Origin of the sequence: Curtobacterium sp. YR515, from assembly GCF_900113095.1 — a bacterium.
In the GTDB taxonomy this organism is placed as follows: Bacteria; Actinomycetota; Actinomycetes; order Actinomycetales; family Microbacteriaceae; genus Curtobacterium.
Genome location: NZ_FOOD01000003.1, coordinates 175,262 through 231,765, shown reverse-complemented (window position 1 = coordinate 231,765; position 56,504 = coordinate 175,262). Strand labels below are relative to the sequence as shown.

The window sequence follows — 56,504 nt, the reverse complement described above, 5'->3', positions numbered from 1 at the left end:
CCGGCAACGGCGATCGTCATGACCGTGCGGTCGACGTACGTGCCTCGGCGCAGGGCCGACAGCGCGCCACCGGCCACCCCGGCGACGAGCCAGAGCACGGCTGCGCCGACGGCGATCGACGCGGTGACGGGCAGGCGCGTGAGGATGAGGTTCGTGACGCTGTCGTGGAGCTGGAACGAGTACCCGAAGCAGGGCGCCGCGCAGTGGATGACGGAGGCGCCGGACCCGAACGTCCGCCCGGTGAAGATGCCCGCGAGGTACGCGCCGAACTGGGCGATCCACGGCTTGTCCGTCCCGAGGAACGCCTGCACCTCGCGCAGCCGGTCCGGCGTGCAGGGCTTGTCGCAGATCGCGCGCGCCGGGTTCGTCGGCAGCAGCATGAACAGGGCGTAGGTGATCGCGGCCACGACGAGCAGGACGACTGCTGCGCCGAGCACGCGGATAGCGATGAAGCGGAAGGTGGTCACCGGTTGCTCCTCCGCGGGTCGAGGGCGTCGCGCAGGGCGTCGCCGAGCACGTTGAACGCCAGGGTGATGAGGAACAGCGCCAGGCCCGGGAACACGAGGTACATCGGGTCGGTCTGCACCCAACCGATCGCGTCGCCGATGCTGCGACCCCACGACGGCGTCGGCGGGGTGACGCCGACGGCGAGGAACGACAGCGCGGCCTCGGCGCCGATCATCGACGGGATCGAGATCGTCGCGTAGACGGTGATCGTCGCGGCGAGGTTCGGCAGCAGCTGCGTCCGGATGACGTGCCAACGCCCGGCGCCCATCGCGGTCGAGGCGACGACGTAGTTCCGGGTGACGAGCGACAGCGTCTGCCCGCGCACGACACGGGCGACCGAGGGCCACCCGAAGAACCCGATGACGAGGACGACGAGCACGGGCTTCGGGAACGACGTCGGGACGATCGCGGTCAGGGCGATCATGAAGACGAGCGACGGGAAGCCGAAGATGACGTCGACGACGCGGGAGAGGACGCGGTCGTACCAGCCGCCGAAGAACCCGGTCGTCACGCCGACGAGCACGCCGATGACGATCGACACGATCGTCGCGGCGATCCCGATGCCGAGCGAGGTGCGGGCACCGTAGGTGACGATCGCGAACAGGTCGCGCCCGGTCAGGGGCTCGACCCCGAACCAGTGCTCGGCGCTGATCCCGCCGCCGACCCCGCGCGGGGCGCCGAACGAGTTGAGCGCGTCGATGTGGTACCCGTACGGGTCCTGGCCGGTGACGGCGGCGATGAGCGGCGCCGCGAGCGCGACGACGACGAACACCACGATGACGACCGCGGACGCGACCGCCCAGCGGTCCTGACGCACGCGGCGGACGACGGCGCGGAAGCCGGTGCTCCGGTTCGCGGCTGCCGCGACCGGACGGTCGACGACGTTGGCGGTCACGAGGCCACCCCTTCCCACGCACGCCAGGCCTCGCGGCGGGCGGCCTGTCGCGCCGGGTCGGCGACGGGCGCTGCCGCGAGGAGCATGCGCGTGTAGTCCTGCTGCGGATCGTCGAGCACGGCGTCGGTCGTGCCGCGCTCGACCACGCGGCCGTCGTGCAGCACGACCACCTCGTCGGCGAGCTGCCGCACCACGGCGAGGTCGTGGCTGATGAGGAGCATGCCGAAGCCGAAGTCCTGCTGCAGTGCCGCGAGGAGGTCGAGCACGGCGGCCTGCACGGTGACGTCCAGCGCCGAGGTCGGTTCGTCGGCGATCACGAGCGCGGGCCGGAGCGCGAGGGCCCTGGCGACCGCCACGCGCTGCCGCTGCCCGCCGGAGAGCTGGTGCGGGAAGCGCTCGGCCCACGACGGGTCGAGCTGGACCGCCACGAGCAGCTCGCGGACCCGTTCGGCACGGTCCGCCGCCGAGGCCGTGCCGTGCACGAGGAGCGGCTCGGCGATGCTCCACCCGATGGTCTGTCGCGGGTTGAGCGAGGACGCGGGGTCCTGGAAGACGATGCCCACCCGGCTGCGGAGCTCGCGCAGGCGTGCACCACGAGCGGTGCGGAGGTCGCTGCCGTCCACCTCGACGGACCCCGCGACGACCGGCACGAGACCGGCGAGCGCACGTCCGATGGTGGACTTGCCGGACCCCGACTCCCCCACGAGTCCGAGCGTCTCGCCCGCGCGGAGCGTCAGGTCGATGCCGGAGACGGTCGGGTCACCGCGGCGCGCGTAGCGCACGGCGACGTCGCGCAGCTGCGCGACGAGGGGCCGGGAGGCGCGGCTCGTCTCCGTCTCGTCGGCCGGCGCGGTGGACGCGACCGTCGCACCGTCCGCAGCGTGCGGTGCGGAGGTGGGTCGCGCCTCCAGGGCCGGTACCGCCGCGAGGAGTGCCCGCGTGTACTCGGCGTCCGGGTGCGCGAACACCTCGGCGACGGTCCCGTGCTCGACCGGGTCGCCGCGCCGCATCACGAGCACCTCGTCGGCGACGTCCGCCACCACGCCCATGTCGTGCGTGATGAGCAGCACGGCGAGGTCGCGCTCGCGACCCAGCGTGCGGAGCAGGTCGAGGATGCCCGCCTGCACCGTGACGTCGAGCGCGGTGGTCGGCTCGTCCGCGATGAGGGCGACCGGGTCACCGGCGAGGGCCATCGCGATCATCGCGCGCTGGAGCTGGCCGCCGGAGAGCTCGTGCGGGTAGGCCTTCCGGATCCGCTGCGGGTCCGGGAGCCCCGCGGCGCGGAGGAGCTCGTCGGTCCGCGCGGACACACCGCGTCGGTCGAGGTCCGTCGGGTGCGCCGTGATCGCCTCGGCGATCTGGGTGCCGATCGAGAGCACGGGGGTGAAGGAGTTCATCGGCTCCTGGAACACGACGCCGATGCCGGCCCCGCGGACCGCTCGGAGCTCGTCGTCCGACGCCCCGACGAGCTCGGTGCCGCGGAAGCGGATGCTGCCGGTGACGCGGGCCTCCGGCGGGAGCAGGCCGAGCACGCTCATCGCGCTGACGGACTTGCCCGAGCCGGACTCGCCGACGAGGGCGAGCACGCGGCCGGGCGTCAGGGTGAAGGAGACGTCACGCACGACGGGCTCCGCGTCGCCGAACGCGACGTGGAGCCCCTCGACCTCGAGCAGCGGTGCACTCACTTGGCGAGCGAGACCTTGAGGTAGTTCGGGTACGCCGGGAAGTCCGCGATCTGGAAGTTCTGCACGTTCGAACCGGCGAGGAAGGACTGCTTCGCGTAGGTGAGCGGGACGATCGGGGCGTCGGCCATGATCTTCTTGTCCGCCTCGGCCCAGAGCTTCTGCGCATCCTGCTGGTCGATGGTGCCCGTCGCCTGCTCGATCAGGGCGTCGACCTCGGGGTTGCTGTACTTCGAGACGTTGTAGCCGCCCCCACCGATCTGCGACGAGTCGTACAGCGGCTGGATGTTGGCGTTCGCGCTCGGGAAGTCCGGCTGCCAGCTGAACATCGCGAGGTCGAAGTCGTCGCCGTCCGTCGTCGCCGTGTAGAACGAGTCGATGTCGAGCGGCTTGAGCGTCACGGTGATGCCCGCGCGCTTGAGGCCGGCCTGGATCGCCTGCGCCTCGGCCAGGTTCGCCGAGTCGTTCTGCGTGACCAGGGTCAGCTCGAGGTCCGAGACACCCGCTTCCTGCAGGAGCTTCTTCGCCTTGGCCACGTCACCGGTGGCACCGGGCTCGTACAGGTCGTACTGCTGGCGCCCCGCGATGCCGGGCGTGATGAGCGTCGTCGCGTAGGAGCCGGCGAGGGCACCACCGGCGGCGATCCGGTACGACTTCTTGTCGACGGCGTACTGCAGCGCCTGCCGGACCTTGAGCTCCTTGAGCGAGCCCTTCTGCGTGTTGATCGCGAGGTAGTTGATCGGGCCGGCCTTCGAGGTGGCGAGGCGGTCCTGGGCGGCCGGGTTCGAGCGGACCTGGTTCAGCTCGGCAGCTCCGAGGTACGTCGCGCCGAACGAGTCCTTCGCGTCACCGTTGTCGGCGATCAGCGTCTGGGTGACGGTCGACGGGTCCTGGCTCTCCTTGAACACGACCTTCGACGGGCCGGCGGTGCGGACGTCGTCGGTCTTCGCGCTCCACTCCTCGTTCCGCACGAGGGTGATCTGCGAGCCCTGCGTGTTGGACTGCACCTCGTAGGGGCCGGAGGCGACGGGCTTGGCGTCGTACGCACCGGTGTCGGTGCCGTCGCCCTCGGGGACCGGGGCGAACGCGGGCATCGACACGATCCACGGCCAGTCGCCGTACGCCGCGTTGAGCTTGAAGACGATCGTCGAGTCGTCCGGGGTCTCGATGCTGTCGAGGGTCTTGCCGTCGAACGGACCCTTGTAGCTGTCACCGCCGACGAGGAGCGACTTGTGGTAGCTCAGGCCACCGGTGAGCGTCGGCGCGAACGAGCGCTCGATGCCCCACTTGATGTCCTTCGTGGTGATCTCGGTGCCGTCCTGGAACTTCAGCCCCTTCTTGAGGTGGTAGGTCCAGGTCTTGCCGCCGTCGCTCGAGTCGCCGGTGTTCGTCGCGAGGTCGGGGACGACCTTGGCCGTCTTGCCGGGCTCGACGTCCCACGCGGTGAGACGACGGAGCACGAGGCCGAGCGTCGTGATGTTGAGGTTCTGGCTGGTCGCCGGGTCGAGGTGCACCGCGGTGGCCGTCGTCAGGATGTTGAGCGTGCCGCCCTTGGAGGTTCCGCCCGAGGCGTCGTCCGAGGCGCCCCCGCCCGAGCAGCCGGTGAGGACCAGGGCTGCAGCTGCGGCGACCGCAGCGGTGATGGTCAGGCGGTTCGGGCGTCTCATGACGGTGGTGCTCCTCGTGGGGAAGTGGTGGTGCGCAGCCGTGGGGTGGCCACGACGTGTCGCCGCGCCCCGGAGCCCGCGCGGGCTCCGGGTGTCGGGGCGTCGGCTGTCGGGGCGTCGTCCATCCTGACACCGCGATCGGACGGTGTCCGAATCCCGGGCACGGCCGACGTCGCACGGCGTAACGGTCCAATCGCCGTGCGACCACCGTCTATTCCCGATGCGTCGTCCTGCGGGCAGCCGGCCCGGGAGGAGCCTCCTCGGGCGTCACCGATCGAACCGCTGCGCAACCGGGTCCGCGCGGTCTTCTGGGCGAGTGACCGTCCTGGTTCGCGATCCCCGGGGATCGCGAACCAGAACGGTCACCACTCACCACCCGATCAGCGGTCGAACAGCCCGCCGAGGAAGTCGTTGCCGAGGTTCGACGCCTGCTCACCGAGCCCACCGAGCAGCTGCTCGCCCTCGCCCGCGAGTCCCTCGACACCACCGCCGAGGTCTCCGAGTCCGAGGTCGCCGATCCCGGCGGCGATGCCCTCGAAGTCGACGCCGAGGTTCGCGGCCTCGGCCAGCACCGGCCCCGCGGCCGCGCTGAGCACCGCGCCACCGGCGACCGCTGCGCCCAGACCGCCGAGCGCCATCGCACCGGCGCCGACCGCTGCCCCGCCGGCGAACGCTCCACCGCGGCCGCGCCCCGCCGATCCGCCGCCGCCCAGGACACGTCGGACGAGTCCGGGCCGAGCGACCTCGCCGCGGGTCATCGCGCGGGCCATCCCACCGGCGGAGTCGTCGCGGAGGTGCTCGTGCGGCGGCAGCTCGGAATTCAGGCGGTTGCGGATCTGCTGGCGCTGCGCGGGGGTGAGCCGGGCGAAGGCGTCGTGGTGGACCTGCTCGAGCTGCTCCGGCGGGGCGGTTCGCAGCAGGTAGTCGTACTTGGCGATCGCGACCTGGTCGGAGTCGGCCGACCCGTGCTGCTGCTGGCCGTGCTGCTGCTGGCCGGGCGCCTGGCCGTACGGCTGCTGCTGCTGTCCGTACGACTGCTGCTGCTGTCCGTACGGCTGCTGCTGCCCGTGCTGCGCCTGCTGGTTCCGGTCGTCCCCGGTCAGCTTGTCCGCCGCGCTCCGGACGATGCCGCGCCAGTCCGTCCCGCCCTGCTGCTGCCCGGCGCCGGCCGCGGGTCCCGCCTGCCCGCGCTTCTGGAGCTGCTTGTCGATGACCTTGCCGGCCATGCCGATGATGCGGTTGAGGTTCGCCATGCCCCAACCTTTGTGATCGCACATGTGAGCGCTCAGGAACGCCCCGGTGGATCGGCCGGAGATGTCATCCGAAGCCGCTGGGAACGCCGACTCCCGGTCAGGTCAGGATGCGCGCGAGGAACGCGTTCCGGAACCGCCCGGTCGGGTCGAGGTCACGGGCGAGCGCCGCGAAGTCGGACAGCCGCGGGTACACCTCGTGCAGCCGCTCGGCACTCGCCGCCGACACCTTCCCCCAGTGCGGGCGGGCGTCGAACGGCGCGAGGACGTCCTCGATCCGCTCCACCGCGGCTGCCACCGCGCTCGCGTCCCGCCGGAACGTGAAGTGGATGCCGACCGACTGCCGCTCCGAGGACGGTGCGAGCCACGCGGTGTCGGCGGCGATCGTCCGGACCTCGGCCGCGATGAGGATCGGCGCGAACAGCGACTCCAGGGGTCGGAGCGCCTGCAGAGCGTCGGCCGCGGAACCGGCCGGCAGCAGGTACTCCGCCTGGATCTCCGCCCCGGTCGACGGCGTGAACGAGGACCGGAAGTGCGGGAGTCGCTCGGACCAGGGCCCCGGCACGCCGCCCTGCTCGGTGACGCCGGCGGGGTCGTTCTCCCCCGGGTGCACCGGGCCGTCGGCGGGACGGGCACCGAGCGCGACGAGGTCGACGGCCGGTGCCGCTTCGCCCACGCGGTGCTTGACCCAGACCTGCCGGGCCCCGCGGTCGTCGAACGAGGTGAACAGCGACACCGAGTACGCGTCCGACACGACCTCGTCGAAGTGCTCCGCGACGGCGTTCCACGGCAGGTCGAGGTGCACGGTCGTGGCGACCTGGAAGGTGGGCTCGATCGCGAGCTCGACCGCGGTGACGACACCGAGCGCGCCGAGGGCCACCCGGTGCGCGTCGAGGGAACTGTCCGGTGTCGACGCATCGACGAACGCCAGGTCTCCGGAAGCGCGGACGACCTCGAGGCCGACGACCGCCTGCGCGAGCGACGGGTTGCGGACGCCGGAGCCGTGCGTGCCGGTGGCGACCGCGCCGGCGGTGGAGATGTGCGGCAGGGAGGCGAGGTTCGCGAGTGCCCAGCCCCGCGCCTCCAGGCCCGCGGCCACCTGGCTGTGGATCATGCCGGCGGCGACGCGCACGACCCGCCGGTCCTCGTCGATGTCGAGCACCGGCGGCAGGTCCGCCAGCGACACCTGGAGCGCGTCCGTGTCGGCGATCGTGTTGAACGAGTGCCGTGACCCGAGCGCCGTCAGGCGCGGCGTCGACGCGACGAGCTGCTGCAGCTCGTCGACCGACGTCGGGCGCGCCAGGCCGGACGCCCGGTAGGTGACGTTGCCCGCCCAGTTCGTCCGCGTCGTCGCGCTCACGGTCACGAGCCTAGAACCCCCGGTCGAGACGGTGCCACGTCTGCTGGAGGCGCAGCTCGTCGCGGAACCCGCGCTCGGTGGTGTGCTCGTCGATGACGAGGAACTCCGTGCCGACCATGGTCGCGAAGTCCTCGACCACCTGCAGGCCGACGGCCGTCGTCATGACGGTGTGGTGGGCGGCGCCGGCGGTGAGCCAGGCCTCGGCGGCGACGGGGAACGACGGGCGCGGCTCCCAGACGGCGCGTCCGACGGGCAGCTTCGGCAACGCGGCGGTCGGCGGGACGACGTCCACGACGTTCGCCGTGAGGCGGAAGCCGTCGCGGGTGTCGGAGAGGGCGACGACGACGGCCTCGCCCGCGTCCGCGGTGAAGACCAGGCGCACCGGGTCGTCCTTGCCGCCGATGCCGAGCGGGTGGATCTCGAGCGTCGGCTTCGTGGTGGTGAGGGTCGGCGAGACCTCGAGCATGTGCGCGCCGAGGATCTTCTCGGCACCCGGCGTGAGGTCGTACGTGTAGTCCTCCATGAGCGACGCGCCACCGGGGAGGCCGGCGCCGGCGACGTTCATCGCACGGACGAGGACGGCGGTCTTCCAGTCGCCCTCGGCACCGAAGCCGTACCCGTCGGCCATCAGGCGCTGCACGGCGAGGCCGGGCAGCTGCTTGAGCGTGCCGAGGTCCTCGAAGTTCGTGGTGAACGCCGCACTGCCGTTCCCGGCGAGCAGGGTGCGGAGGCCGATCTCGATGGCGGCACCGTCGCGGAGGGACTGGTGGCGGTCACCGCCGTCACGGAGCGACGGGTCGACGTCGTAGTCCTGCTGGTAGGTCGCGACGAGCGCATCGACCGCTGCCGTGTCGGCTTCCGCCGAGGCGACCGCCTCGGCCAGCTCGTTGACGGCCCAGGTGTTCACCTGCACGCCGAGCTCGATCTCCGCCTCGGTCTTGTCGCCCTCGGTGACCGCGACGTACCGCATGTTGTCGCCGAACCGGGTGAGCTCGAGCTCCCGCACGGCCGCGGCACCGGCGGCGGCGCGGGTCCAGTTCGCGACCCGCTGCTGGACACGGGGGTCGGAGACGTGCCCGACGGCGGTGGCGTGCCGGACGCCGAGGCGCGCCAGGGCGTACCCGAACTCGCGGTCACCGTGCGCCGCCTGGTTGAGGTTCATGAAGTCGAAGTCGATGTCCGACCACGGCAGCGTGACGTTCGCCTGGGTGTGCAGGTGCAGCAGCGGCTTCGTGAGCGCCTGCAGGCCGCCGATCCACATCTTCGCGGGGCTGAACGTGTGCATCCACGTCGTCACACCGATGACCTTGTCGTCCGCGCTGGCCTCGATGAGGGCGCGCCGGATGCCGTCGGCGTCCTTCAGCACGGGCTTCCAGACGAGCTTCACCGGCACGTGCGGTGCCAGCGTCTCGTGCACGTGCTTGCTCTGCGACTCCACCTGGCGCAGGGTCTCCTCGCCGTACAGCCCCTGGGACCCGGTGAGGAACCAGACCTCGTAGCCCGCCAACGTCTCGGCGGGGTCGACGACGTGCGTCGCGGTGTCGTGGGTCACTGGAGTGCTCCTTCGGGGGTCTGTCCGTAGACGTTCTGGTAGCGATCGAAGAGTCGGTCGATGTCTGCTTCGGCGATCGGGACGACGTCCCCGCCCTGCTTCGCGATGTGCACGGTCCGGGCGACGTCCTCGCACATCACGGCGGCCTTCACGGCGTCCTTCGCGTCGCGGCCGATCGTGAAGACGCCGTGGTTCTGCATGAGCACCGCACGCGAGCGGTGGCCGGCGAGGGTCTCGACGATGCCGTGTCCGATCGAGTCGTCGCCGATGATCGCGAACGGCCCGACCGGGATCGGTCCGCCGAACTCGTCCGCCATCGCGGTGATCACGCACGGGATGGGCTCCGCCCGTGCCGCCCACGCCGTCGCGTACGTCGAGTGGGTGTGCACGACGCCGCCGACCTCCGGCATGTTCCGGTAGACGTAGGCGTGCGCGGCGGTGTCGGAGCTCGGCCCGTGGCTGTTCTCCCAGCCGTCGGCCGGCACCCCGTCGAGCGTGCAGACGACCTGGTTCCCGGGGGTCAGGTCGTCGCTGGACACGCCGCTCGGCTTGATGACGAAGAGGTCCGTGCCCGGCACCCGCTCGGAGACGTTGCCGCCGGTCCAGATCACGAGGCCGTAGCGGACGAGTTCGCCGTGCAGGCGGACGACGCGTTCGCGGGTGGCGGCGACGGCCTGCTGGGTGTCGGTGGTCATCGGGTCGGCTCCTTCTCGGCCTGGAGGCGCGGCTCGCCTGCCGTCGTCGGCTCGGCTCCGGGGGTGGTCGCGCTGGCGCTGGTGTCGGTGCTTGCGGGGGTCGCTTCGGGGCGGGTCGCGGCGGCGGCGACGTCCTGGACGGGCAGTGCCCGCCGGTAGCGCCCGAGGTACGTCTGGAACCCGTCGACGTCGGCCGGCTCGGGCTCGGCCACGTGCACGGCGTCGCCCCCGAACACCGTGTCGGCGAGGAAGTCCGCCAGGTGCTGGTCGGTGTGCTCGAGGTAGGCGGCGAGCACCGCGATCCCCCACGCACCGCCCTCGCCCGCGGTCTCCTCGAGCGCGACGGGCACGCGGAGGGCGGCTGCGAGCAGGCGTTGCGGTGCGCCGGGCGTCCGGAAGAGCCCGCCGTGAGCGGTCATCCGGTCGACCTGGACCTCCTCGCCGTGCAGGACGTCCATGCCGATCGCGAGGGTGGCGAAGGCACCGTGCACCTCGGAGCGCACGAGGTTGCCGAGCGTGAAGCGTGCGTCCGGGGTCCGGAGCAGCAGGGGTCGGCCGTCCTCGACGTGCGTGACGGGTTCCCCCGCGAGGTAGTTGAAGGAGAGCAGGCCGCCGGCGTCGGGGTCCGCGTGCTCGGCTTCGGCCAGCAGCGTCGCGTACACGGTGTCGATGTCCGGTGCCGTGCTGCCGGTGCGCTCGCTCGCGGCCTCGGCGAACCGGCCGAACACGCGCGCCCAGCTCGCGATCTCGCTCGCACCGTTGTTGCAGTGCACCATCGCGACGGCGTCCCCGGAGGGCGTGGTGACGACGTCGAGCTCCTCGTGCGGGGTCGAGAGCGGGTGCTCCAGCACGACCATCGCGAAGATGCTCGTGCCGACGCTGACGTTGCCCGTGCGCGGTGCGACGGCGTTCGTCGCGACCATGCCCGTGCCGGCGTCACCCTCGGGCGGGCAGAGGGGAACACCAGGGAGCAGGGTGCCGGACGGGTCGAGCCACGCGGCGCCCTCGGGGGTGAGGGCTCCCGCGTCGTCCCCGGCGACGAGCACCTCGGGCAGGAGCGCCCGGAGGTCCCCGACCCCGATCAGGTCCTCGGCCGTCCGGAGCATCGCGCCGTCGTAGTCGCGCGTGCCGGGGTCGCCCGGACCGCTGTCCGCCGGGGTGCTGTCGATCGGGAAGACACCGCTCGCATCGCCGACGCCGAGCACGTCCCGCCCCGTGAGCCGTCGGTGCACGTACCCGGCGAGGGTCGTGACGCTCGCGAGGTCGGCGACGTGCGGCTCCTCGTCGAGGACGGCCTGGTACAGGTGCGCGATGGACCAGCGCAGCGGGATGTTGAAGCCGAGCGCGTCGCTGAGCCGTTCGGCGGCGGGGCCGGTCGAGGTGTTGCGCCAGGTGCGGAACGGCACGAGCAGCTCGCCCGCGGCGTCGAACGCGAGGTAGCCGTGCATCATCGCGCTCACGCCGGCGGCGCGGAAGGTCGTCGGGGTGACGCCGTACTGGGCCTCCACATCGGCCACGAGGGCGGCGTAGGCCGCGCGGAGTCCGGTCTCGACGGCCTCGAGCGAGTACGTCCAGCGCCCGTCGACGAACTCGTTCTCCCACTCGTGGGCACCCGCGGCGATGGGGACGAGGTCCTCGTCCACGAGGCACGCCTTGATGCGAGTGGAGCCGAGCTCGATCCCGAGCGTGGTGCGGCCGTCCACGACCTGCTGCCTGCGGTCGTCGCCCATGCGTTCCTCCAGAACCTCGTCGTCCTCCGTGAGCGCTCACATCCTGGCACGTGAGCGCTCACTCCCGCAACGCCGCCACGCCCGCGCCCGCCCAGGTTGCACGAACCGCCGCTCGCCGCCGCACGCCGCCGCCCGCCCGCGCTCGGCGAGGTCGCACGAACTGCCGCTCGCCGCCGACCCGCACGGCACGTCGTGCGACCTGACCGACCAGGCCACGGCGAGTCGTGCGACCTCGGCCCGCCCGCCGGCTGGCGCGCCGCGCGGGGCCCTACGCGCCGACGGTGCTCTCGCGGACGACCAGGGACGGGGTCACGGTCGCGGACGCCGCAGCGCCCCCGTCGATGAGGTCGAGCAGCGCCCGACCGGCCACGCGCCCGAGCTCCTCGAGGCGCAGGTCCACCGTGGTCAGCGGCGGCCGGCTCGCGAGCGCCATCACGTCCCAGTCGTCGAACCCGGCGACCGCGACGTCGTCCGGCACGGACAGCCCGAGCTCCCGCAGCCGATCGCACACGCCCCGCGCGATCTGGTCGCTTCCGCAGACGATCGCGTCCACGCCGAGCGCACCCGACCCGGACGCCGCCCCGGCCCCGGTCCCTGCCGACGCGAGCCCCACGCCCCGCGCCAGCACGTCCACCGCCTGCCGCCCCCACCGCTCCGACCACTCGCCGTACAGCGGTTCGGCCACGAGGCTCGCGCCGAGCACCTCGGTGGCGCCGGACACACGCCGGACCGCCGACCGGTGCCGCTCGGGCCCCGTCACGATCGCCACCCGCCGACGCCCGGTCGACAGCACGTGCGCGGCGACGGCCGCCGACCCGGCGGCGTCGTCGAGCGTGACCGACACGTCGTCCGGGTCGGTCGAGGGCGTGAACGCGTACACGACCGGGATCGGCACGTCGATCGGCGGCCGAGCGTCGGCGGAACGGCCGGTCACGATGATGCCGTCGACCCCGCGGGCGGCGAGCGAGCGGAGGTAGTGGGCCTCGCGCACGTGGTCGTCGCGGGTGTCGCACAGCAGCACGGCCATCTGCCCGGCGGAGAGGGCGTCCTCAGCGCCGAGCAGCACCGGGATCGAGAACCGGCCGAACGAGTCCGTCGTGATCATGCCCACCGTGTAGGTCCGTCCCGAGGAGAGCGCGCGGGCCCGGGCATCGCCGACGAACCCGAGCTTCTCGGCGGCGTCCTTCACCCGGGCGCGCGTCGACTCCCGGAGCTGCCCGGTGCCGTTCAGGGCCTTCGAGGCGGTGCCGATCGACACGCCGGCGAGCGCCGCGACGTCGGTGATCCGGACGGTCCGCCCAGCGCGCTCCAGTGTCACGGCAAACCCCTTTCCGGATGCGGGAAACTGACCACGACTATACGCACGATGTGAGAAGACGCCCTTGCGCGCCTCCGGGTCGTGTCGTAACGTCCTCCGCAGAAACCGTTTTCCGGAACCAGCACGGAACCGGACCCGGCCTGAGTCACATCGCAAGGAGGCGACATGACCACCACGCTCGCGACCGACAGCCGCGCGCACACCGCGACCCCGGTCCTCCCGACCGCGGACGCGCACCTGACGCTCCGACCGCTGCCCACGGGCGACGCCCGGATCACCGGCGGCTTCTGGGCCCTCCGACAGGAACGGAACGGCCGCGACGCTGTCCGCGGCGGGTACGCCCTGCTCGAGGCGGCCGGGAACTTCCGGAACCTCCGCATCGCCGCCGGTCTCGAGGAGGGCGACGCGACCGGCCCGATCTTCATGGACTCCGACGTCACGAAGTGGCTCGAGGCGGTGGCGTGGGAGTACGGGCGGGCCCCCGCCGAGGACCTGCTGGAACTCCAGCGCGAGGTCACCGCCCTGTACGCCCAGGCGCAGGCCGACGACGGCTACCTCGACTCCGTGCAGCAGATCCGGGGGAAGGGCGAGCGGTACACGGACCTCAAGTGGAGCCACGAGATGTACTGCGCCGGACACCTGTACCAGGCGGCCGTGGCGCAGCACCGCGCGACCGGCGACACCGGGCTGCTCGACGTCGCGATCAAGAACGCGGACCACCTCGTCCGCACGTTCGGCGACGGGACCGCCCCAGACGGCACGCCGAAGACCCGCGACGTCGACGGCCACCCGGTGGTCGAGATGGGCCTCGTGGAGCTCTACCGCGAGACCGGCAACCGCGAGTACCTCGACCTCGCGCACTGGTTCGTCGACGCCAGGGGCACCGGCATCATCGAGCGCGCCGGCGGCGAGCCGACGTACTTCTCCGACCGGGTGCCGAGCCGCCAGGCGACGACCGTCGAGGGCCACGCGGTCCGCGCGGTGTACCTCGCGGCCGGCGCCGTGGACGTCGCGATCGAGACCGGCGACACCGAGCTCCTGACCGCGAGCGAGACGCAGTTCGCGGACATGATGGCCACGAAGGCGTTCATCACCGGGGGCCTCGGCGCGCGCTGGGACTGGGAGGCGTTCGGCGATCCGTACGAGCTCCCGACCGACCGTGGGTACGCCGAGACCTGTGCGGCCATCGGCGGGATCCAGTGGGCCTGGCGCCTGCTCCTCGCGACCGGGAAGCCCGTGTACGCCGACGCGATCGAGCGCCTGCTGTACAACGCGTTCCTCGCGGGCGTGAGCCTCGCCGGCACCGAGTACTTCTACGTCAACCCGCTGCAGCAGCGTGACCACGCGCACCAGGACGAGAACCGCTCCCCCGCGCACGGCCGCCGCGGCTGGTTCGACTGCGCCTGCTGCCCGCCGAACATCATGCGGACGTTCGCGAGCCTCGACGGCTACCTCGCCACCGCGACCGACGGCGGCCTCCAGCTGCACCAGTACGCCACGGCCTCGCTCGGCCCGGTCGACGTCGAGACCGGGTACCCGCACGACGGCCGCGTGGTCGTCACGGTCACCGAGGACGGCCCGCTCGCCCTCGGCCTGCGGATCCCGTCGTGGTCGGACACCACGACCGTGCAGGGTCCGGACGGCACGGCCAGCCCCACCGCGGGCACGCTGCACGTCATCGACCGCGAGTGGACGGCCGGCGACACCGTCGAGCTCGTCTTCGACACGACGCCGCACCGGTACGTCGCCGACGCCCGGATCGACGCCGCACGCGGGCAGGTCGCCATCGAGCGCGGACCGCTCGTGTACGCGGTCGAGCAGGCGGACCAGCAGGGCTTCACGGTCGACGACCTGACGGTCGACGCCGACGCGCCGATCACCGAGGAGCGCCAGGACGGGCTCCTCGACGGCGTCGTCACGCTGCGCGTCGCCGGACACGCCCCGGCCGAGCACGCGCAGGCAGCGTGGCCGTACCGTCGACTGGACGGTCCAGGAGGAACGGATCACGCAGGTGCGGCGACCAGCGTCGACGACGCGGCCGGGTCCACGGCGGCCGCCACGCGCCTCCAGGACGTCACCGCCACCGCGGTCCCGTACTACGCCTGGGCGAACCGCGGAGCCGCGCCGATGCGCGTCTGGCTCCCGCTGGCGCGGTGACACGATGGACCGCAGAGCGTTCCTCGCCGGCGGTCTCGCCGGCGGGGCGGCCCTCGCCCTGGCGGGGTGCTCCGGCACCCTGCCGAAGGTCGACGCGCGCGCCGCGAGCTTCGGCCGGAACGCGACCGGCACCGTGCACGTCTGGTGCCGCTCGGCGACGCAGGCCGGACTGACGGCGGCGGTCGCCGGGTTCAACAAGGCGAACCCGGAGCTGCAGGTCGAGCTGACGCCGGTGCCGGACGGGCAGTACGTGACGAAGCTCGCGACCGCGATCCGTGGTGGTGAGCCGCCGGACGTCGTGGACATCGACGACATCAACTCGCAGCTGTTCATCTTCCGCGAGGCGTTCGCCGACCTCACCGACGTCGTGAAGGGGCTCGACTACTTCGACGCGATCTCACCCGGCCACCTCCGGCTGCTCGAGTACCGCGACCGGTACTACGGGCTGCCGTACCTGGCGGACAACTCGCAGTTGTTCGTCAACACCGAGCTGTTCGACCGGGCCGGGCTCGACGTCGAGGACGCGACGAAGGACCTCGACTCGCTGCTCGCCGCCGCGAAGGCGATCCGGAAGACCGGCGACGACGTGTACGGGTGGTCGATCTCGGGCAACGCCGCCGGCATCATCGGGTTCGTCACGCAGCCGCACGTCTGGGCCACCGGCGTCGACATGATGTCCGGCGAGGTCGGCAAGCAGATGGCGAACATCACCGGCAACGAGGCGCTCGAACGCATGCTCGAGTTCTACCGGCAGCTGTGGAAGGACGGCGTGCTGTCGAAGGCGACCTACGCGGACGCCGGGACCACGTGGGGCGCCGACTTCCGGGCCGGCAAGGTCGGCATCTTCCCGACCTCGTACGGTGCGACCGTGCCCGCCGCGACGAAGGCGATGCGGGCGAAGATGCAGACGGTGCTGATCCCGTCGTGGGACGGCAAGCGCTCGTTCTTCGACGGGGGCGACAACATGTGCATCCCGAACGGGGCGGCGAACCCGTCCGGGGGCTGGGCGTTCATGCAGTACGCGAACGGTCTGCAGCAACAGCAGGCGCTGCCGGACGGCGGGTACTTCCCGACCCGGTCCGACGCCGCGACACCCGCGTACCGGAAGAAGTACCCGCTCGCGTTCGGCCCGCTCGACGCGATCGAGAAGGGGTACGCGCCGCAGACGCTCGCGTACAACCTGCTCGTCAACCAGCCCTCGTCGCCCTACTTCGCGATGTTCCGCGAGGCGGTGTTCGGCTCGGGGGCCGCTGCGGCCATGAAGACGGCGCAGTCGGACTACACCCGCATCCTCGACCAGGTCCAGGCCTGAGCGACCGTTCGTTCGTTCGCTCGCTCGCTCGTTCGCTCGCTCGCTCGTTCGCTCGTTCGCTCGTTGCACAGAGAGGTGCAGACATGACCACCGTCTCCAACCGACGGACCGGCGCCGGCCGTCCGACCGTCGGCCGTGGCGTCAGCCGCCCGGGTCCGTCCCGGAACTCGCTCACGCACCCGCCGCGCACCGGCGCCGTGCTCGTCACCCCGGCGATCGTGTTCGTCGCGGTGTTCGTCCTCGCGCCGCTGGTGTTCGCGCTCTACATCTCGTTCACGAACTGGCCCCTGATCGGCCCGTACCGGTTCATCGGACTGCAGAACTACCTGACGCTGTTCCAGGACCCGACGTTCGTGCACGCCATCGGGTACACGCTGCTCTACACGGCGATCGTGACGGTGCCGATCCTGGCGCTCGGGTACTTCCTCGCCGTGCTCATCCGGGCCCGACGGCGCGGGTCGACCTTCCTGCGCACGGTGTTCTTCCTGCCGTACGTCGTCGGGCTGACGACGCTGTCGTTCATGCTCGTGCTCGAGGCACAACCGAACTCCGGCGCGGTGAACATGGTGCTGCGCTGGCTCGGGATCACCGACGGCAGCACGGCGTGGCTCGTGAACGGCCCGCTCGCGACGCTGCTCATCTGCGTGCTCGTCGTCTGGGCGGTGTCCGGGCTGACCATGGTGCTCGTGATGTCCGCCATGCAGGGCATCCCCGACGAGGTGTACGAGTCCGCCCAGCTCGAAGGGGCCTCGTGGTGGCAGACCGAACGCCTCATCACGATGCCGATGATCCGCTCGACGCTCGCCCTCAGCGCGATCATCTCGGTCATCGGGTCACTGCTCGCGTTCAACCAGTTCTACATCCTGACCCAGGGCGGGCCGGGAACGGAGACCACGACGATCGTGAACGCGATCTACAACCGCGGCTTCGTGAACCTGCAGCTCGGCGCGGCGACCGCCGAGTCGATCGCCCTCGTCGTCGTCATCGCCGCCGTCACCGTGTTCCAGTTCTGGGCACTGCGAGAGAAGGACTGAGCCATGAGCACCACCGCTTCCCGTGCGGGCCTCGCGGCCCCGGACCTGTCCACCCGCACGCTGACCACCTCCGGCGACGGAGGCCGCCGTCGCCGCCACCAGGGCAGCGTGCGCCACCCGCGCGACACCGCGGTGAAGCGCACCCTGTACGTCATCGCCGGGGTCGGCGCGACGCTGGTGTTCGGCGTCCCGCTCATCTGGTCGATCCTGCGGGCGTTCCAGTCCGAGGCCGTCATCACGCAGGCGGCCGACCCGGCGACGTTCTTCCAGCTCGGGTGGCAGAACTTCGCCGCGGTCTTCAGCCCCTCGTCGCACCTGCTCACCGGCGTGGTGAACTCGCTCGTCGTGTCGATCGCCACGGCCGTCCTGACCGCCGTGATCGCGACGATGGCCGGGTACGGGTTCGCCCGGTTCCGGTTCCGTGGTTCCGGCGTCGTCTTCGGGCTGGTGCTGCTGACGATGATGGTGCCGTTCCAGGCGATCCTCACGCCGCTGTACCTCGAGATGAACGCGATGAAGCTCACGAACTCGCTGCTCGGGCTCGTGCTCTTCTACACGACGGTGAACCTGCCGTTCGGGGTGTTCGTGATGCGGAACGCGTTCGAGTCGATCCCGACGGAGCTCGAGGACTCGGCGTTCGTCGACGGCGCCTCGCGCTTCCGGGTCGTCGTGTCGGTGCTGCGGCCGCTGCTCCTGCCCGGTGCCGCGACCGCCGCGCTCTACGCGTTCCTGGCGTCGTGGACGGAGTTCCTCGGGGCGCTGACCTTCCTCACGAAGGACTCGCTCTACACGCTGCCCGTCGCGCTGCTCAACCTGCAGACCGGGGCGTACGGGCAGGTGTCGTACGGGAACCTCGTGGCCGGGTCCGTCGTGGCGATGATCCCGTGCATCGCGCTGTACGTCGGGCTGCAGCGGTTCTACGTCGCCGGGCTGTCGTCCGGCGCGCTGAAGGGCTGACGGTCGGGTCAGCCGGGCGGCGCCGTCCTCGCACCGTGCGGGGGCGGCGCTGCCGCGCGCGGGGCGGCGTTGCCGCGGGCCGGGGCGGCCCCGAGCGGGCGAAAAACGTCACATTCGGCCCGCACACCCGGCCTGTTCTGCCCGCTCGACGACGAACCCGCGGCGAGTCGTGCCCGCTCGGCGAACCCGCGAAGCTGCGCCCGCGCCGCCGTGCCCCCGCGCCCGCGGCCCGCGCGCCCCGCGCCCTACGCGCTACGGCGCACAACGAGCTCGGGCACGAGCAACGTCTCGTCCCGCGGCTCCCCCTCGACGAGGGCCCGCACGGTGTCGAGCACCCGCTCCCCCATCGCCCGGAAGTCCTGCCGCACGGTGGTGAGCGGCGGCGTGAAGTGCGCCGCCTCGGGGACGTCGTCGAAGCCCACCACGGCGATGTCGTCCGGCACCCGCAGTCCCTCGTCGGCGAAGGCGTGCAGGACCCCGAGCGCCATCTGGTCGTTCCCGGCGAAGACCGCGTCGACGGTGTGCACGTCGATCGTCCGGGCCGCCGCGAACCCGCTCGCCGGGGTCCAGTCGCCGTCGAGCACCACGGGTTCGAGTCCGGCGTCGCGCATGATCCGCTCGTAGGTCACCCGGCGGACCTCGGACTCCTGCGAGACCGCAGGGCCGGCGATGTGCACGATCCGGCGGTGCCCGCGGGCGAACAGGTGCTCCATCACGAGCGAGGTCCCCGCCGCCTGGTCGATCGCGACCGCCGCGACGCTCGGTGCCACCGGGGCCCTGGCCGCGTCCCGCTGCACGGCGTTCGCGACGACGACGGGCACCGAGACCGGGACGGTCAGCGAGGCGAGGGCGTCGAGCACCCGGTTGTCGGCGGCGACGAGCACGATGGCGGCGACGTCCTGGGCGAGCAGCGTCACGAGGGCGTTCGACAGGTCGACGGGCCGCGGGTCGTCGGGCAGCGTGGAGAGCAGGACGTGGTAGCCGGCGGACCGGGCTGCCCGCTCGAACCCGATGGCGGTGCTCGACGGCCCGTACAGCGCGTCCCCGGCGGTGATGATGCCGAGCGCCCGACTGCGTCCCCCGGCGAGCGCCCGGGCGGCGGCGCGGGGCCGGTACCCGAGTTCGGTGACCGCGTCGGACACCTGGGCGCGGAACTGCTCGCGGACCGTCGGGTCGCCGTTGATCACCCGCGAGACGGTCTGGTGGGAGACGCCCGCGCGCTCGGCGACGTCGAAGATCGTGGGTGCCTTGCGACGTTTGCCGCCGGCGTCCCCGAGCGCGGTCGTGGTCGTCACGTCGCCAACCGTACCGCGCAGTCCGGCCGACGCGACAAGATCGCGAAACGGTCACGGTGAGTTGACACCCCGTCACGGAACCCCCAGTATGTGAGCGCTCACACGAGCAAATCCCTCGGGGCACAGCAGCCCCGGCACCGAGCGCGTCGACGTGGACGCGCAGGAACAGAGGTACTTCGATGATGAAGCGCAAGATCGTCGCGGGCGTCGTCGCCCTCGGCATCGCCATCGCACTCGCCGGCTGCTCCGCCGGCGGACGCGCGTCCACCGACGGTGGGAGCAGCAGCGGCGACAACAAGGGCGCCCTGGTGGGCGTCGCGATGCCGACCAAGGTCTCGGAACGCTGGATCAAGGACGGCAACGCCGTCAAGAGCGACCTCGAGAAGGCCGGCTACAAGGTCGACCTCGAGTACGGCGACAACAAGGTCCAGCAGCAGGCGCAGCAGGTCAGCAACATGATCACGAAGGGCGCGAAGGTCCTCATCATCGCGTCGATCGACGGCGGAGCGCTCTCCGACCAGCTCGACGCCGCCGCCAAGGCCGGCATCAAGGTGATCTCCTACGACCGCCTGCTCACGGGCAACAAGAACGTCGACTACTACGTGTCGTTCGACAACGAGAAGGTCGGCGTCGACCAGGCGACGAGCCTGCTCACCGGCCTCGGCGTGCTCGACGCGGACGGCAAGAAGACCGGCGAGAAGGGCCCCTTCAACATCGAGGTCTTCGCCGGCTCGCTCGACGACAACAACGCGGGCTTCTTCTTCGACGGTGCGATGAAGACCCTCAAGCCGTACCTCGAAGACGGCACCCTGAAGATCCAGTCCGGCCAGGACCAGCTCTCCCAGGCCGCGACGCAGCAGTGGGACCCGGCGACCGCCAAGGCCCGCATGCAGAACCTCATCGCGAAGTCGTACTCCGGCGGCACCACGCTGAACGGCGTGCTCTCGCCCTACGACGGCATGTCGATCGGCATCATCTCGGCGCTCCAGGGCGCCGGGTACGGCTCGAGCGACCGCCCGCTCCCGACCATCACGGGACAGGACGCCGAGCAGGCCAGCGTGAAGTCGATCATCGCCGGGCAGCAGTACTCGACCATCTACAAGGACACGCGCAAGCTCGCCAAGCAGTCGGTCACCATGGCCGAGGACCTGCTCACCGGCAAGAAGCCCGAGGTCAACGACACGAAGAGCTACGACAACAAGGTCAAGGTCGTCCCGACCTACCTGTTCCAGCCGACCGTCGTGACGAAGGACAACTACAAGGAAGTCCTCGTCGACTCGGGCTACTACACCGAGGCCGACCTCAAGTAGGACGCAACCCATCTGTCGGACTGGAGGCGCGGGTCGACCCCGCCCCGCGCCTCCAGTCCGTCACCACCCGCGCGCCCACGCGCGGACGACGAAAAGGCGGTCCCACATGGCGGACACCATCCTCGAGATGCGTGACATCACCAAGACGTTCCCCGGGGTCAAGGCGCTGCAGGGGGTCTCGATCGAGGTCGAGCGCGGCCAGGTCCACGCGATCTGCGGCGAGAACGGCGCCGGCAAGTCCACCCTGATGAAGGTGCTGTCCGGGGTCTACCCGCACGGCTCCTTCGACGGCGAGATCCTCATCGACGGATCCCCCGTCGAGTTCGGCGACATCAACGGCTCGGAAGCGGCCGGGGTCGTGATCATCCACCAGGAGCTCGCGCTCAGCCCGTTCCTGTCGATCGCCGAGAACATCTTCCTCGGCAACGAACAGTCGAAGGCCGGGTTCATCGACTGGAACAAGACGAACCTCGCGGCCGCCGAGCTCCTGCAGCGCGTCGGCCTCAAGGACAACCCGGTCACGAAGATCGTCGACATCGGCGTCGGCAAGCAGCAGCTCGTCGAGATCGCGAAGGCCCTGTCGAAGCGGGTGAAGCTCCTCATCCTCGACGAGCCGACGGCAGCGCTGAACGACGACGACTCGGCGCACCTGCTCGACCTCATCCGGTCGCTGCAGGCCGAGGGGATGACGGCGATCATCATCAGCCACAAGCTCAACGAGATCAAGGCGATCGCGGACAAGGTCACGATCATCCGCGACGGCAAGACCATCGAGACGCTCGACATGCACGCCGACGACGTCTCCGAGGACCGGATCATCCGCGGCATGGTCGGTCGCGACCTGTCGAACCGGTACCCGGAGCGCGAGGACCCGCAGATCGGCGAGGAACTCCTCCGCATCGAGGACTGGACCGTCCACCACCAGCTCGACGCCTCGCGCGAGATCATCCACCAGGCGAACCTCTCCGTCCGCGCGGGCGAGGTCGTCGGCATCGCCGGGCTCATGGGTGCTGGACGGACCGAGCTCGCGATGAGCGTGTTCGGCCAGTCCTACGGCACCGGGATCAGCGGCACCGTGTACAAGCGCGGCGTCCCGATCAAGACCCACACGGTGTCGCAGGCGATCGACAACGGCATCGCCTACGTCACCGAGGACCGGAAGCGCTACGGGCTCAACCTCATCGACGACATCAAGCGGAACATCTCCGGATCGGCGCTCGGGAAGCTCGCGAACTGGGGCTTCGTCAACGCGTCCGAGGAGACCACCGTCGCCGGGCAGTTCCTCCGGAGCCTCAACATCAAGGCACCGAACGTCGACGTCGTCACCGGGAAGCTCTCCGGCGGCAACCAGCAGAAGGTCGTCCTGTCGAAGTGGATGTACGCCGACCCCGACGTGCTGATCCTCGACGAGCCCACGCGGGGCATCGACGTCGGCGCGAAGTACGAGATCTACACGATCATCAACCAGCTCGCAGACCAGGGGAAGGGGATCATCGTGATCTCCTCCGAGCTCCCCGAGCTCCTCGGCATCTGCGACCGCATCTACACGCTCTCCGAGGGCACGATCACCGCCGACGTGCCCCGCTCCGAGGCCACGCCCGAGGCCCTCATGCAGTACATGACCCAGGAACGGGAGACCCCTGTCAATGAACGCGCTTAAGTCCGCCGCCGGCTACCTGACCGGGCAGCTCCGACAGATCGGCCTGTTCATCGCGCTGATCGTCATCGTCATCTTCTTCCAGGTGACGACGAACGGCATCACCCTCGCCCCGATCAACGTCTCGAACCTGATCGTCCAGAACAGCTACATCCTCATCCTCGCCATCGGCATGGTGATGGTCATCATCGCCGGGCACATCGACCTCTCGGTCGGCTCGGTCGTGGCCTTCACCGGCGCCATGGCCGGTGTCATGATCACGCAGTGGGGCCTGCCCTGGCCGATCGCGGTCGTGCTCTGCCTGGTGGTCGGCGCCCTCGTCGGTGCCTGGCAGGGGTTCTGGATCGCCTACTTCGGGATCCCCGCGTTCATCGTCACGCTCGCGGGCATGCTCGCGTTCCGTGGTGCCGCGCAGATCGTCCTGCACAACCAGCAGATCTCGCCGTTCCCGGAGGGCTTCCGCTCCCTCGGCTCCGGCTTCCTGCCGTCGTTCGGCACCACCGGGTACGAGCCGCTCACGATGATCCTCGGCTTCGCGGCCGCGATCGTCCTCGTGGTCACGGCGTTCCGCGGTCGTGCCACACGGCGCAAGTACCAGCTCGAGAGCGAGCCGTTCGCCTGGTTCATCACGAAGCTCGCCTTCACGGTCGCGCTCGTCATCTACGTGGCGCTCCTGCTCGCGAGCTACAACGGCACCCCGATCGTGCTCGTCGTGCTCGGCGCCCTCGTGGTGATCTACTCGGTCGTCATGCGGAGCGCGGTGTTCGGCCGCCACATCTACGCGATCGGCGGGAACGCTCTCGCCGCCCAGCTCTCCGGTGTGAAGACGAAGCGGGTCACGTTCCTGCTCTTCGTCAACATGGGCGTCATCTCGGCCCTGGCCGGCGTGGTCTTCACCGGGCAGCTCAACCTCGCGGCTCCGGGTGCCGGCAACGGCTTCGAGCTCGACGCCATCGCCGCGGTGTTCATCGGCGGCGCGGCCGTCACCGGTGGCATCGGGACGGTGCCGGGAGCGATCGTCGGTGGTCTCATCATCGGCATCCTGAACAACGGCATGTCGATCCTCGGCATCGGGACCGAGTACCAGTCGCTCATCAAGGGCCTGGTGCTGCTCGCCGCCGTCGCGTTCGACGTGTTCAACAAGCGCCGGGCGGCGTCCGCGCGCAAGTAGCGCGGGCGCGCGGGCGTTCGTTTCGTGAGCAGAAATGGTCGGGTCCTGTCCGGGGACCCGACCATTTCTGCTCACGATCCGGAGAGCACTGCCCAGGCGGCGGCCTGGAGGCGCAGGGTCCCGTCCCCGACGTCGGCTCCGCCCGCCTCGACGCGCGTCGCACCCGCTGTGGGCAGGTCGACGGGATCGGGCGACAGGTTCAGGGCGGTCACCACCGCCCGCTCCGCGGTCGCGGTCCGCAGCACGAGCGCGGTGTTCGTCAGGTGGACGACGTCGGTGTGGGCGCGGTGCAGCCAGGGCTCGCGGCGACGGAGGGCGATGAGCGCCTCGTACGCGTGCGTGAGCTCCACGGACTCGGGCGGAGCGGCCGGGAACTCCGGGCGGACGGCGTCGTCCCCGCCGACGCGCTCCTCCTTCACCCCCGTCCAGCCGTACTCGTCACCGGCCCAGACGCTCGGGGTCCCGGCGACGGTGAAGAGGACGGCGGCGGCGTGCCCGGCGAACCGCTCCCCCACGGCGCTCGCGATGCGCGTCACGTCGTGGTTGCCGACGAACGTGCTCGGCGCCTGCGCGGCCAGCAGTTCGTCGTGCCGTTCGACGGCGTGGGCGAGCTCGAAGCAGTTCCGGTCGGCGATGCCGTGCCAGATGCCCTGCCAGAGCTCGTACTGCGTGGTGGAGTCGACCGTCGAGGCGCGGACGAACGCAGCCGTGTCGCCGTGGATGACCTCGCCCGTGAACCAGGCGTCCGGGAAGCGCTCCCGGACGCGCGGCAGCACCCGTGCCCAGAACGCCGTCGGCACCGCGTAGGCCGCGTCGAGTCGCCAGCCGTCGACGCCCCGTGCGAGCCAGTGCGTCATCACCTCGACGACGAGGTCCTCGGTGGCCCGGCTGCCGTGGTCGAGCGCGACCAGGATGTCGTGCCCCTCGAACAGTCCCACCGGCACGTCGTCGCCGGGCGACCAGCCTGCCCAGTCGATCGCGAACAGATCCGCCGTCAGCGCGTCCGAGCCCTGCTCCTCGACGGCGCGGAAGGCCGGGTGCTCCCGTCCGACGTGGTTGAACACCCCGTCGAGCAGGACACGGATCCCCCGGTCGTGCGCGGCCGTGACGAGCCGGTCGAAGTCGTCGTCGTCACCGAGCCGCGGGTCGATCCGGAAGTGGTCGACCGTGTCGTAGCCGTGCGTCGAGCTCGTGAAGACGGGGCCCAGCAGCAGCCCGTTCAGCCCGAGGTCCACGACGTGGTCGAGCCAGGGCTCGATGCGGCCGAGCCGGTGGTCGACGGGGCGTCCGTCCACGGGGGTGTCCGGCCGGACGTCGGCACCGACGAACCCGAGCGGGTAGACGTGCCACCACATGACGTGCTCGACCCAGGCCGGCTCGGCGGGACGCTCGGGTGCAGTGTCGGTGTTCACCGACCCGATGCTGCCAGCCGTGCCTGGGCTGGGCACGAGACCGGACAGCGGGGACAGGATGGTCGCATGGGACGAGCGATCAGGACCGAGGCGGACGCCGCCGCGAACGAGGCGGAGCACGCCGATCGGACGTGTGCCTCGTGCGGCCGCCGGATGCCCGGTTCCGCCGCCCCGGATGCGAAGTACTGCTCGGCCGCGTGCCGGAAGCACGGCGTGGACGCGACGGACCGAGCACTCGAGCAACGGATCGACGAATTGCTCGCGGCACGCGCTCGAACGTCGAGCATCTGCCCGTCGGACGCCGCGCGGGCCCTCGACCCCGACGGCTGGCGTGACCTGATGGAACCCGCCCGGCGTGCGGCGCGGCGGATGATGTCCAGAGGCGAGGTCGAGATCACGCAGCACGGCAGCGTCGTCGACCCGTCCACCGCCAAGGGCCCGATCCGTATCCGCCGACCGCGCTGAGGGAACACCTGTCGCACAGGTGCGTTGCACGGAGGTGATGACCTCGATCGACACCGCCGCACAGTCCCCCGACCGTCTCCGAGCCCTCGTGGTGGGTGCCAGCGGCATCACCGGATCGGCCCTCGTGTCGCACCTGCTCGACCTCGGGTGGGAGGTCACCGCGCTCTCCCGCCGACCTCTCGCCCGCGACGGTGTCCGCACCGTGGCCGCGGACCTGCGCGACCCGGAGTCGCTGGGCGCCGCCCTCGCCGACGAGCGCCCGACCCACGTCTTCTTCACCGCCTGGCAGCGGCAAGACACCGAGGCCGAGAACATCCGCGTGAACGGCGGCATGGTGCGCGACCTCCTCGCAGCCCTCGCCCACACGCCGCTCGAGCACGTCGCCCTCGTCACGGGGCTGAAGCACTACCTCGGCCCGTTCGAGGCGTACGCCGCCGGCGAGATGCCCGACACCCCGTTCCACGAGGAGGAACCGCGCCTCGACACCCCGAACTTCTACTACGCCCAGGAGGACGAGCTCTTCGCCGCCGCCGACCGCCAGGGCTTCACCTGGTCGGTGCACCGCTCGCACACGGTGATCGGCCACGCGGTCGGCAACGCGATGAACGTGGGGCTGACGATCGCGGTGCAGGCGACCCTGGCGAAGGAGCTCGGTCTGGACTTCGTGTTCCCGGGCAGCGAGGCGCAGTGGAACGGCCTCACCGACATGACCGATGCGGGCATCCTGGCCGAGCACATGGTCTGGGCGTCGACCACGCCCGAGGGTGCCGACGAGGCGTTCAACATCGTGAACGGCGACGTCTTCCGCTGGCGCTGGATGTGGCCCCGGCTCGCCGCCCACCTCGGTGTCGACCCGGCGCGGGTCGTGGGGTACGAGGATGCGCCGCGCCCGCTCGAGGAGCAGATGGCGCCGCACGAAGCCGCGTGGGCCGACATCGCGGAGCGCCACGGCCTCGTCGAACCCGACATCTCCCGGCTCGCCTCGTGGTGGCACACCGACGCCGACCTCGGTCGCGCGATGGAGGTCGTCACCGACATGGGCAAGAGCCGCGACGCCGGGTTCACCGCCTTCCGTCGCACCGAACGTGCCTTCGCCGAGCTCTTCGACCGCTACCGCGCTGACCGGCTGATCCCCTGATCCGTACCCCGGTGGAAGCAATCGGGGGACACGAACCTGCGGCTCGGCCGCGAGTCGCGCTGCTGCCCCTGGTTGTCTTCGTGGCACAGGCCCCGAGGACCCTCGGCGGTCCCCGGAGGAAGGAAGTCACCATGTCGCTCGGAGACAAGGCGAAGGACGTCACCCAGAAGGTCGTCGGCAAGGTCGAGGAAGCGGTCGGCAAGCACACCGACGACGACGAGCTCAAGCACCAGGGCCAGAAGGACCAGGTCATGGGCGAGGGCCGTCTCGAGACCGAGAAGGCGAAGGACCACCTCGACGGTCACTGAACCCGTCGCACCACGCAACGCCCGCGCCCGACGGCGCGGGCGTTCGTCGTCTCAGAAGGCGTAGCGGATGCGGCAGCTCGGCAGGTGCTCCGCGACGAGTTCCCGGAACCGCTCGACCAGCTGCCCCTTCATCCCGGAGCGGTAGCGGACGTTGACCGCGCCGTTCTGCGACACCTTCTGCTCCTGCAGGTCCGGGCGCCACAACAGGTCCTCGGCCTTCGGGTGCCAGCCGAGGTTGACCTCGTGCAGGGGCTCGTTGTGGGTGAGGAAGATGACCTCGGCCGCGAGCTGCGCCTTCGCCGCCGGGGACAGGACGTCGTCCACCTGACGCAGGAGGTCGGCCCAGTCGGACTCCCACGTCGGGGTCAGGATGACGGGCGAGAAGTTGAGGTGGACCTCGTACCCGGCGTCGACGAAGTCGTTCACCGCGGCGATCCGCTCGGCGATCGGGCTGGTGCGGATGTCGGTGACCTTCGCGGTCTCGTGCGGCATGAGCGAGAACCGGATGCGCGTGCGGCCCATCGGGTCCCAGTCGAGCAGGTCGCGGTTGACGTACTTCGTCGCGAAGGAGGCCTTGGCGGTCGGTGACATCCGGAACAGGTCGCAGAGGTCCCGCACGTTGTCGCTGAGCATCGCGTCCACCGAGCAGTCGCTGTTCTCGCCGATGTCGTAGACCCACGCGTGGGGGTCGCACTGGTTCGGTTCGGTCTTCGGCCCCTGCTTCGCGATGTTGCGGGCGACGTGCTTCGTGATCTGGTCGATGTTCGCGAAGACCGTCACCGGGTTGCTGTAGCCCTTTCGCCGCGGGACGTAGCAGTAGGCGCACGCCATGGCGCAGCCGTTCGCCGTCGACGGGGCGATGAAGTCCGCGGAGCGTCCGTTCGGCCGGGTCACGAGCGACTTCTTCACGCCGAGGACGAGCGCCTCGGTCTTGATGCGCACCCACCGCTGGACGTTCCGTTCGTCGCCGTGCACCTCGGGGATGTTCCAGTGCGACTCGACGGGGACGATCTCGGCGTCCGGCCACTGCCCGACGACCTCCTGCCCGCGCTGGAGCTCGAGGCCTGCCGGCTCGGCGTAGATCCGGCGGACGTCGAGCAGGGCGCGGGTTCGGGGTTCGGGCATCACCGCCGTTCTACCGCCCACCCCTGACACCGTGCACCGGATCCGCGCGGTGACCGTTCTGGCTCGCGATCCCCGGACTCCACGAACCAGAACGGTCATCCCTCCGGACGAACCCGGTGTCCGCTGCAAGACTCGGGTGCATGACCGCGACGCCCGACGACCACTTCTTCGTGGTTGACGGTCGGCGGTGGCGACGCACCGACCCAGCGCTCCCCGAGGACGTCGCCGCAGCCCTCCGGTCGCACCTCGGTCGGGGCCGCAACGCCGTCAAGCAGGCCAAGCGCTCCGGCGACGAGGACGCCCTCGCCGCAGCACGGCACCGCAACGGCCTGGCGAAGCACGGCCTCGGCGAACGCGGGCCCGAGTGGTGGACCCGCCCCGAGGCCGACCGGATCGCCGACGCCCGGCGAGCGCTCCACGACCTCGACGCCCTCGACGAGCACGACGACGAGCGCGCCCGATGATCGCGATCCGCCCACCGCGCCTGGACCGGGTCCTCGCGTTCGTCGTGCTCTGCCCGGTCATGATCGGCACCGGCATCGCGCTCGGTTCGGTCGCGTTCGTCCCCGGTGCCTCGGCTCGGGCGTTCGTCCTCGTGCTCGGCGTCGCGTGCGTCGCCATCGGGGTCTGGGCCACCGTCCGGGTCCCTCGGGTCGCCGTGCGGTTGTCCGACGACGCGCTGCGCTACGAGGGCTTCCTCCTGAGCTGGACCGCACCCCGGTCCGGCATCACCGCGGTGCTCGACGACGCGTTCGTCGAGTGGCGCGATGACGGCGGCACGGAACACCGGCGGCCGATCTGGATGCTCACGCAGGCGTGGGAGGACGACGGCACGAAGTTCGCCCCACTGTGGCGGTGGCGACGTGCGGCGCTGCTCGAGGTGCGGGCGTGGGCCGGAGCTCGAGCAGTCTGACTCCCGGAACGGTCAGGGGCGGTAGTCGTCGGGCTTGTTCGGGGTCGGGGTCGGCGGCGCTCCCGCACCGACGATCCCGCCGGAACCGAACGAGGTGAGCACCCCCGCCAGGACGTGGAGCACGGAGACGACCACGCGCCACACCCACTGCAACACCCGCACCATCGCATCCCCCTCGGCTGCTCGGACTCCAGCGAAGCCTAACCCCGTCAGCCCTCCGTGTGCCCGAGGTCCGGCTCGACCCGCAGGCACACCGACCGGGACGCGGCGGCGTGCAGTTCGAGGACGACGACGTCGTTCCTCCCGGCGCGGAGCACCGGTCCGGGGACGGCCAGGGTGCGCTGCGGCCCGCGGGACCAGTACCTGCCGAGGCAGAACCCGTTCACCCACGCGACGCCCTTCCGGAACCCGTCGAGGGCGAGGAAGCGGTCCCCCGCCTCGGCGAGGTCGAACGACCCCGTGGCGAACACCGGTCCGGCCAGCACGTCGCCGTCGGTCGGCAGGGCGTCGGCGAGGATCGTCAGCGCGGCCTCGGGCATCGGGTCGAGGGCCAGGGGCGACGCGGTCCACCGGGCGAGCGGGACTCCGTCGACGGCGATCCCGCCGATCAGGCCCTTCGGCTCGCCGATGCGCGGGCCGTAGTCGACGCGGCCCTGGTCCTCGACGAGGAGCTCGAGCGTGCCGGTGACCGGGGGCAGGGCGATGGCACGGTCGTGGTGCTCCCGCTCGAGGACCCCGACGACGATCCCGTCCACGGAGACGACCGCGCGATCGCGGACCTCCTCACCGACGGTGAGCACGCCGCCGGACGGCAGGTCCACCTCGGTCCGGTACAGCACGAAGCCGCTCGCAGCGCCGAGGGCGTCGAACGTCGGCGGGGTGTCGTGCGCGGACCACGACGTGAGGGACGGCAGCAGGGCGCGCAGGGGTGTGACGCGGTCGAGGCGGACGGCGACGTCCGAGGCGGGGGCGAGCCGCGCCTCCTGGGCCGGAGCCGACCCGACGGGACCGACGGGTCGGAGGGGACCGACGGATGCGAGCCGACCCGACCCACCGGGCTGCATCGCAGCGGGCAGCGGCGGAACGGGCGCGTAGCGCTCGATGACCGAGCGGAACGCGTGGAACTTCTCCGTCGGACGCCCGGCTTCGTCGAGCGGTGCGTCGTAGTCGTACGACGTCGCGATCGGCCGGTACACGCCCTTGTCGTTCGCGCCGTTCGTGAAGCCGAAGTTCGTGCCGCCGTGGAACATGTAGATGTTGACCGAGCCGCCCGCGGCCAGCAGGTCGTCGAGGTCCGATGCCGAAGCAGCGGCCGGCGTGGTGTGGTGGTGCTCGCCCCAGCTGTCGAACCAGCCGTCCCAGAACTCCGAGCACATCAGGGGGCCGGTCGGCTGGGCCTGTCGGAGTCGCGCGAGCCGTTCGACGGAACGCGAGCCGAACGAACCGGTCTTGTGCAGCGAGGGCAGCGAACCGTCCTCGAGCATCGTGCCCATCGGCTGGTCGACGCTCGTGAAGGGGACGGTGAGCCCGATCTCCCGGTGCATCTGCTCGAGCTTCGACAGGTAGACGGGGTCGGAGCCGTACGCGCCGTACTCGTTCTCGACCTGCACGAGCACGATCGGGCCGCCGTTGTCGATCTGCCGCGGGACCAGCACCGGCGCGAGACGCTCCAAGTACCCCTGCACGGCGGCGAGGAACCCCGGCTCGTCGCGGCGGACCCCGACGGTGCCGTCGGCGAAGAGCCAGTACGGCAGGCCGCCGTTCGTCCACTCCGCGCAGATGTAGGGGCCGGGACGGACGATGGCGTGCATGCCCTCGGCGGCGACGAGGTCCAGGAAGCGGCCGAGGTCGAGACCGTCCTCGAAACTGAACGAAGAAGGCGACGGCGCGTGCGCGTTCCAGGCGACGTACGTCTCGATGGTGTTGAGCCCCATCAGCTTCGCCTTGCGGATCCGGTCCGCCCACAGGTCGGGGTGGACACGGAAGTAGTGGATCGCGCCGGACAGGATCCGGTGCGGCTCGCCGTCGAGCAGGAAGTCGGTGTCGCCGATGGCGAAGCGCATGGGGGAACTCTTTCCGGAGACGGGGCCGTGCGGAAGGTTCCGCACGGCCCCGGGTCGAACTGGTGTGGTGACTACTTGGACGAGACCGTGAAGCCCTGGTCCTTGCCGTACTTCGCGAGGGCCTTCTGCCAGGCGGCGAGACCGCTCTCGAGCGAGGTGCCGTTCTCGTACGACTGGCCGACGGTGTCCGCGTACACGCTGTTCGCGTACACCTGGTAGGGCAGGTAGGTGAAGTCGTTGTCGGACGACTTCGACGCGTCGACGAGCACCTTGTTGATCTGCTGGCCGCCGAAGTACTCCGGCTTCTCGTCGAGGAACGCCGAGGACTCGAGGTCGGCGGTGGTCGACGGGAACCCACCGGACTTCATGAAGATGCCGGTCGACTCCTTCGAGGAGTTCAGCCACTTGAGGAAGCCCGCCGCGAGCGCCGGGTTCTTCGACTGCTTCATGACCGCCTCGGCGCTGCCGCCGTTGTTCGCGGTCTGCGCGGTGCCGCCGTCGTAGGTCGGCATCGGCGCGACGCGCCAGTCACCGCTGGCGTCGGCGACGCTCGCCTCGAGGTTGCCGGGCATCCAGGCGCCGGTGATGAGCGTGGCGATCTGGCCGTTGCCGAGCTGCTTGTACCAGTCGTCGCTCCAGCCGACGGTCTTCGACAGCAGACCCTGCTCGACGAGCTGGTCCCAGGTCTTGGTCCACTTCTTCGTGCCGGCGTCCTCGAGGTTGATCGTGACCTTGTCGCCCTTCGTGGTGAAGGGCGTGCCGCCGGCCTGGGCGATCATGCTCGTGGTGAACCCCGCGTCGCCGGAGTCCGCTGCGATGTACGCGTCCGGGTCGGCCTCGTGCAGCTTCTTGGCCGCTGCGACGTACTCGTCCCACGTCTTCGGCACGGCGATGCCGTACTTGTCGAAGACCTTCTTGTTGTAGAACAGCGCCATGGGGCCGGAGTCCTGGGGCAGACCGTAGATCTTGCCGTCCATGTCCACCGAGTTCCACGTGCTCGTCGCGAACTTGTCCTTGAGGTCGCCGAACCCGTACGAGGACAGGTCGAGCAGCGAGTCGGACAGCGCGAACTGCGGGAGCGCGTAGTACTCGACCTGGGCGACGTCGGGGGCACCCGAGCCGGCCTTGATCGTGTTCTGGAGCTTCGTGTACTGGTCGGCGCCGGTGCCGGCGTTGACGAGCTTGACCTTCACCTTGGGGTAGGCCTTCTCGAACGCGGCGACCTGGTCCTTCGCGGACGGGGTCCACGACCAGTAGGTCAGCGTGCCGCCGTCCTTGAGGGCCTTCGAGATGTCGTCGGACGAACCGCCGGACGAGGAGCCGCCGGAGGCGCAGGCGGCGAGGGCGACGGCTGCGGTGACGCCGATGGCGACGGCGCTGAGGCCGCGCCGGAGACGCTTGTTCATGGAGGTGCCTTTCACTTCTTCGTGGAGAGGGGGTGGAGCTGCTGTGTGTCGGGCCGGGAGGCGCGTGGCGGGGCCGCTGCGTGCCTCCCGTCCGACGGATCAGGCCTTGACGGACCCGGCCGCGAGGCCGGACTGCCAGAAGCGCTGGAGGAAGAGGAACGCGACCACGATCGGGATGATCGTGAGGAGCGATCCCGTGACGACGAGGTTGTAGATCGGCTCGGCACCGGACCCGGTGGCCTGCGCGTTCCACTGGTTGAGGCCGACCGTCAGCGGGTACCACTTCGGGTCGCTCAGCATGATGAGCGGCAGGAAGTAGTTGTTCCAGGTGGCCACGACCGCGAAGAGCAGGACCGTGACGACACCGGGTGCGAGCAGGCGGAGCGCGATGGTGAAGAAGATCCGGAACTCGCCGGCGCCGTCCATGCGGGCGGCCTCGAGGAGCTCGGCGGGGATCGCGTCCACCGCGTAGGTCCAGATCAGGTACATGCCGAAGGGGCTGATGAGCGACGGCAGGATGATCGCCCACGGGGTGTTCGTCAGGCCGAACTGCGAGAAGAGCAGGAAGGTCGGGACGGCGAGGGCGGTGCCGGGGACGGCGATCGCACCGAGGACGACGGCGAAGACCGCGCGACGGCCGGGGAACTGGAACTTCGCCATGCCGTAGCCGGCGATCGTGGCGAGGAGGGTCGCGCCACCGGCGCCGACGACCACGTAGAGCAGCGTGTTGCCGAGCCACTGCACGAAGATGCCGTCGTTGTACGTCAGCGTGTCGACGATGTTCTGCCAGAGGTTGAACTTCCCGCCGAACCACAGGCCGAAGGTCGACAGGAGCGAGGCCTGCGTCTTCGTGCTGTTCACGAGCAGGTAGAACAGCGGCGCGAACGAGTAGACGACGAAGACGATCATCACGGCCGTGAGGAGGCCGGAACGCTTCGGCTTGCGTCCGTCGACGTGCTGCTCGGCCTTCCGCTCGGCACGCCTGGAGGCGCGGCTCGACCGGGCCTGCGGGTCGCGCAGCGTCGTGGTCGCCTCGGTGACGGTGGCCGGGCCGGACGCGCCGGTCGCCGGGTGCTGCAGGGTGCTCATCGGTTCTCCTCGCGGGTGCCGCGGACCTGGACGACGTAGGCGATCACCGCGGTGATCACGCCCATGACGATCGCGACGGTGGCGGAGTAGTTGAACTGCTGGCCGCTGAAGGACAGCGAGTAGGCGTACATGTTCGGCGTGAAGGCACTGCCGATGACGTTCGGGGCGAGCGTCTTGAGCAGGTTCGGCTCGTTGAAGAGCTGGAAGCTGCCGATGATCGAGAAGATCGTGGCGATGACCATCGGGCCGCGCAGGGCCGGGAGCTTGATCGAGAAGACCGTGCGCATCGGGCCGGCGCCGTCGAGCTCGGCCGCCTCGTACAGCTCGCCGGGCACGGTGCGGAGCGCGGCGTAGAAGATCAGCATGTTGTAGCCGAGGAACTCCCACGTGACCACGTTGCCGATCGACGTGAGGACCCAGTCCGGGCTGAACGGCTGCAGCAGGTCGATGCCGAGCGCGTGGTTCGCGGTACCGGTGAGGCCGAACTGGTTGCCGTAGATGAAGCCCCAGATCAGCGCGGCGACGACACCGGGGACCGCGTAGGGCAGGAACACCGCGATGCGGAAGAAGCTCGTTCCCCAGAGCCGGGCGCTGTCGAGCGCGAGGGCGGCGACGAGCGCGAGGCCGAGCATGATCGGGACCTGCACGACGAGGAACACCGCGACCCGGCCGAGGCCCGACCAGAACTTCGCGTCCTGGAAGAGCTGCACGTAGTTGGCGAACCAGACGAACTGGTTGCCGCCGATGAGCTGGTCGCGGAACAGGCTGAGCCAGAGCGCGTAGCCGATCGGGACGATGAGCATCGCGACGAGGACGACGACGAACGGGCCGACGAAGAGCCATCCCGTGTACCGGCCGCGCGGTCTGGCGCGGCGCCGCGGTGGCACGGCCGGGGCGGTGGCTCCGGCTGCGCGCGCTTCCAGCGTGCTCATGTGACTCCCTTGTCGTGCTGTGTTCGGGTCCGTCGATGTTGACGTCAACATCGAACGGCGCGACGATAGCATGGCAACGTCAACATGCGCTAGCGTCCGGTGCAGGCCGTCGCGCTCGACGTCCACTCGCACCGATGGGAGACCCCGTGACGACCGATCTGTCCGCCACGCGCCGGTCCCCCTCGATGGCCGCCGTGGCCGAGGCCGCCGGGGTCTCGATGCAGACCGTGTCCCGCGTCGCCCGCGGCTTCGACAACGTCTCGCCGGACACCCGCGACCGGGTCCAGCGCGTGATGGACGACCTCGGCTACCGCCCGAACCGCGCTGCCCGGGCCCTCCGCTCCGGGCGCTTCCGGACGATCGGCGTGATCATGTTCACCCTCGCGTCGTACGGCAACATGCGCACGCTCGAGGCGATCGCCGACGCGGCCGGTGTCGCCGACTTCACGATCACGCTGCTGCCGATGGCCTCCCGCACCGAGGAAGGCGTCCGCTCGGCCTTCTCCCGCCTGCACGAACAGGCCGTCGACGGAGTCGTCATCATCATCGAGTCGCACATCATCGACACGGCCGAGGTCGTCCTGCCCGACGGCGTCCCGATGGTCGTCGTCGACTCGACCGGCACCACGCAGCACCCGGCGATCGACACCGACCAGGCCGACGGTGCCCGCCGGGCCACGCAGCACCTGCTCGACCTCGGGCACGAGACCGTCTGGCACGTCGCCGGCCCCGAGTCGTCGTACTCGGCCGCCCGACGTCTCGCCGCCTGGCAGGCCACGCTCGAGGCCGCCGGGCGCACCGTCCCGCCGGTGTTCCGCGGCGGCTGGGGCGCCGAGTCCGGGTACCGCGCCGGGCAGGAGATCGCCCGACGCCCCGAGATCACCGCCGTGTTCGCCGCGAACGACCAGACGGCCCTCGGGGTGCTCCGCGCCGCCCACGAACTCGGGCGTCCCGTGCCGGAGACCCTCAGCGTGGTGGGCTTCGACGACTCCCCCGAGTCCGACTCGTTCTGGCCGCCGCTGACCACCGTGCACCAGTCCTTCGACGAGGTCGGGCGCCGGGCGGTCCGGAACCTCCTCGCCCAGATCGACGGCCAGCCGGTCCGCGCCGAGGCCGACCTCGTGCCGGTCCGCCTGGTGGTCCGGGCGAGCACGGCGCCGCCGCCGGCCTGACCGACCCCGCGGCCGCGGCGTCCGTCACACGGTCAGCGCGCGGGGCGTACCGTGCACACGGAGCCGGTCTGCTGTCCCGGCCCCGGGTGTGCGCCACTTCCGTGTGTCCGGAGGACGAGCCACCGCTGCGGTCCTCATCTCCCCACCTCGGCGCGTTCGGATCATGAAGAACATCGTGTACGGCCTGACCGCCGTCCTGACCTCCGACGAGGCCGCGGACGCCGTGCTGGACTACGCCGCAGCACTCGCGCACGCCGGACTCGCGGACACCGTCGCCGTCCCCACCGTCGACGCGTTCGGGAGCACCACGACGACGTCGTTCCTGCTCGCCCCGGCGCTCGGACTCCTCGTCGAGGACGCCGCCGACGACCCGCTCGGCCCCGACACGGCTGCCTTCGTCGAGGAGATCTCGTGGCGGGCGCGCGCTGTGCGCTGCACGCCGCCGCCGCACGCCTGACGAGCGCGCCGGACGGGAGGCGCCGTGCCAGTCCGCACCGCGCCTCCCGGCCGCCGTCGCGAAAGCGACACGTCACAGCGGACCTCCGGCGCACATCTGTCGCCTTGGCGACACGGACGCGCGCCGAACACGGCACGCTGTCGCTTCCGCAGCACGGACCGCGCCTCACGGCCGCCGTCGCGAAAGCGACACGTCACAGCGAACCTCCGGCGCACATCTGTCGCCCTGGCGACACGGATCCGCGCCGCACGCGGCACGGTGTCGCTTCCGCAGCACGGACCGCGCCGCACCGCCGCCGGACGGGCGGCGCGGCGCCAGGCCGCACCGCGCCTCCCGTCCGCCGTCGCGCACCTCACGCGCCCACCGACACCTCACGCGCCAGCCGCCCCGTGAAGTGTCGCCCACCCCGTGAAGTCGCGACCGCCCCGTGAAGTCGCGACCGCCCCGCCCCGCGGCCGCGCCGCACGGCAGAAGGCGCCGGCACCGCGAAGCGGTCCGACGCCCTCTGTGCTCACTCGACGCCCGCCGCAGCGTGCGCCGAGGCGTCTCAGCCGATCGACACGGCGGTCCAGGAGACCGGCGGGAGCTCGATCGTGATGGTGTCACCCTCGCGGCGGACGGACTCGTTCGTGCGGAGCCCGACGCGCTCGGTGTTCGCCAGGTCGTTCACGGCGTGCAGGTCGTCGTCCCAGACGCCCTCGGCACGGACGTCACCGTCGACGGACAGGCCGGCGAGGTCGATCGTGACCGTGGTCGACTCCGACGGGTGCCGGTTCACGAGGAACACCGCGGCACCGTCGTCCGAGACCGTGGCGGCCGAGTCGACGACCGGGACCTCGCCGTACTTGCCGCCGTCGACCGTGTCACCCGAGGCCTTGACCTGGAGCGACGTGCCGTTGGCGAGCTTCGACGTCAGCGAGAACGGGAAGAACGTCGTCTGGCGCCAGGCCGGGCCACCGGGCTCGGTCATGATCGGGCCGATGACGTTGACGAGCTGCGCGAGCGAGGCCGAGGCGACGCGGTCGGCGTGCCGCAGCAGCGAGATGAGCAGGCCACCGACGACGACGGCGTCGGCGACCGTGTAGACGTCCTCGAGCAGGCGCGGGGCGACCGGCCAGTCCTGCAGCTCGAAGGTCTTCTGCTGCTCGTTCCACTTCGAGATGGACCAGACGTTCCACTCGTCGAAGGAGATGTCGATCCGCTTGTCGGACTTCTTCTGCGCCTGGACGTGGTCGGCGGCGGTCGTGACCGTCTTGATGAAGTGTTCCATGTTCACGCCGGAGGCGAGGAAGGAGGCGAGGTCGTCGCCCTCCTCGTAGTAGGCGTGGGCGGAGATGTAGTCGACGTCGTCGTAGGTGTGCTCGAGGACGGTGCGCTCCCACTCACCGAACGTCGGCATCGACGCCCCGGAGGAACCGCAGGCCACGAGCTCGAGGTCGGGCTGGATCTGCCGCATTGCCTTGGCGGTCATGGCGGCGAGCTTGCCGTAGTCCTCGGCGTTCTTGTGACCGAGCTGCCACGGGCCGTCCATCTCGTTGCCGAGGCACCACATCTTGATGGCGAAGGGCTCCTGGCGACCGTTCGACTTGCGGTACTCGCTGAGGGCGGTGCCGGCGTCGATGTTCGCGTACTCGAGGAGCTCGATGGCCTCCTGCGTGCCGCGCGTGCCGAGGTTGACGGCGAGCATGAGCTCCGAGCCGACCTGGTCGAGCCAGTGCTGGAACTCGTGCAGGCCGACCTCGTTCGTCTCGGTCGAGTGCCAGGCGAGGTCGAGTCGGCGGGGGCGCTGCTCGACCGGGCCGACGCCGTCCTCCCACTTGTAGCCGGAGACGAAGTTGCCGCCGGGGTAGCGGATCGCGGACACGTTGAGTTCCTTGACGAGCTCGACGACGTCCTTGCGGAAGCCGTGCTCGTCGGCGGTCTCGTGCGACGGCTCGTGGATGCCGTCGTAGACGTGGCGTCCGAGGTGTTCGACGAACCCGCCGAACAGGCGACGTCGCACCGGCCCCACGGTGAACGCGGCGTCGAGGACGAGGTGTGTGCGGGGCATGGATCTCCTTCGATCGTGGGGCTGCCTGCGCTCGGCGAAAGTGAGCGCTCACGTTCCCGAAACGCTAGCGGCTTTCCGCGCGACACGAAAGGGGGCGGCCACGAACATCACGGATCGGTCGTCACCCGCGCCGAAAGGGTGGCGGCACGCCGGGACGCGCGCTAATGTGAGCGCTCACGGAGCACCGACCCTGCTCCGACTCGGCCCGTCCCGATGGAGTGATGCCATGCCGAACCGAATCCCCGTACCCACCCCGCACCCACGAGGCGGCGCCTTCACACGGCGGAGCCTCCTCGCCGCGGGCGCAGCCGCCGCGACGGTCCTGCCGCTCGCCGCCTGCTCCAGCCCCCTCGCCGCCGGCATCGCCGGTGCACCGCTCAACCCGGAGACGCTCGTCTTCTGGAACCTGTTCGGTGGCGGTGACGGTCTCCGCATGCAGGAGATGGAGGCCGGCTACGCCAAGCACGGCGGCTCGTCCTCGCTGCAGGCGACCACGTTCGCGTGGGGCAACCCGTACTACTCCAAGGTCACACTGGCCACCGTCGGGAACAAGCCGCCGGACGTCGCGATCGCCCACCTGACCCGTGCGAAGCCGCTCTGGGACGGCGACCTGCTCGACCCGATCACGAACGACGACCTGGCGAGCGTCGGCCTGAGTGCCAGCGACTTCAACCAGAAGGCGTGGACGGCGCAGAAGACCGACGGCAAGAACATCTGCATCCCGCTCGACACCCACCCGTTCGTGCTCTTCTACAACGTTGATGTGTGCCAGAAGGCCGGCCTCATCGACAGCGACGGCAACCTCAAGGACCTGACCGGGATCGATGCCTTCGAGAGCGCGCTCGCCGCGGTCGCGAAGGTCACCGGCGGCACGGCCCTCAACGTCGCGAACGTCAGCGAGATCGCGACCCCGTGGCGGTTCTTCTGGACGATGTACAACCAGATCGACGGTGCGACGCCGTTCATCAGCGACGGTGGCGCGAAGCTCACCGTCAACGAGGACGCGTACACGAAGGTCACCGACATGACCCAGAAGTGGGTGAAGAACGGCTGGCTCAACAAGGGCCTCGACTACGCCACCGCGCAGACGCTGATGTTCACCGGCAAGGCGGGCTTCTTCATGCAGGGCGAGTGGGAGATCAGCACGGCGCAGTCCATCAAGGGCCTGAAGTTCGGCATGGCGCCGATCCCGCAGCTCTTCGACAAGCCGGCGACGCAGGCCGACTCGCACACGTTCATCCTCCCGAGGAAGGACCGCACGCCCGAGCAGCGCAAGGCGCACATGCTGTTCATCAAGCAGATGCTCGAGCAGAGCCTCACGTGGGCGCAGGGCGGTCACGTCCCGGCCTACATGCCGACGTACGACAGCACCGCGTACAAGAAGCTCACGCCGCAGTCGAACTACGCCTCGGCCGCCGAGAGTGCCGTGTTCGACGACCCGGCCTGGTACGGCGGATCGGGGTCGACCTTCGAGAACACGGTCGGTGCCCAGCTCGCCCTCGTCCAGCAGGGCAGCAGCTCCCCCGCGCAGGCCATGTCCGCGATCAAGTCCCAGCTGTCCACCTACCTCAACACCCCGAGCCCGCTGTAAGCCCGCGCGAAAGGCACGATGACGTGACCACAGCACCTGTCCTCGACCGGCCCACCGACGCCACCACGGCGCCGCGTGCACGCCGGGCCGGCTCCTTCCGGACCAGCCTCACGCGCGGCCAGGGCCGCACGGGGTGGCTCTTCCTCGCCCCCTTCGGCCTGTTCTACCTGGCCTTCCTGCTCGGCCCCACGGTGTGGATGATCGTGTCGAGCTTCTTCAACACCTCGACGGTCCGCACCGGGCTCGGCAGCTTCGCCGGGTTCGCGAACTACGCCGAGATGCTCGGCCGTGACGACTTCTGGTCGTCGCTCTGGCACACCCTGCAGTTCACGCTCTACACGACACCGCCGCTCGTCATCCTGGCGTTCCTCTTCGCCGTGCTGACGAACCGGATGAACCGCGGCCAGTGGTTCTTCCGACTGGCGTTCTTCCTGCCGTTCATCCTGCCGTCGGCGACGATCTCGCTGATCTGGGTGTTCATCTTCACCCCTGCGACCGGTCTGTTCGCGTCGATCCAGTCGGCGCTCGGGCTGACCCCCGGCGCCGGCGTCCTGGCGAGCCCGAACACCGCGATGATCGGTGTCGCGATCGCCACGGTCTGGTGGACCCTCGGCTTCAACTTCGTGCTCTACCTGGCCGGCCTGCAGGAGATCCCGCGCGAACTGTACGAGGCGGCGGCCGTCGACGGCGCGTCGAACTGGCAGCAGATCAAGTCGATCACGCTCCCGCTGCTCGGCCGCACCACGACGCTGGTCATCCTGCTGCAGATCATCGCCAGCCTGAAGATCTTCGACCAGGTGTACCTGATGACGAACGGCGGACCGGGCATCTCGACCCAGGTCTCGCTGCAGCTCATCACCGGCGTCGGCTTCACCGACAACCGACTCGGCGCAGCATCGGCCGCGTCGGTGCTCCTGTTCATCGTGATCGTCGCGATCGCGATCATCCGGCAGATCGTCGAGCGCGCTGCCGCCAAGCGAGAGATGGGTGCCTGACGTGACCACCACCGAGAGCATCACGACCGACCGCCCGAAGCTCCGCACCGGGGTCTCCGCCGCGGCACCGGCGAACGCCGCGAAGATCGGCGTCTCCGGCAAGGGCTTCAACCTCGTCGCCGGCATCATCCTCGGCGTCTTCGCGGTGATCTGGCTCATCCCGAGCCTGTTCGCCCTGAAGACGTCCCTGTCCGACAACGGCGTCGCGGCCCTCGGCGCCAACTCGATCCTGTCGAACTGGAACCCGACGCTGCACTCCTACGCGGCACTGTTCCAGGCCGGCGACATCTGGAACTGGTACCTGGCGAGCGGCATCACGAGCCTCGTGACGACCGCCCTGACGGTGCTGTTCGCGTCGATGGCGGCGTTCGCGTTGTCCCGGCTCGCCTTCCGCGGGCGGAACGTCGCGTTCCTGCTCATCATCCTGGGCATCATGATCCCGACGCAGGTCCTGATCATCCCGATCTTCCAGGAGCTCAACTCGGTCGGCCTGCTGAACACCTACTGGTCGGTCATCTTCCCGCAGGTGCCCGCCGTGATCGCGGTGTTCATCTTCAAGCAGTTCTTCGACGGCATCCCCCGGGAGCTCGAGGAGGCGGCGCGCATCGACGGCGCCGGCATGTGGAAGATCTACTGGTCGGTGATCCTGCCGCTCTCGCGTCCGGTCATCGCCGCGGTGGCGATCCTGACGTTCGTCGGGGTCTGGAACAACCTGCTGCTGCCGTTGTTCGTGCTGTCGAACCCGGACCTCATGACGATCCCGGTCGGGCTCGCCACGGTCCAGGGCAGCTTCGGTCAGCGCTACGCGGACATCCAGGCCGGGGCGATCCTGGCGGCGCTGCCGCTGATCATCCTGTACCTGATCTTCCAGCGGCAGATCGTCGAGGGTGTGACGGGTTCCGGCCTCAAGGGCTGACGCGACCACAGGACGGACGGGAGGGACGGTGCCAGCTGGCACCGTCCCTCCCGTCCCGCGTGTGAGGACCCCGGACGCGGGGTCGCCGGACCGCCGCGTCGTCCGGCATGATCGCTGGGTGCCGAAGACCCACCGGCGGCTGCTCGCCGCAATCGCCGCCACGGGCGTCGTCCTGTCCCTGACGGGGTGCGCGCACCACGACGCGTTCCCGAAGGACTACGGGCACGCGTGGCTCGACCGCATGACGACCCTCCTCGGCGGCGGCGAGGACGGGCAGGGCGGAGCGGGCGGGCAGCTCCTCGCGGACGACGACGACGACCACGGACCGGTCACCGGGTCAGCCGCGCTCCAGTACGACCTCTCGGGCCCGTACGACGTCCTCGCGGTGTGCCGCTCGACGGCGACCGTGCACCTGACGATCCGCGACTTCACCGCGCGGAAGGAGCACGACGGCGAGTCGACGGATCCCCGCACGGTCCTCGACGAGGGCGACATCGTGTGCGGCGCCACCACCCGCCTGTCCATCACGGTGCCCGCCGACGCCGACGGCATCATGCTCGACGTCAGCACCGCCGATCGGTCGGGGCGTGCGCTGTGGGACGCGGCCATCGTGCCGCGGGGCTGGACGCCCTGACGCGACGGGGTGCGGGTCAGGCGGAGACGGACTCGCGGGCCTGGTGCTTCCAGAAGCCGGAGAACGTGATCCGGGACTTCGGCAGCCCGGCACGGTGCAGGTGTCGACGTCCCTCCGTCGCGAGCGTCGACTCGCCCACGACGAAGGCGTAGCCGCGGTCGTCGGCCGGGACGTGCCGCTGGAGCTCGGCGAGCGCCGCCCGACCGGGGACCGTGTGCGGGGCGACCTCGTCGCGGACGATCCACGTGACGGTGACACCCGCGGGTGCGTCGAGGGGGCGGACGTCGCCTCTGGACGGGACCTCCTGGATGATGCGGCCGACCGCGTCGCGCGGGAGCGAGGCGGCGATGCCGACGACCCCGGGGAGCCCGGTCTCCTCGGCGGCGACCAGCACCTCGCTCGTGTCGGGCGGGCAGTCGAAGATGCAGCCCTGGTCGAGCATCGCGAGTTCGTCACCGGGGCGGGTGCCGCAGGCCCAGATGGCTGCGCGACCCTCCGGGGTGCCGTCCGCGTCGGTGTGCACGACGAAGTCGACGTCGAGTTCGGGTGTGCCGTCGGCGAGCCGGCGGAAGGCTGCGACGGTGTAGTTCGCGCAGTGCGGGCGGACGTCCTCGGGGATGGCGAGGTAGGTCGGCCACCACTTGGTGCCGTCGAGGTCGGGCATCCGGAAGGCGTCCTGGTCCGGGCGCTGCACGAACAGGCGGAACCAGTGGTCGAACCCGAGGTACCGGAACTCGTGCAGGTCGTCGCCGGTGACCGTGACGCGGTGCATCGACGGGCTGACCCGTTCGGTGCGGACGACCCGCGCGCGGAAGAGCCGGGGGTTCTCGGGCAGGAGCCGCGGGATCTTCGCCATGAGGCAAGGCTAACCTAAGATGATCTCCGTGCCAGCCCCCATCCCCACCCTGGCTCCCGTCCGGGAGGCCTCCGCCACGCGTCCGACCGACGCGCTCGGCGTGCACCGAACCGCCGTCCGACGCCGGGCCCTGGTGATCGTCGCCCTCGTCGTGGTGCTCGCCCTGGTGGCGGTCGCGAGCCTGCTCCTCGGCAGCAACCGGATCGGCGCCGACCGCGTCCTCGACGGGCTCATGCGCACCGGCAGCAGCACGGACGAGGCGATCGTCTGGGGCTCCCGCATCCCCCGCACCCTCATCGGTGCCGCGGTCGGAGCGGCGCTCGGGATCGCGGGCCTGCTCATGCAGGGGCACACCCGGAACCCCCTCGCCGACCCCGGCCTGTTCGGCGTCTCGTCCGGTGCCGGCCTCGCGGTCGTGATCGGCGTCTACGTGTTCGGCATCACGAGCACGGGCGCCACGGTGTGGTTCGCGCTCGTCGGGGCCCTCGTGGCGAGCGTGGTCGTGTTCTCGGTGACGATCGCGGGCAGCGGGACCGCGAGCCCGGTGCCCCTCGCCCTCGCCGGCGCCGCGGTCTCGGCGCTGCTCGGTGCCCTGACGTCGTTCGTGGTGCTCACCGACCAGGACTCGCTCGACGCGTACCGGCTGTGGGTCGTCGGGTCGCTTGCGGCACGGCAGCTCGACGTGCTCGGAGCCGTCTGGCCGTTCCTCGTCGCCGGACTCGTGCTCGCCGTGCTGAACGTGCGGGCGCTCGACGCACTCGGGCTCGGGACGGACCTGGCGAAGGGCCTCGGCGAGAACGTGCTCGTCGCGCGGCTCGTCGGACTCGGCGGCATCACGCTCCTCGCCGCCGGGGCGACCGCCGCCGCGGGCCCGATCGGGTTCGTCGGCCTCACGGTGCCGCACGTCGCCCGGGCGCTCGTCGGCACGGGGCACCGCTGGACCCTGCCGGTGTCCGCGCTGGTGGGTGCGGCGCTCGTCGTGCTCGCGGACGTGGTCGGTCGCCTGATCGGCGGCTTCGCCGAGGTGGAGGTCGGCATCGTCCTGGCCGTCATCGGCGGGCCCGTGTTCGTCGCCGTCGCACGTCGCCGATCGCTGGTGTCGCTGTGAGCGCGGCGGAGCAGGCGCGCACGCGCACGGAGGCGCAGGCGCGCACGGGCACGGAGGCGCAGGCGCGCACGGGAGCACACCCCCGCGCGCACACCGCTGCCGGCCGTCGCGGCGTCGTGGTCGGTCCCGTCGGGCTCGCCTGGCGCCCCCGCGTCTTCTGGTACACGGTCGCAGCGCTCGGTGCCGTCGGCGTCCTGATCGTCCTCGGTGTCGCGATCGGCTCGACCTGGATCGCCCCGGCCACGGTCCTCCGCTCGCTGTTCGGGCTCGAGACGGGGCCGGACGCCTTCATCGTCTCCACCCTGCGCCTCCCCCGCCTCCTCACCGGCGCACTCGTCGGCCTGACCCTCGGTGTCGCCGGCGCCCTCACCCAGACCTTCACGCGGAACCCCCTCGGGACGCCCGACATCATCGGGGTGACCTCCGGCGCGAGCGTCGGAGCGGTGGCCGCGATCGTGCTCGGCGGCGGGTCGTACTCGGTCTCGGCGATCGTCCTCGGCGGGGGCATCCCGGTGGCCGCGACGATCGGTGCGCTCCTCGCGGCCGCGGCGGTGTACGGGTTCGGGTGGCGCGGCGGTGTGCAGAGCTACCGGCTGATCCTCGTCGGCATCGGGGTGAGCGCCACGCTCGACGCCGTCACGAGCTACCTGCTCGTCCGCGCGAAGATCACGGCGGCAGCGGCGGCCTCGCAGTGGCTCGTCGGCAGCCTGTCGAGCACCTCGTGGTCGAGCGTCTGGCCGCTGCTCGTGGTCGCCGCGATCGCCGTCCCCCTGGCCCTGGCCACGAGCGCCGCCCTCGGCATCGGGCAGCTCGGCGACGAGGTCGCGACCGGCGTCGGCCTGGCCGTGCAGCGACACCGACTCGTCGTGATCGCGCTCGCGGTCGTCCTGACCGCCGCCGCCGTCGCCGCGGCCGGCCCGGTCGGCTTCGTCGCGTTCGTCGTCCCGCAGGTCGGGCTCCGGCTCGCCGGCACGAACCGCCCACCCCTGCTGCTCGCCGGAGCGCTCGGTGCCGCCCTCGTCCTCGCCGCGGACCTGCTCGCCCGGTCGGCGTTCCCGTGGCAGGTGCCGGTCGGCATCATCACGACCGTGATCGGCGCCCCGTACCTGATCTGGCTCCTCATCCGTCACCGCAAGGAGATGTCCCGATGACCCCCACCCCGGACACCACGACCAACGCCACCGTCCCCGTGCTCGAGGCCCGCGGGCTCGCGCTCGGCTACGACCGGCACCCCGTCCTCTCCGACCTCGACCTGCGGATCGAGCGGGGCACCGTCACGACGTTCCTCGGCGCGAACGGCTGCGGGAAGTCCACGCTCCTCAAGGCCTTCGGCCGGGTGCTCAAGCCCCAGGCCGGCGAGGTCCACCTCGACGGGACCCCGATCCGCCGGGAGTCGAACCGAGCGGTCGCGAAGAAGCTCGCGATCCTGCCGCAGTCCCCCGTGGCCCCGGCCGGCACGAGCGTCCTCGACCTGGTGATGCGCGGCCGGAACCCGCACCAGTCGTGGGCGAAGCCGTGGACCGCCGACGACGCCGACGTCGCCGAGCAGGCCATCGCGGCGACCGGTCTGACCGAGGTCGCCCACCGGGACGTCGCGAGCCTGTCGGGCGGGCAGCGGCAGCGCGCCTGGATCGCGCTCGTGGTCGCGCAGCAGGCCGAGACGCTCCTGCTGGACGAACCGACGACCTACCTCGACCTGGCGCACCAGCTCGAGGTCCTCCGGCTGGTCCGGCGTCTCAACCGCGAACAGGGATCGACCGTCGTCATGGTCCTGCACGACCTGACGCTGGCGGCCCGGTACTCGGACCGGCTCGTGGTCCTGCACGAGGGCGGTGTCGCAGCGGACGGCACCCCGGCCGACGTCCTCACGCCGGAGCTGCTGGAACGCGCGTTCGGGTTGCACGCCCGCGTCGTCGCCGACCCGGTGACCGGGGCCCCGATGATCGTCCCCGAGGCCGACGAGCACGACGTGGTCCGCCACGACGAACTGGCGGGCGCGCTCAACTTAGGTTAGCCTCTCCTAACGTGAAGACCTTCCGCCGCGGCTCCTTCCGCGCCGCCCTCGTGACCTCCGTGGCCGTCTCGGCCCTCCTCCTCGCCGGCTGCTCCAGCACGAACAGCTCCGACGACAGCGCCGGCAGCGGCAGCAGCGCCGCAGCCGACGGCGCCTGGTCGTACAAGGACGCCACCGGCACGACCGTCAAGGTCGACCACACCCCGAAGCGCATCGTCGTGCTCAACGACATCGCGATCTCGTTCATCGAGTACGGGCTCAAGCCGGTCGGCACCTTCGGGCAGCTCACCATGGCGAAGGACGCCCGCTTCGACGACCTCGACACCGACGGCATCACGCAGCTCGGCGAGGCCTACGGCGACATCGACCTCGAGCAGCTCGCCGCGCTGAAGCCCGACCTCGTCGTCACCTCGGTCTACCCGACGGACGAGAAGGGCACGCTCGACACCACCCAGCCGGGCTACGGCTTCAAGGACAAGGAACAGCAGAAGCAGGTCCAGGCGATCGCTCCGGTCGCCCAGGTCAAGTGGGGCGGCAAGGGCGAGGACGTCATCAAGACGATCGCCGACCTCGCCGAGTCGCTCGGTGCGAAGGAGTCCACGGTCGACGCGGCCGAGGACCGCTTCGAGACCGCAGCGGACGACCTCGAGAAGGCCGCGAAGGAGTCCGACCTCTCGGTCGTCTCGATGTACGCCGACGGCGACGGCGCCTACGTCACCCGCCCGAGCGACGAGCCGACCCTGCAGATGTACACGTCCTTCGGCGTCGACTTCGTGAACCCGAAGCCCAAGGGCTTCTACTGGGGCATCTACTCGTGGGAGAACGCCGGGCAGATCTCCGGTGACGTGATCCTGCTGTCGCAGCAGGGCTACCAGGTCGCCGACCTCGAGAAGCAGCCGACGTTCGCCGACAACGCGGCGCTCGAGGCCGGCCAGGTGCACAGCTGGACCTTCCCGGCGCTCGACTACGCCTCGCAGGCCGGCTACATGCAGCAGCTCGCGGGCTGGCTCGAGGACAGCAAGAAGCTGTCGTAGTCGCCACCGGACGACGGACGGGAGGCGCGGTGCCGGCTGGCACCGCGCCTCCCGTCGTTCGTCCGCTGCAGCTCACCCCACGGGCACCGCCGCGTTGACCGCCGTCTGCGCCTGCCGCCACACGGCGGCACGGGTGCTCGCGTACGTCCCCTCGACGTTGTCGAAGTGGCGCAGGTTCGCCTTCCCGCCGTCGGTGTTCCCCTGCCAGTAGGCCGTCACCGCGCGGGTCGTCCCGCCGATGAGCCAGATCTGGTCGGCGTCGTCGGTCGTGCCGGTCTTGCCGAACACCGTCGCACCGTCCGGGGTCTGCCCGCCGTTCGCGGTACCGCCGCGGAACGCGCCCTGCATGACCTCGAACGCGGTGGTCGCGACGGCGGTCGGGACGGCCTGCCGGCACGAGCGCTGCTGGCCGCCGAGCTGCTCGCCGTCCCGCGAGGTCACCTGGTCGATGACGACCGGCGCGCAGTACACGCCGCCGTTCGCGACGCCGGCGTACGCGGCCGCCATGGTGAGCGGCGCGATGCTCGTCGTGCCGAGCACGGCCGCGGGGTTCGCCGGCAGGGCTCCCCCGGTCGCCGGGTGCACGCCGAGCGCCGCCGCGGTGTCGCGGATGTCGCACAGGTCGAGCTGCTCGGCCATCGACGCGTAGGCGGCGTTCACCGACTGCGCCGTCGCCGCGCGGACCGTGAAGCGGCCGGTCTGCCCCGGCGAGTCGTTCTTCGGGTTCCAGTACGAGTCGATCGTCTGCCCGCACTGCGTCCACGAGCTCCGCCCGTGCCGGGTGCCGTCGACGACCGCGTCCGGGCTCTTGCCGGCGGCGAGCCACTGCAGGAGCGTGAACATCTTGTAGGTCGAGCCGACCTGGAACCCGGTCGAGTCGCCGTTCGCCTCGTCGGTCGCGTAGTTCAGCGAGGTCGCGCTCACGGGGGCGTTCGACGAGCGGTCGTAGTCCTTGTTCTGCGCCATCGTCAGGACCCGACCGGTCCCGGCCTCGACCGTGTCCAGCGTGGCGCCGAGTGCGAACCGGGACTCGGTGGCCGGGTCGTAGCGGTCGAGCAGCGCCTTCTGCTGCCCGTTCAGGTCGAGGTCGAGGGTCGTCTGCACGCGGTACCCGCCCTTCCGCCAGGCGTCGTCGCGGCGGTCCTGCGTCGGGCCGAGCTGCGGCAGTCCCCGAGCGGCCTCGACCGCGTACTGGCAGAAGAACTCCGCGCCGCGGGCGACGGCCTCGCACCCCTGCTGCGGGGACGTCAAGCGGACGTACTCGGCCGGCTTCGACGCCAGTGCCTCGGTGAACTCGGCACCGCTCAGGTGCCCCTGGTCGTGCATCGACCGGAGGATGACGTCGCGGCGGGCGACGTTGTCGGCGTAGTGGCTCGGGCGCGACAGGTCCCGCCGCTCCGGCCACTGCACGATCGCGATGAGCGACGCGGCCTCGGCCGGGGACAGGTCGGTGGCGTCCTTGCCGTAGTAGCGCTGCGCGGCGGCCTGCACCCCGTACGTCTGGTCGCCGAAGTACGCGATGTTGAGGTACGCCGACAGGATCTCCCGCTTCGAGTACTCCTTCGCGAGGCCGATCGCCAGCTTCATCTCGGCGAGCTTGCGCTGCGCGGAACGCTTCGTCGCCTCCTTGTACGCGGCGTCCCGCTCCTCGGCCGTCGGGAGCTCGCTCGCCTGCTGGATCTTGATGTTCCGCACCAGCTGCATCGTGATGGTCGACCCACCGGAGCCACCCTTGCCGCCCGCGGCGACCACGCTCACGAGGGACCGGACCATGCTCGTCGCGTCGACGCCGCCGGTCTCGTAGAAGCGCTTGTCCTCGCCGTCGACGGCCGCGTGCTCGAGGGTGTCGCTGATCTGGTCGAGGCTGAGCTCCTGCCGGTTCTGCGCCCAGACGTTCGCCAGGTGCACCGGCTTCCCGCCGCGGTACGCCCAGACCTCGTTGCGCTGCGGCAGCTCACCGATCTCGATGTACTCCGGCATCGAGTCGAAGACCCCGATCGCCGAGGTCGTCCCCACCCCGGCCACCGCCAGTACCGGCGTCACGCCGACCCCGACCAGCAACCCGGCGAGCACACTCCCGCCGACGAAGCCGAGCGCGGCTCCTCCTGCACGTCTGAACGTCATCCCCTGGGCCTCCCCCTCGTGTGGATCACCGCTGCTGCGGTTCCCGGAGCGTCCCAGCCGAGGTCGGACGACAGCCGGGACTTCCCCGGGGAAGTCCGTCACGGCGGCTGGGAAGGTCCCGAGGCGGTACGGATCGTTACAGGAGGCCGTGCTCGTAGGCGAAGATGACCGCGTGCACGCGGTCCCGCAGGCCGAGCTTCGCGAGGACCCGGCCGACGTGCGTCTTCACCGTCGACTCGCTCGTGTGCAGCGACGACGCGATCTCCTGGTTCGACAGTCCCCGCGCCATCGCGAGCAGCACGTCCCGTTCCCGGGGTGTGAGCGCGGCCGCGGGGTCCGGGCCGCCGTCCCCCGGATCCGGCAGCCGGGTGCCGAACAGGTCGAGCATCCGCTGCGTGACGCGGGGTGAGACGACCGCCTCACCCGAGGCCACGGCACGGATCGCGTCGAGCAGCTGCGCGGAGCTGATGTCCTTGAGGAGGAACCCGCTCGCCCCCGCTCGCAACCCGCCGAACGCGTACTCGTCGAGGTCGAACGTCGTGAGCACGAGCACGCGGGTGCCGGGGAGCTGCTCGACGATCGCGGCGGTCGCGGTGACCCCGTCGACGCGGGGCATGCGGACGTCCATGAGCACGACGTCCGGGTGGTGGGCGCGTGCCAGCTGGACGCCGGCCGCGCCGTCCTCGGCCTCGCCGACCACCTCGATGTCGGGCTGGGCGTCGAGCAGGAGCCGGAACCCCGTGCGGATGAGCTGCTGGTCGTCGACGATCGCGACGCGGATCACTCAGGCCTCCTTCCGGACCGGGATCGTCGCCCGGACCTCCCAGCCGTCCGCGGGGCGCGGACCGGCGTGGACGCTGCCGCCGAGGGCGTGCACGCGCTCGCGGATGCCCACGAGCCCACGCCCGGCACCGATCTGCGGTGCGGGGGCGGTCCGTCGAGCGTCGTCCGTCACGGTGACGACGACCTCGTCGGACGAGGTGGTCACGGTGGCGGTCACCGCGCGGGCACGGGGGGCGTACCGCACGACGTTCGTGAGGGCCTCCTGGACGATGCGGTACACCGCGAGCTGCAGGGCGTCGTCGTCCGGCGGACCACCGGCGACCTCGAGCGTGACGGGGGTGCCGAGCGCGCGGAAGCCGTCGACGAGTTGCGGGAGGTCACGGACGGCCGGCTGCGGGGCGAGGGAGTCCGCGGCGTCGGCGCCGCCGCTGCCGGCACCCGGCTCGGACAGCACACCGAGCATGCGCCGCATGTCGGTCATCGCGCTCCGGCCGACGTCCGCGACGCCGCGCATCGCCGTCGCGGACGGGTCGTCGTCCGGCAGCCCCGCCGCGGCGCCCTCGGCCAGTCGGACCATGACCGTGACCGAGTGCGACACGATGTCGTGCATCTCGCGGGCGATCCGTGCGCGTTCGGCTGCCGCGGCGAGCCGGGCCTGCTGATCGCGCTCGCGGGCGAGCTGGCGTGCCCGGTCGATGAGCGCCTCGGTGTAGCGGCGGCGGTCCCCGGTCGTCGTGCCGATCAGCACCGCGATGACCAGGAAGGCCGGCAGCGCGGGTGCGAAGACCTCGCCGAGTCCACCCGATCCCGGGGCCACGACCCACACCCGGACCGCGGTGGCCGCCGCACCGAGCACGGACGCGACGGCGATGCTCCACCACCCCGCTGCCCGCGACCACCACACGCACGCGGCGAAGGCGGCGAACAGCATCGGCGAGTACCCCGCCTCGGTCCACGCCATCGCGACGACGGACACGAGCCCGGCCACGACCGTGACCTGCGGCCGGGTACGACGGAACGGGATGCCCGCGACCGCGATGCCGACGAGGACCAGCACCACGACCGTGTTCGTGACCGAGGAGTCCGCGCGCCAGACGCCGCCGATCGCGAAGGCGACCTCGGGGCCGCCCCAGAACAGGATGAGCAGGACGTCCGCCGCACGCGGGTGTCCGGCCCACCAGCGCCGGATCCGTCCGGGTGCGACGGGCAGCGTGAGGTCCCCGGCGCCGTCGTGCACGGCGCCGGGGACGGGTTCGGTCATCGTCACGCGTCCCGCTTCTGCGCCAGGACGAGTGCCGTCGCCGACGCCGCGACCACCCAGGCCGCCAGCACCGCGAATCCGCTCCACCCTCCCAAGGCTAGGACGCCGTCGTGCCAGCCGGAGGTGTCCTCGGTGCCGAACTGCATGAGCGGCTGCCCGGCGTTCTGCGGGAGCAGGTTGTTCAGCGTGCCGAGCCACGTCGCGTGCGTGAACCCCTGCACGAGCTGGACCACCACCGGGGCCACCAGCATGAGCCCGAGCACGGTGGCGATCGCCCCCGCGGTGGAACGCAGCACGATGCCCACGGCGTAGGCGAGCAGCGCGATGAGGGTCAGGTACACCGACGCACCGAGCAGCGGCATCGCGACGCTGGCGTCGAGCGAGGCCTCGACCCCGTTCGCGTCGGCGATCGGCAGCGTCGTGAACGCCGTCGCCCACACGCTGACGGCGCTCGTGACGAACACGGTCGCGGCGAGCACGATGCCCTTCGCGGCGAGCGCCTCCCACCGCCGGGGCACCGCCGAGAACGTCGACCGGATCATGCCCGTGCCGTACTCGCCGGTCACGACGAGGGCGCCGATGACGGCCACGACCAGGACGGCGATCGTCGCACCGCTGGTGCTGTACTGCACGAGCGCGTTCCGGGCGGCGTCCCCGGTGACGGTCCGGCCCCCGTCGTCCGCCAGCGAGGCGAGCAGGACGCCGATGCCGATCGGCACGAGGACGAGGACGAGCAGGCTCCAGATCGTGGAGCGGAGGGACCGCAGCTTGATCCACTCGGAGTGCAGCACGCCCGAGAACCGGACGCGTGCGGCGTCGTGCTGGTGCAGCGTGCGGGGCCGGTCGGTCGTCATCGTGGCGCTCATCGTGCGACCTCCGACCGGTACTCGACCTCGTCGTGCGTGAGTTCGAGGTACGCCTGCTCGAGGCTTGCCTCGGTGGAGGCCAGCCGGTGCAGGACGATCCCGGACGCTGCGGCCGCCTCGCCGATCTGTTCCGCGCCGAGTCCGCGCACGTGCAGTGCGCCGTCGTCCTCGTACGTGACCGTGACGTCCGGACCGGCGATGGCGGTCATGAGCCGGTCGGGCTCCGGCGTCCGGACGGAGACGGAGCGCTCGGTCGAGGACGCGACGAGGTCGGCGAGGTCCGTGTCGGCGAGGACCCGGCCACGGCCCATCACGACGATGCGGTCCGCGGTCAGCGCCATCTCGCTCATCAGGTGGCTCGAGATGAAGACCGCACGGCCCTCGGCGGCGAGGCTCCGGGCGAGCTGCCGCACCCACACGACGCCCTCGGGGTCGAGGCCGTTGACCGGCTCGTCGAGGATGAGCGTCTGCGGGTCGCCGAGGAGCGCCGCGGCGATGCCGAGCCGCTGCCCCATGCCGAGGGAGAACCCACCGACGCGCTGCTTCGCGACCCGCTCGAGACCGGTCATGCCGATGACCTCCTCGACCCGGGCCTTCGGGATCCGGTGCGTCGCGGCGAGGGCGCGCAGGTGGTCGTACGCGCTGCGGCCCTTGTGCACGGCCTTCGCCTCGAGCAGCGCCCCGACGCGGCGGAGCGGGTCGCGGAGCTCGCGGTACGGGCGCCCGTCGACGACGGCGCTGCCCGAGTTCGGGCTGTCGAGGCCCATCACGGCCCGCATGGTCGTGGACTTGCCGGCGCCGTTCGGGCCGAGGAAGCCGGTGACCACCCCGGGGCGGACGGTGAACGACACGTCGTCGACGGCGACCTTCTCGCCGTAGCGCTTCGTCAGGTTCTGGATCTCGATCATGCGGCAACCGTACGGAGACCGCACCCGCCCGCACATCGGCACCGGAACCGATCTCCGGGCGCGCTGCGTGGTACCCCGGTACCACGCGGAGGGGCTCCGGATACGCTCGACGGATGGCGGACCACGGGTGGCGCGAGGACGTCCTCGGGGCGCCGTTCGAGCGCCTCGAACTCCCGCTCGGCGAGGACCACGAGGGACCGGTGGTGGCGACGCTCGTCCGACGACGCCGATCCGCTGCGGACCTCCTGCTGCACGCACGCGGTCCGCTGCACGGCGTCGACGTGCTGTACGTGCACGGCTGGTCGGACTACTTCTTCCAGGTCGAGCTCGCGGAGCGCGTCGAGCGGCTCGGCGCCCGGTTCCACGCCCTCGACCTGCGCAAGTACGGGCGGAGCCTGCGACCGCGGCAGACCCCGGGGAACGTCGACGACCTCGCCACCTACGACGAGGACATCGCCGCCGCGCTCGACGCCATCGCCGCGGAGCACCACGGCGAGACCGGTCGTCGGCTCGTGCCGATGGGCCACTCGACCGGCGGTCTGACCCTGTCGCTGTGGGCGGCCCGGCACGCCGACCGGGTCGACGGTCTCATCCTGAACAGCCCGTGGCTCGAGTTCCAGGCGAGCGCGGTCGGCCGTGCGATCGTGGCGCCGGTCATCAAGCTCGGCGCCCGTCGGAACCCGCTCGCGCCGATGCCCGCCGTCGACCCGGGCTTCTACACCCGCACGGTGTCCGCCGCGGGCGAGGGCTCGTGGACGTACGACCAGCAGTGGCGACCCGACCGGGGCTTCCCCCTGCACCCGAACTGGCTCGCCGCGGTGTTCGACGGCCAGGCCACGGTCGAGGCCGGACTCGACCTCGAGGTGCCCGTGCTCGTCCTCCTCAGCGACAAGAGCATGCTGCAACCCCGGTGGGACGACGGGATGGCGCGGGCGGACGTCGCGCTCAACGTGGACGTCGTCGCGCACCGCGCCCTGTCCCTCGGCAGCGAGGTCACGGTCCGACGCCTGCACGGCGCCGTGCACGACGTCGTGCTCTCCGCCCCCGAGGTCCGCGAGCGCGCCTACGACGCGATCGGCCGCTGGGCCGCCTCGCTCCCCCGCTAACACGACGCCGCTGAACACGACGCCGCTGAGCACGACGCCGCTACCCTGATCGCCATGTCCTCCGTCTCACTCGTCCGGCTCGACCCGACCGGCGCCGACCGCGCCGACCTGATCGCGTTCCTCACCGGCGAGGAGTTCCCGTTCCACGTCCGGCGCACCATCGCCCGCGCCGACGCCGAGGCCGCCGTCGATGCCGGTGCCTACCGCGACGACGAGCACGACACCTCTTGGTTGGAGCACGACGAGCTCGGCCGCGTCGGGATCGTCCGGCTCGAGGACCTGGCTGACCCCGTCCCGCTCTTCGACCTCCGGATCGCCGGCCGGTTCCGCGGGCAGGGCCTCGGCGTCCCGGCACTCCGCGCGACGACCGACCACGTGTTCCGCACCCTGCCCGAGGTCACGCGCTTCGAGGGGCAGACGCGCGAGGACAACGTCGCGATGCGGCGCGTGTTCGTCCGCGCCGGCTGGGTGAAGGAGGCGCACTACCGCGAGGGATGGCCCGTCGAGGGCGGACGCCCCGTCGCCTCGGTCGGCTACGGCGTGCTCCGCCGCGATTGGGAGACGGGCACGACCACGCCGGTGCCGTGGGACGACGACGAGCGCTGACCGTCGCGGTTCGCGATCCCCGGGATCGACGAACCGGAACGGTCACGCGGGACGGCTGAACAGGTTCACCAGCGTGCCGTCCGGGTCCCGGAGGATCGCGGACCGGTTGCCCCACGGCATCGTCGTCGGCGGCAGCACCACGTCGGCGGGACCGTCCTGCAGGCGGTCGAACGTCGCGTCCACGTCCGCCACGAGGAACTCGACGATCGCGCTGCCCGCCGCACCCGCCCGGGGCGCGTCGACGCCGAGCACCGCGACCGTCGCCGGCGTCCCGAGCGCGAGCACGAGGCCGCCGGTCACGATCTCCGCGAAGACCGGAGCCGGACGTCGGGCGGTCGTGCCGGTGACGCGCTCGTAGAACGCCACCATCCCGTCCAGGTCGTCGGTGATGATGCGGATCGATGCGAACTCCACGGTGTGCCTTCCCGGGTGACCACCGTGGCCACCCGGGGTCGAGCATCCTCGCCGTCCGCGACACCGTCCTGTCGGGGTTTCCGCGGATCGGTCCGTCAGTCCCCGAGGACGGGTCGGAGCACCCCGTGCGGGATGTCGAGCTCCTCGGTCCGGACGACCCGCGGCGGCGCGACCTCGTCCGTCTCCTCGACGGCCAGCACCCGGTCGCCGCGGAACGCCCGGACCCCGTCGCGCAGTCGGCACCAGGCGACGAGGTACCAGTCCTCGCCCTTGCCGACGTACCCGAGCGGCTCGACCGTGCGGTCGGTCTCGGTGCCGGTCGCGTCCCGGTACCGCATCCGCACCACGCGTCCGCCCGTGAGCGCCCCCGCGAGTGCGACGGGTGCCGGGGCCCGGCCCCCCGCCTCGAGCAGGAGCACCCGTGCCGCGAGTCGTGCCGTCCGACGGGCGTCGTCCTCGGCGAGCACCGCGGTGACCTTGCGCGCCGCGCTCCTGGCGGCGTCGCGGAAGGGGCTCGCACCGAGGGTCCCGAGGCCGATCGCCACGGCGAGCGCCTCGTCCACCGTGAGCCCGAGGGGCGGGAGCGTCGCGCGGGCGTCGATGGTGTACCCGCCGGTGCGTCCGGGCTCGGACCAGATCGGGAGGCCGGCCTCCTGCAGCGCCCGCAGGTCCCGTTCGACGGTGCGGACGCTCACCCCGAAGTGCTCGGCCAGGCGACGAGCGCTCCGCCGACCGGGTGCCGCCGCGCGCAGCTCCTCGACGAGCGCGTACAGGCGGTCGGTCCGGTTCACGACGCGACCCTAGCGCCCTGGACGCACCACGGGACGGGCCAGGAGGCGCGGTGCGGGCCGGCACCGCGCCTCCTGGACCGTGGACGGTCGCGTCTCAGGAACGCGACAGGCGCGTCACCGTCGCGTGGGCACCGTCCGCGATCAGCCCGTCGAGGGCGTCGCGGTAGGCCGTGACGAACCGGTCGTCGTCAACCAGGTCACCGAAGACCTGGCGGTTCCGGATGAAGGCGAGCCGGTCGTCCCGCTGCGTGAGCGCGATGCGGTGCAACGGCTCGGCCAGCCGGTCGACGATCTGGATCGGCTCGCCGGACTCGTCGGTGCCCTCGTCGTAGCGCGCCCACGAGGCCACGATGCCCGCGGACAGGGTGACGGGTCGGTCGGCGGCGAGGTTCTCGCGCACCACCGGCAGCAGCCACTT

Annotated in this window: 52 protein-coding genes (2 of these 52 running past the window's edge); 24 read left to right on the top strand and 28 right to left on the bottom strand. The window is 71.2% G+C overall.

What is annotated here, in order from left to right; all coding sequences use genetic code 11:
- From BM028_RS09225 to BM028_RS09180, 10 genes are all read right to left on the bottom strand, one after another.
- Window positions 1–467, bottom strand: the start of a protein-coding gene (locus BM028_RS09225; protein ID WP_071295586.1) for an ABC transporter permease. It extends 532 nt beyond the left edge of the window; 467 of the gene's 999 nt are visible here — the first part of the coding sequence; the start codon lies at window positions 465–467; the stop codon falls past the left edge of the window.
- Window positions 464–1,402 (bottom strand): ABC transporter permease, encoded by a 939-nt coding sequence (locus tag BM028_RS09220; protein ID WP_071295585.1) that lies wholly within the window; start codon window positions 1,400–1,402, stop codon window positions 464–466. The genes BM028_RS09225 and BM028_RS09220 overlap by 4 nt, the downstream gene beginning before the upstream one ends.
- Window positions 1,399–3,087, bottom strand: a complete 1,689-nt coding sequence (locus BM028_RS09215; protein ID WP_071295584.1) for a dipeptide ABC transporter ATP-binding protein — start codon at window positions 3,085–3,087, stop codon at window positions 1,399–1,401. The genes BM028_RS09220 and BM028_RS09215 overlap by 4 nt, the downstream gene beginning before the upstream one ends.
- Window positions 3,084–4,751: an ABC transporter substrate-binding protein gene (locus BM028_RS09210; protein ID WP_092386129.1), complete on the bottom strand. Its 1,668-nt coding sequence runs from the start codon at window positions 4,749–4,751 to the stop codon at window positions 3,084–3,086. The genes BM028_RS09215 and BM028_RS09210 overlap by 4 nt, the downstream gene beginning before the upstream one ends.
- A 380-nt stretch (window positions 4,752–5,131) precedes the next feature.
- On the bottom strand, window positions 5,132–6,004 hold the full coding sequence (locus tag BM028_RS09205; RefSeq protein ID WP_092386127.1) for a hypothetical protein: 873 nt from the start codon (window positions 6,002–6,004) through the stop codon (window positions 5,132–5,134).
- A 97-nt stretch (window positions 6,005–6,101) separates the two neighbouring features.
- Window positions 6,102–7,361 (bottom strand): D-arabinono-1,4-lactone oxidase, encoded by a 1,260-nt coding sequence (locus tag BM028_RS09200; RefSeq protein WP_092386605.1) that lies wholly within the window; start codon window positions 7,359–7,361, stop codon window positions 6,102–6,104.
- Window positions 7,362–7,371: 10 nt separating this feature from the next.
- On the bottom strand, window positions 7,372–8,913 hold the full coding sequence (araA, locus tag BM028_RS09195) for an L-arabinose isomerase (RefSeq protein WP_092386125.1): 1,542 nt from the start codon (window positions 8,911–8,913) through the stop codon (window positions 7,372–7,374).
- Entirely contained in the window at window positions 8,910–9,608 is a 699-nt protein-coding gene (locus BM028_RS09190; protein WP_092386123.1) for an L-ribulose-5-phosphate 4-epimerase, read from the bottom strand. The genes araA and BM028_RS09190 overlap by 4 nt, the downstream gene beginning before the upstream one ends.
- Entirely contained in the window at window positions 9,605–11,338 is a 1,734-nt protein-coding gene (locus BM028_RS09185; RefSeq protein ID WP_092386121.1) for a xylulokinase, read from the bottom strand. Before BM028_RS09185 ends, BM028_RS09190 begins: the two co-directional genes overlap by 4 nt.
- Before the next feature lie 268 nt (window positions 11,339–11,606).
- Window positions 11,607–12,656 (bottom strand): LacI family DNA-binding transcriptional regulator, encoded by a 1,050-nt coding sequence (locus tag BM028_RS09180; protein ID WP_070418201.1) that lies wholly within the window; start codon window positions 12,654–12,656, stop codon window positions 11,607–11,609.
- Window positions 12,657–12,821: 165 nt separating this feature from the next.
- Between BM028_RS09180 and BM028_RS09175 the strand changes: the two genes are divergently transcribed.
- The 4 genes from BM028_RS09175 (at window position 12,822) to BM028_RS09160 (ending at window position 18,116) form a co-directional block, all read left to right on the top strand.
- Entirely contained in the window at window positions 12,822–14,813 is a 1,992-nt protein-coding gene (locus tag BM028_RS09175) for a glycoside hydrolase family 127 protein (RefSeq protein ID WP_092386119.1), read from the top strand.
- Window positions 14,814–14,817: 4 nt separating this feature from the next.
- Window positions 14,818–16,125 carry an ABC transporter substrate-binding protein gene (locus tag BM028_RS09170; RefSeq protein WP_092386117.1) on the top strand — a complete coding sequence of 436 codons (1,308 nt, stop codon included), beginning with the start codon at window positions 14,818–14,820 and terminating at the stop codon, window positions 16,123–16,125.
- A gap of 83 nt (window positions 16,126–16,208) precedes the next feature.
- A complete protein-coding gene (locus BM028_RS09165) occupies window positions 16,209–17,159 on the top strand; it encodes a carbohydrate ABC transporter permease (RefSeq protein ID WP_070418198.1) in 951 nt (316 codons plus the stop codon).
- Window positions 17,160–17,162: 3 nt separating this feature from the next.
- Window positions 17,163–18,116: a carbohydrate ABC transporter permease gene (locus BM028_RS09160; protein WP_071295577.1), complete on the top strand. Its 954-nt coding sequence runs from the start codon at window positions 17,163–17,165 to the stop codon at window positions 18,114–18,116.
- Window positions 18,117–18,361: 245 nt separating this feature from the next.
- Here BM028_RS09160 and BM028_RS09155 read toward each other — a convergent pair whose 3' ends face one another.
- The gene (locus tag BM028_RS09155) at window positions 18,362–19,411 is read right to left on the bottom strand and encodes a LacI family DNA-binding transcriptional regulator (protein WP_070418196.1); all 1,050 of its coding nucleotides are present in this window, start codon (window positions 19,409–19,411) and stop codon (window positions 18,362–18,364) included.
- Window positions 19,412–19,590: 179 nt separating this feature from the next.
- Between BM028_RS09155 and chvE the strand changes: the two genes are divergently transcribed.
- From chvE to mmsB, 3 genes are all read left to right on the top strand, one after another.
- Window positions 19,591–20,721 carry a multiple monosaccharide ABC transporter substrate-binding protein gene (chvE, locus tag BM028_RS09150; protein WP_092386115.1) on the top strand — a complete coding sequence of 377 codons (1,131 nt, stop codon included), beginning with the start codon at window positions 19,591–19,593 and terminating at the stop codon, window positions 20,719–20,721.
- Window positions 20,722–20,827: 106 nt separating this feature from the next.
- On the top strand, window positions 20,828–22,381 hold the full coding sequence (mmsA, locus tag BM028_RS09145; RefSeq protein ID WP_070418195.1) for a multiple monosaccharide ABC transporter ATP-binding protein: 1,554 nt from the start codon (window positions 20,828–20,830) through the stop codon (window positions 22,379–22,381).
- The gene (mmsB, locus tag BM028_RS09140) at window positions 22,368–23,549 is read left to right on the top strand and encodes a multiple monosaccharide ABC transporter permease (RefSeq protein WP_071295576.1); all 1,182 of its coding nucleotides are present in this window, start codon (window positions 22,368–22,370) and stop codon (window positions 23,547–23,549) included. The genes mmsA and mmsB overlap by 14 nt, the downstream gene beginning before the upstream one ends.
- Before the next feature lie 71 nt (window positions 23,550–23,620).
- Here the strand turns inward: mmsB and BM028_RS09135 are convergent, their stop codons facing one another.
- Window positions 23,621–24,961: an alpha-amylase family glycosyl hydrolase gene (locus tag BM028_RS09135; RefSeq protein WP_092386113.1), complete on the bottom strand. Its 1,341-nt coding sequence runs from the start codon at window positions 24,959–24,961 to the stop codon at window positions 23,621–23,623.
- 66 nt (window positions 24,962–25,027) lie between these two features.
- Between BM028_RS09135 and BM028_RS09130 the strand changes: the two genes are divergently transcribed.
- From BM028_RS09130 to BM028_RS18225, 3 genes are all read left to right on the top strand, one after another.
- Window positions 25,028–25,426 carry a DUF3253 domain-containing protein gene (locus tag BM028_RS09130; RefSeq protein WP_092386111.1) on the top strand — a complete coding sequence of 133 codons (399 nt, stop codon included), beginning with the start codon at window positions 25,028–25,030 and terminating at the stop codon, window positions 25,424–25,426.
- Between the two features lie 37 nt (window positions 25,427–25,463).
- Window positions 25,464–26,564 carry an SDR family oxidoreductase gene (locus BM028_RS09125; RefSeq protein WP_092386109.1) on the top strand — a complete coding sequence of 367 codons (1,101 nt, stop codon included), beginning with the start codon at window positions 25,464–25,466 and terminating at the stop codon, window positions 26,562–26,564.
- A 131-nt stretch (window positions 26,565–26,695) separates the two neighbouring features.
- On the top strand, window positions 26,696–26,872 hold the full coding sequence (locus tag BM028_RS18225; RefSeq protein WP_139199296.1) for a CsbD family protein: 177 nt from the start codon (window positions 26,696–26,698) through the stop codon (window positions 26,870–26,872).
- A 51-nt stretch (window positions 26,873–26,923) separates the two neighbouring features.
- On the opposite strand, the gene BM028_RS09120 is transcribed toward BM028_RS18225, so the two are convergent.
- Complete coding sequence (locus BM028_RS09120) at window positions 26,924–27,997, bottom strand: spore photoproduct lyase family protein (RefSeq protein ID WP_092386107.1); 1,074 nt, start codon at window positions 27,995–27,997, stop codon at window positions 26,924–26,926.
- Between the two features lie 140 nt (window positions 27,998–28,137).
- On the opposite strand from BM028_RS09120, the gene BM028_RS09115 reads away from it, so the two are divergent.
- Both BM028_RS09115 and BM028_RS09110 read left to right on the top strand, forming a co-directional pair.
- Window positions 28,138–28,461 (top strand): biopolymer transporter Tol, encoded by a 324-nt coding sequence (locus BM028_RS09115; RefSeq protein WP_092386105.1) that lies wholly within the window; start codon window positions 28,138–28,140, stop codon window positions 28,459–28,461.
- Complete coding sequence (locus BM028_RS09110; RefSeq protein ID WP_092386103.1) at window positions 28,458–28,910, top strand: hypothetical protein; 453 nt, start codon at window positions 28,458–28,460, stop codon at window positions 28,908–28,910. The genes BM028_RS09115 and BM028_RS09110 overlap by 4 nt, the downstream gene beginning before the upstream one ends.
- Before the next feature lie 12 nt (window positions 28,911–28,922).
- On the opposite strand, the gene BM028_RS18505 is transcribed toward BM028_RS09110, so the two are convergent.
- The 5 genes from BM028_RS18505 to BM028_RS09090 all read right to left on the bottom strand — a co-directional run bounded on the left by BM028_RS18505 (window position 28,923) and on the right by BM028_RS09090 (window position 34,400).
- Window positions 28,923–29,075 carry a hypothetical protein gene (locus tag BM028_RS18505; RefSeq protein WP_175496038.1) on the bottom strand — a complete coding sequence of 51 codons (153 nt, stop codon included), beginning with the start codon at window positions 29,073–29,075 and terminating at the stop codon, window positions 28,923–28,925.
- A gap of 44 nt (window positions 29,076–29,119) precedes the next feature.
- Complete coding sequence (locus BM028_RS09105) at window positions 29,120–30,973, bottom strand: glycoside hydrolase family 35 protein (RefSeq protein WP_092386101.1); 1,854 nt, start codon at window positions 30,971–30,973, stop codon at window positions 29,120–29,122.
- Window positions 30,974–31,044: 71 nt separating this feature from the next.
- Window positions 31,045–32,379: an ABC transporter substrate-binding protein gene (locus BM028_RS09100; RefSeq protein WP_175496037.1), complete on the bottom strand. Its 1,335-nt coding sequence runs from the start codon at window positions 32,377–32,379 to the stop codon at window positions 31,045–31,047.
- Between the two features lie 99 nt (window positions 32,380–32,478).
- The gene (locus BM028_RS09095) at window positions 32,479–33,468 is read right to left on the bottom strand and encodes a carbohydrate ABC transporter permease (protein ID WP_175473685.1); all 990 of its coding nucleotides are present in this window, start codon (window positions 33,466–33,468) and stop codon (window positions 32,479–32,481) included.
- The gene (locus BM028_RS09090) at window positions 33,465–34,400 is read right to left on the bottom strand and encodes a carbohydrate ABC transporter permease (RefSeq protein WP_070418185.1); all 936 of its coding nucleotides are present in this window, start codon (window positions 34,398–34,400) and stop codon (window positions 33,465–33,467) included. Before BM028_RS09090 ends, BM028_RS09095 begins: the two co-directional genes overlap by 4 nt.
- A gap of 185 nt (window positions 34,401–34,585) precedes the next feature.
- Here BM028_RS09090 and BM028_RS09085 point away from each other — a divergent pair, with 185 nt between their 5' ends.
- Both BM028_RS09085 and BM028_RS09080 read left to right on the top strand, forming a co-directional pair.
- On the top strand, window positions 34,586–35,572 hold the full coding sequence (locus BM028_RS09085; protein WP_217637372.1) for a LacI family DNA-binding transcriptional regulator: 987 nt from the start codon (window positions 34,586–34,588) through the stop codon (window positions 35,570–35,572).
- A 163-nt stretch (window positions 35,573–35,735) separates the two neighbouring features.
- The gene (locus BM028_RS09080; RefSeq protein WP_070418183.1) at window positions 35,736–36,029 is read left to right on the top strand and encodes a hypothetical protein; all 294 of its coding nucleotides are present in this window, start codon (window positions 35,736–35,738) and stop codon (window positions 36,027–36,029) included.
- A 547-nt stretch (window positions 36,030–36,576) separates the two neighbouring features.
- On the opposite strand, the gene arfA is transcribed toward BM028_RS09080, so the two are convergent.
- Window positions 36,577–38,079 (bottom strand): arabinosylfuranosidase ArfA, encoded by a 1,503-nt coding sequence (arfA, locus tag BM028_RS09075; RefSeq protein WP_092386095.1) that lies wholly within the window; start codon window positions 38,077–38,079, stop codon window positions 36,577–36,579.
- Window positions 38,080–38,305: 226 nt separating this feature from the next.
- On the opposite strand from arfA, the gene BM028_RS09070 reads away from it, so the two are divergent.
- From BM028_RS09070 to BM028_RS09055, 4 genes are all read left to right on the top strand, one after another.
- A complete protein-coding gene (locus BM028_RS09070; RefSeq protein WP_092386093.1) occupies window positions 38,306–39,670 on the top strand; it encodes an extracellular solute-binding protein in 1,365 nt (454 codons plus the stop codon).
- 23 nt (window positions 39,671–39,693) lie between these two features.
- Window positions 39,694–40,665 (top strand): carbohydrate ABC transporter permease, encoded by a 972-nt coding sequence (locus BM028_RS09065; protein ID WP_070418180.1) that lies wholly within the window; start codon window positions 39,694–39,696, stop codon window positions 40,663–40,665.
- A gap of 1 nt (window position 40,666) precedes the next feature.
- Complete coding sequence (locus tag BM028_RS09060; protein WP_083413944.1) at window positions 40,667–41,581, top strand: carbohydrate ABC transporter permease; 915 nt, start codon at window positions 40,667–40,669, stop codon at window positions 41,579–41,581.
- 118 nt (window positions 41,582–41,699) lie between these two features.
- Entirely contained in the window at window positions 41,700–42,215 is a 516-nt protein-coding gene (locus BM028_RS09055) for a hypothetical protein (protein WP_092386091.1), read from the top strand.
- Between the two features lie 16 nt (window positions 42,216–42,231).
- Here the strand turns inward: BM028_RS09055 and BM028_RS09050 are convergent, their stop codons facing one another.
- Complete coding sequence (locus BM028_RS09050) at window positions 42,232–43,071, bottom strand: siderophore-interacting protein (protein ID WP_092386089.1); 840 nt, start codon at window positions 43,069–43,071, stop codon at window positions 42,232–42,234.
- A 28-nt stretch (window positions 43,072–43,099) separates the two neighbouring features.
- Between BM028_RS09050 and BM028_RS09045 the strand changes: the two genes are divergently transcribed.
- The 4 genes from BM028_RS09045 to BM028_RS09030 are packed head-to-tail and all read left to right on the top strand — an operon-like array spanning window position 43,100 to window position 47,227.
- Window positions 43,100–44,179, top strand: a complete 1,080-nt coding sequence (locus BM028_RS09045) for a FecCD family ABC transporter permease (RefSeq protein ID WP_254789502.1) — start codon at window positions 43,100–43,102, stop codon at window positions 44,177–44,179.
- Complete coding sequence (locus BM028_RS09040; protein ID WP_217647240.1) at window positions 44,176–45,330, top strand: FecCD family ABC transporter permease; 1,155 nt, start codon at window positions 44,176–44,178, stop codon at window positions 45,328–45,330. Before BM028_RS09045 ends, BM028_RS09040 begins: the two co-directional genes overlap by 4 nt.
- Complete coding sequence (locus BM028_RS09035; protein WP_092386087.1) at window positions 45,327–46,193, top strand: ABC transporter ATP-binding protein; 867 nt, start codon at window positions 45,327–45,329, stop codon at window positions 46,191–46,193. Before BM028_RS09040 ends, BM028_RS09035 begins: the two co-directional genes overlap by 4 nt.
- An 11-nt stretch (window positions 46,194–46,204) precedes the next feature.
- The gene (locus BM028_RS09030) at window positions 46,205–47,227 is read left to right on the top strand and encodes an ABC transporter substrate-binding protein (RefSeq protein ID WP_071296003.1); all 1,023 of its coding nucleotides are present in this window, start codon (window positions 46,205–46,207) and stop codon (window positions 47,225–47,227) included.
- A gap of 72 nt (window positions 47,228–47,299) precedes the next feature.
- Here the strand turns inward: BM028_RS09030 and BM028_RS09025 are convergent, their stop codons facing one another.
- From BM028_RS09025 to BM028_RS09005, 5 genes are all read right to left on the bottom strand, one after another.
- Window positions 47,300–49,351, bottom strand: a complete 2,052-nt coding sequence (locus BM028_RS09025) for a transglycosylase domain-containing protein (RefSeq protein ID WP_092386085.1) — start codon at window positions 49,349–49,351, stop codon at window positions 47,300–47,302.
- Window positions 49,352–49,487: 136 nt separating this feature from the next.
- Window positions 49,488–50,135, bottom strand: coding sequence for a response regulator (locus tag BM028_RS09020; protein ID WP_092386083.1), 648 nt, complete (start codon window positions 50,133–50,135; stop codon window positions 49,488–49,490).
- Window positions 50,136–51,395, bottom strand: coding sequence for a sensor histidine kinase (locus BM028_RS09015; protein ID WP_139219792.1), 1,260 nt, complete (start codon window positions 51,393–51,395; stop codon window positions 50,136–50,138). It lies immediately after the preceding gene.
- A 2-nt stretch (window positions 51,396–51,397) separates the two neighbouring features.
- On the bottom strand, window positions 51,398–52,261 hold the full coding sequence (locus BM028_RS09010) for an ABC transporter permease subunit (protein WP_092386079.1): 864 nt from the start codon (window positions 52,259–52,261) through the stop codon (window positions 51,398–51,400).
- Complete coding sequence (locus BM028_RS09005) at window positions 52,258–53,169, bottom strand: ABC transporter ATP-binding protein (RefSeq protein ID WP_092386077.1); 912 nt, start codon at window positions 53,167–53,169, stop codon at window positions 52,258–52,260. Before BM028_RS09005 ends, BM028_RS09010 begins: the two co-directional genes overlap by 4 nt.
- Window positions 53,170–53,282: 113 nt before the next feature.
- Here BM028_RS09005 and BM028_RS09000 point away from each other — a divergent pair, with 113 nt between their 5' ends.
- Window positions 53,283–54,275, top strand: a complete 993-nt coding sequence (locus tag BM028_RS09000; RefSeq protein WP_070418173.1) for an alpha/beta hydrolase — start codon at window positions 53,283–53,285, stop codon at window positions 54,273–54,275.
- 54 nt (window positions 54,276–54,329) lie between these two features.
- A complete protein-coding gene (locus BM028_RS08995; protein ID WP_092386075.1) occupies window positions 54,330–54,881 on the top strand; it encodes a GNAT family N-acetyltransferase in 552 nt (183 codons plus the stop codon).
- Between the two features lie 42 nt (window positions 54,882–54,923).
- On the opposite strand, the gene BM028_RS08990 is transcribed toward BM028_RS08995, so the two are convergent.
- From BM028_RS08990 to BM028_RS08980, 3 genes are all read right to left on the bottom strand, one after another.
- On the bottom strand, window positions 54,924–55,295 hold the full coding sequence (locus tag BM028_RS08990; protein ID WP_071302777.1) for a VOC family protein: 372 nt from the start codon (window positions 55,293–55,295) through the stop codon (window positions 54,924–54,926).
- Between the two features lie 95 nt (window positions 55,296–55,390).
- Entirely contained in the window at window positions 55,391–56,086 is a 696-nt protein-coding gene (locus BM028_RS08985; RefSeq protein WP_092386073.1) for a helix-turn-helix transcriptional regulator, read from the bottom strand.
- A gap of 94 nt (window positions 56,087–56,180) precedes the next feature.
- A protein-coding gene (locus BM028_RS08980) for a mannitol dehydrogenase family protein (protein ID WP_071296010.1) crosses the window boundary here: on the bottom strand, window positions 56,181–56,504 show its 3' end. The gene runs 1,158 nt beyond the window's last position; the window shows 324 of its 1,482 coding nt (coding positions 1,159–1,482); its start codon lies off the right edge, out of view; it ends in the stop codon at window positions 56,181–56,183.

What these genes read in the sequence shown, in the direction of transcription:
- BM028_RS09070 (WP_092386093.1), top strand. Translation starts at nt 38,306, where the DNA reads ATGCCGAACCGAATCCCCGTACCCACCCCGCACCCACGAGGCGGCGCC.
- BM028_RS09015 (WP_139219792.1), bottom strand. Translation starts at nt 51,395, where the DNA reads ATGACCGAACCCGTCCCCGGCGCCGTGCACGACGGCGCCGGGGACCTC.
- BM028_RS18225 (WP_139199296.1), top strand. Translation starts at nt 26,696, where the DNA reads ATGTCGCTCGGAGACAAGGCGAAGGACGTCACCCAGAAGGTCGTCGGC.
- BM028_RS09010 (WP_092386079.1), bottom strand. Translation starts at nt 52,261, where the DNA reads ATGAGCGCCACGATGACGACCGACCGGCCCCGCACGCTGCACCAGCAC.
- BM028_RS09125 (WP_092386109.1), top strand. Translation starts at nt 25,464, where the DNA reads ATGACCTCGATCGACACCGCCGCACAGTCCCCCGACCGTCTCCGAGCC.
- chvE (WP_092386115.1), top strand. Translation starts at nt 19,591, where the DNA reads ATGATGAAGCGCAAGATCGTCGCGGGCGTCGTCGCCCTCGGCATCGCC.
- BM028_RS09025 (WP_092386085.1), bottom strand. Translation starts at nt 49,351, where the DNA reads ATGACGTTCAGACGTGCAGGAGGAGCCGCGCTCGGCTTCGTCGGCGGG.
- BM028_RS18505 (WP_175496038.1), bottom strand. Translation starts at nt 29,075, where the DNA reads ATGGTGCGGGTGTTGCAGTGGGTGTGGCGCGTGGTCGTCTCCGTGCTC.
- BM028_RS09205 (WP_092386127.1), bottom strand. Translation starts at nt 6,004, where the DNA reads ATGGCGAACCTCAACCGCATCATCGGCATGGCCGGCAAGGTCATCGAC.
- BM028_RS09105 (WP_092386101.1), bottom strand. Translation starts at nt 30,973, where the DNA reads ATGCGCTTCGCCATCGGCGACACCGACTTCCTGCTCGACGGCGAGCCG.
- BM028_RS09080 (WP_070418183.1), top strand. Translation starts at nt 35,736, where the DNA reads ATGAAGAACATCGTGTACGGCCTGACCGCCGTCCTGACCTCCGACGAG.
- BM028_RS09190 (WP_092386123.1), bottom strand. Translation starts at nt 9,608, where the DNA reads ATGACCACCGACACCCAGCAGGCCGTCGCCGCCACCCGCGAACGCGTC.
- BM028_RS09185 (WP_092386121.1), bottom strand. Translation starts at nt 11,338, where the DNA reads ATGGGCGACGACCGCAGGCAGCAGGTCGTGGACGGCCGCACCACGCTC.
- BM028_RS09035 (WP_092386087.1), top strand. Translation starts at nt 45,327, where the DNA reads ATGACCCCCACCCCGGACACCACGACCAACGCCACCGTCCCCGTGCTC.
- BM028_RS09090 (WP_070418185.1), bottom strand. Translation starts at nt 34,400, where the DNA reads ATGAGCACGCTGGAAGCGCGCGCAGCCGGAGCCACCGCCCCGGCCGTG.
- mmsB (WP_071295576.1), top strand. Translation starts at nt 22,368, where the DNA reads ATGAACGCGCTTAAGTCCGCCGCCGGCTACCTGACCGGGCAGCTCCGA.
- BM028_RS09170 (WP_092386117.1), top strand. Translation starts at nt 14,818, where the DNA reads ATGGACCGCAGAGCGTTCCTCGCCGGCGGTCTCGCCGGCGGGGCGGCC.
- BM028_RS09005 (WP_092386077.1), bottom strand. Translation starts at nt 53,169, where the DNA reads ATGATCGAGATCCAGAACCTGACGAAGCGCTACGGCGAGAAGGTCGCC.
- BM028_RS09115 (WP_092386105.1), top strand. Translation starts at nt 28,138, where the DNA reads ATGACCGCGACGCCCGACGACCACTTCTTCGTGGTTGACGGTCGGCGG.
- BM028_RS09085 (WP_217637372.1), top strand. Translation starts at nt 34,586, where the DNA reads ATGGCCGCCGTGGCCGAGGCCGCCGGGGTCTCGATGCAGACCGTGTCC.
- BM028_RS09095 (WP_175473685.1), bottom strand. Translation starts at nt 33,468, where the DNA reads ATGAGCACCCTGCAGCACCCGGCGACCGGCGCGTCCGGCCCGGCCACC.
- BM028_RS09160 (WP_071295577.1), top strand. Translation starts at nt 17,163, where the DNA reads ATGAGCACCACCGCTTCCCGTGCGGGCCTCGCGGCCCCGGACCTGTCC.
- BM028_RS09120 (WP_092386107.1), bottom strand. Translation starts at nt 27,997, where the DNA reads ATGCCCGAACCCCGAACCCGCGCCCTGCTCGACGTCCGCCGGATCTAC.
- mmsA (WP_070418195.1), top strand. Translation starts at nt 20,828, where the DNA reads ATGGCGGACACCATCCTCGAGATGCGTGACATCACCAAGACGTTCCCC.
- BM028_RS09175 (WP_092386119.1), top strand. Translation starts at nt 12,822, where the DNA reads ATGACCACCACGCTCGCGACCGACAGCCGCGCGCACACCGCGACCCCG.
- arfA (WP_092386095.1), bottom strand. Translation starts at nt 38,079, where the DNA reads ATGCCCCGCACACACCTCGTCCTCGACGCCGCGTTCACCGTGGGGCCG.
- BM028_RS09165 (WP_070418198.1), top strand. Translation starts at nt 16,209, where the DNA reads ATGACCACCGTCTCCAACCGACGGACCGGCGCCGGCCGTCCGACCGTC.
- BM028_RS09050 (WP_092386089.1), bottom strand. Translation starts at nt 43,071, where the DNA reads ATGGCGAAGATCCCGCGGCTCCTGCCCGAGAACCCCCGGCTCTTCCGC.
- BM028_RS08995 (WP_092386075.1), top strand. Translation starts at nt 54,330, where the DNA reads ATGTCCTCCGTCTCACTCGTCCGGCTCGACCCGACCGGCGCCGACCGC.
- BM028_RS09100 (WP_175496037.1), bottom strand. Translation starts at nt 32,379, where the DNA reads ATGAACAAGCGTCTCCGGCGCGGCCTCAGCGCCGTCGCCATCGGCGTC.
- BM028_RS09130 (WP_092386111.1), top strand. Translation starts at nt 25,028, where the DNA reads ATGGGACGAGCGATCAGGACCGAGGCGGACGCCGCCGCGAACGAGGCG.
- BM028_RS09000 (WP_070418173.1), top strand. Translation starts at nt 53,283, where the DNA reads ATGGCGGACCACGGGTGGCGCGAGGACGTCCTCGGGGCGCCGTTCGAG.
- BM028_RS09210 (WP_092386129.1), bottom strand. Translation starts at nt 4,751, where the DNA reads ATGAGACGCCCGAACCGCCTGACCATCACCGCTGCGGTCGCCGCAGCT.
- BM028_RS09110 (WP_092386103.1), top strand. Translation starts at nt 28,458, where the DNA reads ATGATCGCGATCCGCCCACCGCGCCTGGACCGGGTCCTCGCGTTCGTC.